The following is a 57,671-nucleotide window of genomic DNA, read 5'->3' as shown; positions in this document are numbered from 1 at the left end:
TATTTTTCAGGATCCTTATTCCTCACTGGATCCAAGAATGACAGTATATGATTTGATAGGGGAAGGGCTGCTGGCCCATAAACTGGTGTCTTCCCGGACGGAACTGGAGGAACGGGTGGAGGCTGTCATGGAAAAATGCGGTCTGTTTCCGGAGCAGGCCCTTCGGTTTCCCCATCAGTTTTCCGGCGGGCAGAGACAGCGTATCAGCATTGCCAGGGCGCTGGCGGTCAGCCCGGAATTTGTGGTCTGCGACGAGGCCGTATCTGCGCTGGACGTTTCCATACAGGCCCAGATCATTAACCTGCTGAAGGATATGCAGGAGGATATGGGGCTTACCTATCTTTTTATTTCCCATGATCTGAGCATTGTCCGTTTTATCAGTGACGATGTGGCGGTGATGTATCTGGGGCAGATTGTGGAAATGGGAAGCAAGAAGCAGATTTTTGATACCCCGGCCCACCCTTATACCCGGGCGCTGCTTTCCGCGGCCCCTGCTTTTACCAGAAAAGAAAAAGAGGAAAAAAACAGGATTCTTCTGGAGGGGGATCTTCCCACGCCTTATAATCCTCCGGCAGGCTGCAGATTTGCAGGGAGATGCCCTTATGCCAGGGAAGAATGCAGGGAACATGTCAGGGTGGTGGAGCCGGAGGATGGGCATAAGGTTATGTGCATCCGCGCGGGGGAACTGGCTTAGTACTATAGCGAAGGAGAAATAAGGGATGCTTGTAGCGGACAGATTGATAACCGGGGATGGAAAAACCGTGATTGAACAGGGAGCTGTGGTGCTGCGGGGGAAACGGATTCTGGCAGCAGGCAGGGCGGAAGAGCTTCGCCGTCTGTTTCCGGAAGAAGAAATCCGGCTTCCGGGCTGTACGCTGATGCCGGGTATGATTGATATGCATACCCATATCGGCTATTATTACGGGGAGAAAAATGCGGAAAGGCTCGCTGAGGACAGGATGCTGCGGGCTTATTTTATAGGAAAGCGGATGGAAGATACCCTGAAGGCCGGAGTGACCACTATCCGGGATATGTCCAGCGCCGACGGCATCGGCACGGTTCTGAAGGAGGCCGCTGCCGCGGGGTATCTCCGTGCTCCCCGTATTGTTACCAGCCTCCGGGGGCTGTGCATTACGGGCGGTCATGGCTGCAGCATGACAGGAGCGGTAGAGGAAGTGGACGGTGCGGAAGCCGTCCGGAGAGCGGTACGACGCAATATCCGGGATGGCGCCGACTGTATCAAGCTTCTGGACAGCGAAGCATACCGGGGAGAGGAATTTAACCAGGAAGAGCTTGATGCGGCGGTGGCGGAGGCCCACCGGTTCGGACGGAAGGTGGCGGCGCATGCAGGCTATGGGCCGTCTATGGAAATGTGTATCCAGGCCGGCTGTGACAGTATAGAGCACGGTACGCATCTGCGTGTGGAACAGGCGGAGCGGATGCGGGATAACGGACAGACATGGGTTCCCACCATCTATGTATTCCATTATGCGTACGAACTGGTGAAAAACAACCTGGCGGACGGGGATTTGAGCAGTAACGGGGCATATCTGAAGGATACGGTGGAAACCTATCGGGATATGTTTAAAAAACTCTATGATACGGGCGTTCTTGTGGCAACGGGAACGGATACGGATGCCTGCAGCCATCCCCAGGCATCTCCGGTAGCCAGGGAATGCGATCTTATGGTACAATATGGGATATCCCCTATGGAAGCAATCGCCTGTGCCACCGGAAACGGCGCAAAGGCACTGGGGCTTTCGGACAGCCTGGGGCTGATCCGGGAGGGCTGTCTGGCGGATCTGCTTGCAGTAAGGGGAAATCCGGGCGAAAACATCCGTGCGCTGGAGGATGTGCAGGCCGTCTGGCAGGAAGGGATATGCGTATATGAATCTGAATCAGCTCATTTATGCAAGTGAAATCAACCGTCTGGGATCGTTCAGCAGAGCGGCCCAGACCCTTTATATTTCCCAGTCCGCATTGAGTAAATCGATCCATGCCCTGGAACTGGAGCTGGAGCAGCAGATTTTCATCCGCACTACGGAAGGGATTGCAACCACGGACTTCGGAAGATCTTTTCTGGCAGAAGCGGAAAAAACCCTGCAGCATGTGGAACGGATAAAGAGCATGGCCGTCCAGGCTGAGGAGAAAAAAGGCCAGCCCCTGAAATTCAGCGCTTCCTGCGGCCAGATGCTTTTTGCCAGCGAAATCTTTGCCAGGCTTCTTGCCCAGCATCTGAACGCGGATACCGATTTCCAGTTCTACCAGAAAACCTATTCGGAGGTTTTTACCGATGTGAAAGAGGGAAGATGCGATCTGGGAATTCTGATGACGCTGAATCTGTATACAGAGGAAGCCTGTTCCGTTTTCTCCCAGAATGATTTGGAGTATCATGCCCTGGGGAGGCTGAACGTGGGAGTGGCCGTGGACAGGAACAACCCTGTGAATGAGCTGGGGGTTACCCGGCTTCGGAAGGGGCTTTTGTCCGATCAGCTGTTGATTATGACAAAGGAGACGATTTATCCGTTTATCCGGGAGGAAAAAGAAATCCGTACGGCGTTCGGGAATCCCCGGGTGGTCTATGTGGCGGATAATGATACGGCGGTGAGTCTGTGCGGGCAGATTCCTGCCTATTTCTGCGTGGCCCAGAGCGCAAAGATATACAGTAAGCTGAACCTGCCCATCTCCATGGTGATTTATCCGTATCAGAACGTGAATCTGAAGTATGAATTCGGGTGGATTAAAAAGAATCAGACGGAGCTAACCCGGGTGGAGAGGGCGTTTATCAGCGAGATTATGAAGCTGTTTCATTGAGAAGGCGGTCCCTGCGCTGACGGATGCGGTATCAATTGGGTTCCGTCTGAACGGTTACCCAGAAACGAAGTTTATGGAAAGTTAATATGTTAAGGGTTTTGTTTTTAAGGCAAATGTGATATAAATAAATTATCTGAATCAGATTTTCTCTTTTTTCGGCGTTGTCAGCCAAGTATTCCACTTAAGACTGTTTTATTTTTTTATATCCGAAGGAATTGCTTTTTTTCAGGAATATCTCTATAATAATCCATATAAAGCACATATCTTTTGGATTTATCATTAAATCATGAGGAGGAGATGTGTTTATATGGCAAGGGATAAAGATCTTGCAGTTATGAAATTTCTGGAGAAACCGGAACATTTCAGCGATTTGTTTAATGGTTCCCTTTTTCAGGGAAAGCAGGTGCTGAGGGCGGATAGGTTAGAAAATCTGTCAGGGAAATCTGTGCTTTCTTTTTTGGATAAAGAGGGGGACAAAGTAACGGTGAGGAGGTATCGGGATGCTGTTTGTAAAGCGTCGGGGCGTACTGCTTATGCCGTCTTTGCGGTAGAGGGACAGGGGGAAACCCATTATGCCATGCCGGTGAGGGAGATGCTCTACGATGCCATGAATTATGCGGGACAGGTGAAAATACTGGCGGATAAACACCGGAAGGCAAAGGATTACCGGGACAGTGCGGAATTTTTGTCAGGTTTGCTGCGGGAGGACAGGCTAGCGCCTGTGGTCACGATTTGTTTTTATTATGGAACGGACAGATGGGAGGGACCGCTGGAGCTTTATGATATGCTGGATATCCCGGAAGAGTATGAGGATATGAAGCCTTTTATAGTAAATTACAAATTGAATCTGGTGCAGGCATCCAATGTGGATCCCGAGAACTTTAAGACGGATTTAAAGCATGTTTTTTCTCTATTGGGTATGGCTTCCGATGGAGATGGGATGAAGAGGTATATTCAGGAGAGGCCGGAAGTGTTCCGGCATATCTCTTATGATACGTTTGATTGTCTGAGGGAGCTGCTTCATACGGATGCGTGGTGGAAGGCGGACAGGAATGATGGGAAGGGAGGTGTAGATATGTGTAAGGCATTGGAAGAGATAGCAGAGATGGCAAAAAAGGAAGGAAAAAACGAGGGAGTGCGGATTGGGATTAAGGCTTTCGTAGAAATCTGTGAGGACCTGGGAATTTCCTTTGAACAGACGGTGAAAATGGTTTTGGAGAAATTTGAGGTGATGCCGGAAGACGCAAGGGGATATGTGGAGCAATACCGGAAAACAAATGTCCCTCGGGAATAAGAGAAAGGAAGGGGAAATAGAAGAAAGGGGAATACAAAAGCCGCCATCGGATTGTGGAAGGATGGCGGCTTTTGTGTGCATGGAATTATGAAACGGCGGATCAGAAGGAAATATCCAGTCCGAAGCCGGGGGCGTCAAGGAGGGTGAAGATGTCATTCTCCCGGGTGAAGCCGCCGGTCATACCGGTCTGTTCGTCGGCATAGAAGAGGAAGCTGTCACAGTCGGCTTCGGTAATATTTTTCTTGGCCGCTACGAGGCTCACGCCTGCGGTGGTGGCGAGTTTGGTCTCCATCATGCAGCCTACCATGCAGGTAACGCCGAAGGCTTCGGCAATGGCATTAATCTGGGAGGCACGAAAAAGGCCGCCGCATTTCATGAGTTTGATATTCAGAATGTCGGCGCAGCCGTTTTTGCAGGCGCGGGCGGCATCCAGGTGGTTGTGGATGGATTCGTCCAGCATGATGCGGATTCCGCTCACTTTGCTGCGGACATAGGTGGAGCCTTCAAAATCCCAGTAGGGGAGGCATTGTTCCACCGCCTCGATTCCGGCTTTTTTGAATTCCTGGAGGGCATAAACGGCATCGCTGGCAGTATAGCCCTGGTTGGCGTCTACACGGAGACGGATATGGGGGCCGACCGCTTCACGGATGAGATGCATGGCACGGATATCTTCCTCCGGATGGATGCCTGCTTTGATTTTGAGAATATGGAAGCCGTCCCTGAGGACGTGCTGCCTGGCTTCTTCGGCCATGAGCTCAGGGGTGTTGATGCCTATGGTGATGTCATTTTGGACACGGTTGGAATAGCCGCCAAGGAGTTTGTAAACGGGCTGTCCCATGAATTTTCCCATGAGATCGTACATGGCCAGATCTACGGCGCATTTGGCGGAACTGTTTCCATAGATACAACTATCCATCCGCTCATGGATTTTTTCGATATCCATAGGATTCATACCGATGAGGCCGGGGCGCAGGAGGTTGATGACGCTGATCACACTGTCAATGGTTTCGCCGGTTACAAAAGGCATAGGAGCGGCTTCTCCATAGCCATCGATTCCTTCGTCGGTGCGGATCTTCAGAAGCAGGTTTTCCGAATAGTTGATTTCAGCAAAAGCTACCCGGAAGGGGGCGGTGAGTTCTATACGGACCTTTTCGGCTTTGATATCGGTAATTTTCATGTCGGTTTTTCTCCTGTTTTATATATCTCAAACTTCGCAGGTGCCAAATAGCCCTCCGTCCGCTGCCAGAGCGGCACCCCCAGGGACTGAAAAGGATTTTCGCCAGTCCATCAGACCGAGCATTTCGACGAGCCCGAAGACGTCAAGTGTGTCAGATAAGGCTGACACACTTGACCGGTCTCATCTCCATGGTAAATTACTAAAGTAATTCGAAAGGCACTGGGGAAAATTCCTTTTCAGTCCCTGGAGGTGCCGTTCTGGCAGCGGGCGGAGGGCTATTTGGCACCTGCGAAGTTTGAGTATGTAATATGAAGCTGGCCGGAGGAAGCCGGAACAAGGCTCTGCCGGTCTTTTTTCAGTATACTATAGCGGCGGGGAAGGGATGGAATGAAATTTTTTCATGCGGGTTATTCGCTTGTCTTGTTGTACGGGGATTTTGTGTAAGCATGACTAGTTACAGCCCCCTTGTCTATGGATATCTCTTCCGGCAGACAAAGAGCAGCTGCAAACAGCAACGCTTATGCCTTTCGCAGTAGAAACAGGGGACAGAAAAGTAGAATTGATGAAGAAGGAACAGATGTTGTATAATAAGATGCAAATGGGAAAAGGTACGGGTAAAAGGATGAAATTCGGAAAATTAAAAGATCTGTCCATAAAAAAGAAAATTTTGCTGGGTTATTTGTTAATCATATGTATTACCGTTATCTTTATGCTTTTGCTGCTGGGGACGCTTTGGGAGCACCTTACCAAAGAGAGCATCAGCAAATCCATTTACAGCAGTAATTACCAGATTAAAAAGAGCATCGATAATTATTTTGACAGTATGGTTAAATTATCGGAGTTCCCTTATCTGGATTCGGAGATTATGGATATCCTGCGCAAGGATTATAAGGGGATCGAAAATGAAAAGCGGGTGGTGGCCCAGATCAATGATGTGAATGCCATCGGGCCAAAGCTGTATAAGCATGTTTATTATATGCATAACCAGATTGACGCTGTATTTCTCTTCCCGGCCAATATGGATTATTATGCGTATCGTTCCCGGAATTCCGTGGCGGGAAGCTACCGTATTGAAACGGAGAGCTGGTACCGGGAGGTGAAGGAGGGGAACGGAAAGCCTTTTATTATCGGGGTGCATGAAGAAAAAGCGGTATCCCAGCAATGGGACGTGCTGTCCATTGCCAGAGGGATTCTGGATCCGGATACAGGGGAGTATCTGGGGATGATTGTGATTGACTGTTCGGTGGAAAATTTTGCTCGGTTATGGGATTCGTCGGAGTACAGTGAGAGCATCATAGCGGTAACGGATAAGAATGGAAAGCTGATTTTGCCGGGGGGAGAGGAGAAAAAGCAGGAAATAGAGGAATATCTGAAGGAGAACACCCTGGAGGCGGAGGAGGAAGGAAAGCTCAGTCAGGCCCATTTCGGCAACCAGACCTATTATCTTGCCGTTCTTCCCCTGGCATATATGGATGGGAAGATTTATCAGTTCGTGCCTATCGGAGATGCGGTGAAAAACATCGCCTATACCTTTACACTGGCAGTTGCTGTCATGCTGGGGCTTGGAATTCTGCTCTTTTTTGTGAGTATCAAAATTTCCAATACGATAACACAGCCGGTGCTGCGGCTGATCGGCACCATGGAATCCGTGGAATCCGGGGATCTGTCTCTTCAGACGGAGGAATTTCATGGGGAAATGAAGATATTGTCCCGGAAATTTAACCATATGGTAAAGCGGATTAATGCCATGTTTATGGAAATGAAGGAAAAAGAAAAAGAAAAACGGGAAATGGAGATGCTGGCTCTGCAATCCCAGATTAATCCGCATTTTATGTATAATACGCTGAATTCCATCCGATGGCTTTCGGAACTGCAGGGAGCCGATAAGGTGACTCAGATGCTGGATGCCCTGGTCAGGGTTTTGAATTATGTGGCGGAGGATACCAGTGAATTTGTTCCTGTGGACAGGGAAGTTGACTTTATACAGAATTATATCCGGATCTTAAATTTCAGATATTTCGAACGGTTTTCCTTTATTTTCGATGTGCAGAAGGAAGCGGCGCAATATGAAGTCCTGCGTTTTATCCTCCAGCCGCTGGTGGAAAATGCGGTTCTCCATGGTTTTGACAACAATGATATCTGTGCCACAATAAAAATTGATATTCATCTGGAGGAGGCACATCTGTTCCTTTGCGTAACGGATGACGGAAAAGGGCTGTCCGGGGAAAAAATCAAGGAAATCCTGACCAGCGAAAGGAAGTCGGAGAAAAGGCTGAATAAAATAGGGATCTATAATGTAAACCAGCGTATCAAGCTCACTTACGGACAGGAATATGCCATACGCATCGACAGTAAGGAAGGGTGTTATACAAAGGTTACCGTACGGATACCCGCCAGAAAAGGGCAGGAATAAGAGCTGATGGGAGCGGAAATGAACAGGAAGATTAAGGTATTGGTGGTGGACGACGAGGTTTTGGTACGTATCGGTATTATACATGCCGTCCGCTGGGAAGAAAATGGTTTTGAAATTGCGGGGGAGGCCTCAGACGGGGAAAGCTGTCTGCAGATGGCGGAAAAATGCAGGCCGGATTTGATCGTTCTGGATATCAATATGCCGGGTATGAACGGAATCCAGGTGCTGCACCGGCTGAAAGAAACCGGGTACCCGGGAAAGGTTATCATGCTGACCTGCTATGATGAATTCGAATACGTGAGGGAGGCCCTTCGCGGCGGACTATGTACTGAAATCCAATCTGAATGAAAGCGGCCTGCTGGCGGCGATTCTCCGTCTGGATTACGGGGAGGGAAAACAGACGGGCCGGGAAGAGGCATGCAGCCAGAAAATGATGGCGGAAAAATATCTGCGACAGAAAATCGACGGGTTTTCTGTGGGCGGAGAAGGGGAGTTGACATTCAACACCTCCTGTTTTTGTGTGATAGCCGGCAGAATCAGGGATATGGATAAGGTGGGGAGCCGGTATGAACAGAAAGGGATTGATTTGTTTTACCGTTCTCTGAACTCCATTTTGGAGCAGGCTCTGCAGCATTACCGGGAATACGATGTCATTCAGTATACAAGGGATACGGTGGGGATTTTTATCAGCTTTTCAGATACCGGCAGCGCACAGGAAATCCATCTGCGTATCCGCAGGCTTGTTCCCCATATCCATTCCATTGTCCAGAATTATCTGGATCTGGATATGCTTTTCGGGGTGAGCAGCTTTCTGTACGGAGAGAAGGAAATAAAAAAAGCCTGGGAACAGGCCTGCCGGATGCTGGACAGGAGCTTCTTTGAGAAACGGGAGGTTTTTTATTTTGATGATCTGCTCGCATATTACCAGAATACGGATGCTGTCTGTAAAGAAATGACGGCTCTGGAGGTACGGCTGAAGGAATCTATTGTGGATGGACGGACGGAAGGGATCCGGGAAGAAATCCAGGCCTATTTCGAAACGCTGAGAAGGGGAAAGATTGCGGAGCCGGGGCATGTAGCTGTTTTTTGCCAGGATATGGTAAAGCTTATCCAGGCACAGGGCAGGAACTGGGAAGATGTGCGGATACTGCAGGAAATCGGGGAGCAGGAGACACTGGAGGAGATGGAAAGCCTGATTTACACATATCTGGATCGGGTAATACCGGAGTCCGGGGATCAGAATGCCAACTGGCTGGTACGCAGAGCCTGTGATTATATCCGGGAAAATTTCAGGCAGGATATTACCCTTAACAATATTGCGGGATATCTGGAACTGAGCGAAAGTTATACAAGCCGTATTTTTAATAAACATATGGGTATGAATATCCCGGCTTACATCAACCAGCTCAGGATTGAAGAGGCCAGGGAGCTGCTGAAGTCCACAAATAAAAAAATATACGAGATAGCCCTTGAGGTAGGGTATTCATCCACCACCGCTTTTCATGTGGCATTTAAGAAGCAGGAAGGTATTACGCCCATAGAGTTCAGAAACCAATAGGACAAAAATACGAATAAAATGACAAAAATCATAAGGAAAAGAAATTGTTGCAGGCAGGAGTACGGAAAATGGCCGGAAAACGATTTCTTTTTTTATCCCGCAGGACAAAATGTTTTTCCATTTGATAAGAATGGAAATAGGAATACGGGCCGGGAACCGATATAATGAAGAACATAAGGAACCGGTGCCTTACATGAGATTAACTGATTCAATGAGGGAGAAAACACGGAATGGAATGTGCACAAAAGCGCACAGAGGGGAGTAAAGCATGAAAAGAAAAGTTATGGCAAAAGCAGCGGGAAGCTTGCTGTGTGCGGCTTTGCTGCTGGGAGCGGCAGGCTGCGGGTCCGCAGGACAGTCTGCACAGAACGCATCCGAAGGAACGTCTGCGGTAAATGAAACGGAAAGTACGGCCCAGTCCGCACAGGCGGCTGTGGTGGAGGCCGACAATGATACGGGAGAGGCTGTTACCCTGACCATTGGTGTCTGGTCTGATGATGAATCCAAACGTCTGGAAAAGGCATTTGAAGGGATTGAAGGGGATCTGGGAATTGCGATTGAATTCCTGAAATATCCCAGCGATTCCGATTTCTGGGATAACATCCCGGCCCAGATTGCGGCAGGCACGGCACCGGATATTATTTCCTGTACCAATGAGCATTATCTCCAGTATATCGACCAGGGGCTGTTCGAGCCTTTGGATGAATATGTGGAATCCGGGGTTATCAGCCTGGAAGGGACCTGGGCCAAAGCGATGGATGCCTGGAAAATAAATGATGTGGTTTATGGCATTCCCTATGCCCTCAATCCCGGCGTTTTCATTGTCAACGACAGCATGTGGAAGGAATTCGGCCTGGGAGACAGCTATCCGGCGACCTGGGACGAGGTTCTGGATATCTGTAAAAAGGTGAAGGAAGAGCATGATATGCCGGCTCTGTGCCTGAATGTACAGGAATACCATCTTACCAATATCGCCCTTTCCTTTGGCGGCGGCTGGGATTTCGGCAAAAATATCGGAGCGAAAGAAAATGCGGAAGCTTTGCAGTTTTTGATTGATGCATACCGGGAAGGCTATATTGTCACTCCTACGGAATTAGGACTTGGCTGGGACGGAGCGGTCATGATCCAGCAGTCTGCCCTGTTCTCCACAGGCGGCGCCTGGTATCAGGCAAGCTTTGCCGCAGAAGCGCCGGATATTGCACTGAAGTATCTGCCTGTGCCCAAGGGCGGAAACGGAAACGGCGGCGGCACCTGCCATTCTGCAGCGCTGGTGGCCTTAAAGAATTCCAGGCATCCCGAAGCGGTGGCACAGGCTATAAGCTATGCCGCAGGCGGCGACAAGCTGTATGAAGCGGTAGTGGATGTTACGGAGGTTATACCGGCCAAAGAAGAATATTTCGATCTCTATAAGGAAAAAGTACCGGCTTTGGCCGATTTGGTAAGCTATCTGGATGCTTCCACTCCTTTCAGCTATCCTACCCAGAGCAAGAAATTTGCGGACAGTCTGATCAATCTGATGCAGGAAACGATGTTTGATGAAAGTTCAACAATGACAGGGCAGCAAATCGTGGAACAGCTGGAAGCGGATTATGGCACGGATTAAAGATTGCGTATAACGTAACCGTTCAGTTATGTCTGAATAGTTACCATACGGGGGAAACGGAATGTATCGGCAGGGAGCGGGGCTGGAGAACATCGGGCAACAGGATAAGGGTGTGTCCTGGCCCCGATCCCTGCGTGCATTTGCTGCATTTTTAACAAAGGAATATAAGTCCGCGTAAAACGGACATGAGGTATAAAATGGAGAAAAAGAAAAACAGAAAATATCGGGAAAAATATAAAAAACCAGAAGTTTTTACGGCCGTATGCTTTCTGTTACCGGCCGTTTTTATGTGGATCTACTGGTTCTTTATTCCGGCTGTAAAATCTATGAGGCTCAGCTTCTTTGATTACAGCTTTATCACGCCGGAACGGACACAGTTTGTAGGGCTTGCGAATTTTTTCCGCCTCTTCCGGGACAGGGCTTTTTTAAAGGCGCTCCAGCATACTTTCCTCATGGTTGCGGTGGTGGTGGTGCTGCTTGCGGTCATTGCTTTTCTGATTGCGGTGTTGCTGGACGGCAAAATAAAGGGGAAAACTTTTTTTCGTACGACTTATTATATGCCCTATGTTATTTCGTCGGTTGCCGTCAGTATTTTCTTTATGTATTTTTTTATCAAAGACGGCATAGGGACAAAACTTTTTACCCTGTTTGGCTTTGACAATACCACCTGGTTTACCAGCACGAAATATGCGCTGCTTCTGGTAATTATTATTTATGTATGGCAGCAGATCGGCTTTTATATGATTCTTTATATCAGCGGCCTGCAGAATATTTCAGCGGAGCTTTATGAGGCCGGAAGAATTGACGGGACTAATAAGATCCAGGCTGTCTGGTATATCACCCTGCCTCTGGTAAAACCCACGACTTATCTGGTTATTACCCTGGGAATGATCAATGCGTTCCAGATATTTGATCAGATTGCGGCAATTTCCAAGCAAAGCCCGTTAGGGTCACCGGCCGGTTCCACAAGTACGGTGGTCACCTTCCTGTATCAGCAGTCCTTCAGCTACATGGATATGGGCTACGGCAGTGCGGCGGCCATGGTGCTGTTGGCGATTATTTTTCTGCTGTCACTGGTACGGATGTTTATCAGTAAGGAGGGGGAATAGAATATGAGAAAGAAAATACGGAGCATTATCCTTTATACGGTTTTAATCGGTCTTTCCCTGATTTTTTTACTGCCTGTCCTGTATGTATTTTATAATTCGCTGCTGCCTTACCGTTATGTGCAGACCTGGGCGCCTGTCAGCGTATGGACGCTGGATAATTACCGGGAGCTGTTCACGAAGTATCCGATTCTGCAGTGGTACTGGAATACGCTCGCATCTACGGCTATTGTGGTGGCGGGTAACCTGCTTTTCCCCACCATGGCCGGGTATGCCCTTGCCAAATTGCGGTTTCCGGGGAAAAAGATTATTTTCGGGGCACTGCTGATCTCCATGATGGTGCCTTTCCAGCTGATTATGATACAGATGTATATCCAGCTCGCAAAGCTGAATATGCATAATACGATCTGGGCTATTACGCTGCCCTTTATGTCCCAGACCATGTTTTTATTTATGTCCAGACAGTTTTTCTTCGCCGTGCCGGGAGAACTGCTGGAGGCCGCCAGAATAGACGGCCTGGGCCATGCGGGGGTTTTTGCAAGAATTGTGTGCCCTATTTCCAAACCGCTCTTTGCTTCCATCGCCATTTTGAATTTTACGGGAACCTGGAATTCCTATATGGTTCCGGCCACTTTTATCAATAAGGTGGATAAATTCACCCTGGTGGTCGGGCTGCAGACCGTGAATATGACCTATTTCCAGAAAACGAACCTGACTCTGGCCGGCGTGGTGCTGCTGTCGTTCCCAGTCATCCTTTTCTTTATCTGTACCCAGAAGGAATTTGTCAAGGGAGCTATGAGCTCAGGGATTAAAGCATAGTTACAATTCACGGCCTCATTGTACCGGCGCTTCCCTCTCCGGCCCTGTGCCCGCGGTACCGCCATCCCGCAAGGTTCCTTACAGGGGCCGCTTTCGCTCGGATAATCACGCAGCGGTACTAAGGCTGCAAAGGACGCAGCCTAAGGACCGGCGTGCTTATAACGCCCCTTACCGGAATCCTTGCGGGATGGCGGCACCGCGGGGCACAGGGCCGGAGAGGGAAGCGCCGGCACAATGAGGCCGTGAATTGCAACAAGAATAGGAGGAGGACAAATGACCCCGGTAATCAATGACAGTACGCGTTTGAAAATGCTGGAATGGAAGGAGGGAATCCTGGATGTGGTGCTGGATACGGATGCGGCCACGGAGGTGGACGACCCCTTTGCCATCAGTTATCTGCTTTTGTCCCCGGAACGGTTCCGGGTACAGGCTATGTATGCGGCGCCGTTTTCCATGAATGACAGGGCACAGGATCCGGAAACCGGGATGGAAATGAGTTACCGGGAAATCCGGAATATCAGTAAGCTGTGCCATAAGGAAGGCGTGTGTGATATCAAAAAGGGCTCCGCCTCCTATCTTACGGATAAACGGCTGCCGGTGCCGTCGGCTGCCGCCGCGGACCTGGCGGAGCGGGCCATGCGGTATTCCCCGGAAAATCCCCTGTATGTCGTCGGGATCGGTGCTGGGACCAATCTTGCGTCCGCATTGCTTAGAAAACCGGAAATCGCCGCACGCATTGTGGTGGTTTGGCTGGCAGGGAATGATTTTGACCTGTCCCCCGATGTGTACAATATATACCAGGATGTGTTGGCCGCCCAGGTGATTTTCGACTCCGGGGTTCCGCTTTTACATGTTCCCTGTAACTTTGTAACCTCTCATATGATCACCGGCGTGCCGGAGCTGGAAAGCTGCATCGGCGGTAAAAATGAATTGTGCGACTATCTGATTTCTATAGTAAAAGCTTACGGGCAGGATACCTTCGCCTGGGGCAAGACCATCTGGGATCTGGGGGCGGTGGGATGCCTTATGAACCGGACATGGAGCAAATGGGAGATAACAAGCGCACCAATCGTTACGGATCAGCTGACCTGGAGCAGAGACTACACCAGACATCTTATCGGAAATGTAAAGGAAATCAACCGGGATGCCATATTCCGGGACGCATTCCTGAAAATGGGACGTATCTGAAGGCGGAGGAGGAAACAGACAGATATGAAGGAAGAAGTCATAGAGAAAATATATGCGGGCTGGCTGGGGAAAATTATCGGAATCCGCCTGGGCGCCCCGGTGGAAAGCTGGACCTATGAGAAAATCCGTAACACATACGGCAGCATTGACGGCTATCTGGTGGACTACCGCGAGTTTGCGGCGGATGATGACAGCAACGGGCCGCTGTTTTTCCTGCGGGCGCTGGAGGAGGGCAGAAACAGGTATGAGATAAAAGCTGCGGATGTGGCGGAGGCCCTGCGCAATTATGCCCCCTTTGAACATGGTTTTTTCTGGTGGGGCGGCTATGGTACCTCTACCGAGCATACGGCATATCTGAATCTCTGTCATGGGATCCCCGCACCCAGAAGCGGCAGCATCGAACAGAACGGAGCTGCCGCGGCGGAACAGATCGGCGGACAGATTTTCATTGATACCTGGGGGCTGGCCGCCCCGGGGAATCCGGATTTGGCGGTGAAATTTGCAAAAGAGGCCGCGAGCGTCACGCATGACGGAAACGGGGTTTACGGAGGGATGTTTGTGGCGGCCTGCATCAGCTTTGCTTTTGTGGAAACCGATATCCTTACGATTATTGAAAAAGGGCTTTCCTATCTGCCTCCCCGATGCGAGTATGTCAGAGCGGTGAGGGCAGTGACAGACTTCTGGGAAAAAGAAAAAAAAGACTGGCGGGCCTGTTTTGCATATATCCATGCCAATTTCGGATATGATAAATATCCCGGCGTCTGCCATATTATACCGAATAGTGCCGTGATGATACTGGCTCTGCTGTACGGAAACGGGGATTTTTCCCGGACGCTGCAGATTTGCACCATGTGCGGCTGGGATACAGACTGCAATGTGGGGAATGTGGGGACAATCATGGGCGTCCGGGGCGGTCTTGCGGCCATTGACGGTAAGTGGAGGGAACCGGTTCATGATTTTCTCGCCTGTTCCAGTGTGATTGGTTCGCTCAATAGCATGGATATTCCTTACTGGGCATCCTATATTGCGGGCCTGGCCTGCAAAGTAGCAGGAGAGGAGCCGCCGGAACCCTGGAGGGATATTTTCAGGAGAAAAATGGACAGCTGCCATTTTGAATATCCCGGTTCCACCCATGCGCTGCGTATGAAGGTATTTGACCGGGATGCCGGCAGGTATGAGGAAAGGGAGGCTGTTCTGCGGAATACGGAAGAGACCGCATATACCGGAAAACGTTCCCTGAAATGTGTCAGTAAACCGGTGCACAGAGGAGATGAGGTCTTGGTATATAAGAAAACCTATTACCGCCCCGGGGATTTTCACGACAGCCGTTATGATCCTGCCTTTTCCCCGCTGGTGTATCCGGGGCAGACCCTCCATTGTGCAGTGATGGCGGGGAAGGGTGAGACAGGAACAAGGGCGCGTCTGTATGTCCATGGCGGGAACAGAGATGTCTGTTATTATGGAAACTGGATGACGCTGGAACCGGAGACATGGGAAGTGCTGTCCTGGGAAATCCCGGAGATGGAAGGGGAACTGTTGGATGAGGCAGGGGTCTGTTTTACTCCGGTGGACGAACTGGACGGCACGGATACTTTTTCCTGCTGTATTGATGATTTGTATTGGGAAGGAAATCCATCCTATTCAATTGACTTCTCCAAGGAGAGAGAAGAGGTATGGCCCGGGCTTCACCGGGAGATAAGCCAGTTTACACGGCTGAAGGGTATGCTTTCCCTGCGGGAGGGGCGTCTCCATCTGTCCTGCAGCGATTCCGGGGAGGCCTATACGGGAGGCTGGAACTGGACGGATTATGAGGTGACTGGGCTTTTGACGCCTTATACGGAAGGAACCCATTTGATACAGGACAGAGTGCAGGGCGGGATGCGATCGTATGCATTTGGGCTGCTGGCGGGTAAAAAAGCAGGGCTGCTGAAGAATCACGGAGAATATGAGGTGCTTTTTGGCAGGGATTTTCCATGGGAATTGGGGAAAGAATACCGGCTGTCCATCCGGGTGGAGGGAGGTTCTGTCCGGGTGGCTGTCGATGGAACCTTGTTCGGTGAATACCGGGAGGATGAGGGGGCTTATGAATATGGCTGCGTGGGAGTGGCGGTGAGGGACGGGGGACATTGCGGGGTTCGGAAAATAACGGTAGCTCCTGTCTGACTGTTTTAAATAACAAAAAACTATCCAAACCGCATGGTTACAGCGAAAAATAAGTCTGCTGCTTTTACGATATGCAATCGTGTAAGAGGCAGGCTTATTTTTACGCTTATATCCATGTCAGTGTGTTTCTAAATAAGCTTTTAATTCGGGTATTTCTTTTGTCAGCATATCCGTAAAATAAATTGCGCCTTCTTCGTTCAGGTGATCCGCATCCCCGAAGTACTGCAGATGCGTCTGGAAACGTTCATCATGGGAGTAATCATAATACGTAATGCCATATTCCGCAGCGATTCCCTGTATTTTGCTGTAAAATTCATTCATAAAATCGGCGGAAACATATTGGTTATAATAGATCGAAAAGGGGGTTGTAATCAGAATAGGGGTGATATTACGCTCCTGACACAGCTCTATCATATTCTTGAGATCCTGTTCTTTATCCTCTTCAAAATATTCACTTTTCCCTTCAAAATGTCTCTGGTATCTGGCAGCGCCCTTGGATTGAAATTCCTGCACCTTTTCCGTTCCGTATACCTGCTCCATATTTTCAGCAGCTACCGGAGCTTCGGAAGATAAATCAGAAGAGGTATCGGATTCCGGCGCACCGGTATTTTCACCCTGGGCAGTCACATCAGGTGAACTTTCCGCGGCATAAACAATATTCTGCCGGTTGTCGGACAAGGAAGGAAAGGTAACCGGCGGTTTAAACAGATCAAATATTTTATCCCCTGCGGACAGAACAGGGAACCGTATGGCGACCAAATCCTTATAAAGGCTGTAATCAGGGTTATATTGGGGAGACAGGATACGGTAATAGCGTACACTGATGGCCTCAATGTCGTCAGGATTGGTGGCCTCGCTGTTAAAGGAAAAATAGGATACCGGAATAAAAGCAATACTGCCTTCTGCAAATTCATTTTTATGCATATTTAAAAGCGCATAATCATATTTGAAAGACTGGCTTGCAAGAGCGAAATTGAAACATTTAATACCGCGATCCTTCAGTGCGCCCCAGTCAAAAGCATATTGGCCGTGGGAGCTTCCGAAGTTTGCAAGCTGTATGGTTTCCGGGACGAAATTAAAGGCATTCACTTCTGCAATGGGATTATCTGATTTCTGCTCATACATAATATCCAGATAAAATATACAGAAGACAGTGATACATACGGCAAGAACACTTTTTACAAGAAATGATTTCATAAGCGTTTATAAGAATTACAAAAGCAGCCGTAACTCTTAGATACTCCTTTCTTGACAGAGAACAGATGATTACCCAACTGGATTAAATGTAAGAAGCATTTAAACAGCAGTAAGTAATTTATTATGAGTAAAATAAGCAGGTAAAAGCATAATATTAGTTTGGTACTATATTTTACTACGTAAATGGAAAAATATACAAGCAAAATGAGATGCCACAGAAAAATTTAATTAAAAATTAAGAAATTCAGTGGCGGATTTTAGAATATATACATTGTATTTTGCTTAAAAAGCTTGTATAATAATCAAATTGTGAAAAAAGTAACGATATATTATATTACAAATACAGGATGATAGCGGTGGAAAGAAAACGAATATTATTTGCAGCAAGCTGTTTATTGTTTGTATGTTTTTGTATTTTCGGACTTTTGCTCAGGGCTAAGGAAAGTCAAAAAATAATTTCGGTGGAAATAAAGACAGAAAATGAATTAAACAGTATGAAGGAAGGCAGGATTTCATCGGAGGATCCCATAGGGGATTTTGTCCTGTTTGGGGAACAGCAATTACCTTACGATGGAAATTACGGTTTCTATTATATATCCCAGTCCCTGAATTCGGAAGAATTCCAGGGAAAGCTGGAAACAACGGACAGAAAGATTAAAGTTTATTTCTATGAAGACAACTATTGGGCTGATAAGGCGGGAGCTATCAGGGAAGGGCATCCTTTTCGTTTTATTGTATTTGGTGATGGCTGGTATAGTGAAGACGAAGTGGTTTTTTCAGGGCTTCCAATTATCAGTATCACCGGGGACTTGGTGGAATCGGCAGATAAAGCAGTCAGCAACAATAGTAAGCTGGTAGTATGGGATCCGGAAGATAAGGAAGCAGAAGGCCTGTATACAATAAAAGAAAGCTTCTGTACTTATTATGAAAGAGGGGCCAGCAGCCGGCAGTTTGAAAAGAAAAGCTTCGGCATACGCCTGTTTGATGAAAAAGGGGAAGCCCGTAATAAATCTTTTCTGGGAATGCGAAGTGATAATAAGTGGATTCTGAATGCCCTTTACTCCGATACAAGCAAGGTGCGTGAAAAGATAGCGACCGATCTCTGGAATGAAATCAGCCCCGAACTGCAGGGCACCAGAATGGAATATGCAGAAGTATTTGTAAACGGCTTTTACAGAGGCATTTACGGATTAATGGAGCCGATTGATAAAAAACAGCTCAGTTTAAAGGAAGGGGATTTCCTTTATAAGTGCAGTTCCATAGATGGGGTTGGCAGAGGCTACTATGATGGAATATCTGATGCCATGGAAACCGAAGAATTCGAAATAGAATTCCCGAAAGAATGGCAGGATGGAATCTGGAAGCCGCTGGAATATTATACGGACTACCTGGCGGATGAGAGAGAAATGGACGAGCCGGCTGTCCTGGATAAGGAAAACATCACAAAGTTCTGGTTATATTTACAATTCCTTTCGGCATCGGATAACATTAATAAAAACTTTTATATATTGGCATCGGAGCAGGAAAACCGGCTGCTGATCCGCAAAATACCCTGGGATCTCAATTATTCCTTCGGTGATGCCTGGTCAGTGGAAAGCCCGAATATTACGGAATTTGGTGTCTTTGGAATTGACGAGATTTTTACTGTCAGCGATTTCCAAAAATTATATGAGAGCAGTGAGAAAGAAATCATTACCCTGACAAACCAGCTATGGTCCGCCATGAGGCAGTCTTGCATACAAGCCGACAGGTTGTGTCAAATGGCCGCCGATTACATGACGCTGCTGACGGAAAGCGGCGCTTTTAACAGGGAAATACTGCGCTGGCCGGATGCGGGCAACAGTACGGATATTACTGCTATACAAGAATATATCAGAGCGAGGATTGTTTTCATGGACAGCGCCATTGCGGCGGGGGATTATAATGAGGAATGACAGGAATGGAATATAGGGTAGAAGAGAAATATATCTGTACGGAAGGGGAATTACGGATCCTGGCAGGAAGATTATCTCATTTGATGGAAGAGGATGCCCATCACGGTGAAGAGGGAAAATACCAAATCCGCAGTCTCTATTTTGACGACTATGATAATACCTGTTTCGCGGAAACCATGGATGGAGTGAATGACAGGAAAAAGTTCCGTATCCGTATTTACGGAGGATGCGCAGACAAAATTTCTTTGGAAGTAAAATATAAATGCAGCGGAATGACAAAAAAGGAAAGCTGTCCGCTGACAGAAAAGCAGTGCAGTGCTGTGATGGCCGGAAAGGTCCCGGCATACCAGAAAGGGGATCCCACGGTACTGCATATGCTGTTCCTTGCCATGCGGACAAGCCTTCTTCGTCCGGTAGTCATTGTTCAGTATGAAAGGACTGCCTATATTAATAAAACAGGTAATGTGAGGGTGACCTTTGACCGGAATATTTCCGCATCTGCCGATATTAGAAATTTTCTGGAGCCGAAGCTCAGACTTCTTCCCGTTATGGAAAAAGGAAAGCATGTTCTGGAAGTGAAATACGATGAAGTACTTCCTTCCTACATTGCGCAGGCACTGGAAACCGGACGGCAGCAGCAGACGCCCTATTCAAAATACAGAGAATGCAGAATTGCAGCACAAGCTTACTATACAGGAGGGATATCATGGGTGCAAGGGATGTAATCAAGAAATCAATACTGGAAGGTTTTTCGATGGAGATGTCGGTATTCCAGGTAATCTCCATTTTGCTTATTACCGTTTTGCTGTCCGTGTACATTTATTATATTTACCGGCTCAACAGCCACAGCAGCTTTTACTCCAGAGACTTCAATAAAACACTGGCTATTATGCCGGTGCTTACGGCGGCAATTGTGCTGGCTTTACAGTCATCGCTTGTTATTTCATTGGGTATGGTAGGCGCGCTTTCTATCGTACGTTTCCGGAACGCCATCAAAAATCCCATGGATTTGCTTTTTCTATTCTGGTCGATCAGCACAGGTATCATATGTGGCGCAGGGCTGTACATGCTGGCAATCGTTACCTGCCTTGTGGTGACAATCTTATCCTTTTTACTCGATTTCATAAAAATGCCCCAGGCCTCCCTGTTATTGGTGTTAAACAGTTCGGATAAGTCAATGGAAGCGAAACTTCTTCCTGTGCTGGAATCTTTCGCCAAAGGCTATAAGATCCGTTCCCGGAATGTAACGGCCGCAGGGATCGACTATGTTATAGAAGTCAAAACCAAGGATGAAATGGGATTGATTGATGCCTGTGCGGGAATGGAAGGTATGGACTGCGTTTCGCTGCTTACCCACGACGGGGATATCCGGTATTGACAGCGGCCATACCCCTTTGGAATAAAGAAACGCCATCCGGGCATACTAACTCCAAAAAGTGAAAGGCGGCATTATTTATGGAGAAACAAGCGAAAGCAGACCAGGAAGCTTCCCGGAAAGTAAACAGCGTATACGATGACGGCAATATTCCCCAGGCGGATCTTCCCCTTCCCGATGACAATGACCAGGCCGGTAATATCATACCGGACGAGGTTCCGAGGAAGGACGGACCGGGGGGAGAAAACAGCAGGAAGAGCCAGGAACAGTAAGATTTACCGAAAGGGAATACACATGTACTGCGTGCGGGTACCACGTCGAAACAGGGTAGGTTGTCCCGTTTGGTATCCGTCCGCCGCAGCCCCTGTGCCCTTGTGTATCCGGCCTGCCCTTGGGGGTATGATATCTCTCAGGTGCTGCTATACCAAACGTTCCAATGAGCCCAAAGCATCCAAAGTGTCAGGTGAGGCTGCCGCTTTGGATTGGTCTCATTTCCACTGTATAGAAAGCACCTAAGGGACATCATACCCCCAAGGGCAGGCCGGATACACAAGGGCGCAGGGGCTGCGGCGGACGGATACCAAACGGGACAATGTGCCGGAAACAACGGGGGTACCCGCTTTTTTTCTTGTATCCTTAATCCTAATGTGGTAAACTAGATTGAATTTATGCAGCCAATTTCAGGAAATGAAAAGGACGTAAATATGCGTAGAATTGTGTTCCACATAAACAGCCTGGAGCAGGGCGGGGCAGAACGGGTTATCACGAATCTCGCCCACCAGTTTGCTGCGGAAGGCTATGAAGTGTATATTGCTACCGAATGGTATGCTGACAATGAATTCCAGATAGATAACAGCATAACCAGAGTCCATGTGGGCCTGAACGAAGAGGAAGAAGGCAAGGGCAGATTTGCCAGGCTCAGAATCCGCGGACAGCGTCTGCGGGCCTTTATCAAAAAGGTAAAACCGGATGTGGTGGTTGCTTTCTGCCATAAGGCGAATTACCGTGCCATAACGGCGGCGCTGGGGACCGGGATACCGGTCATTGTTTCCGTGCGTACGGATCCGGTGGGACATTATGATCACTGGGATGACAAATTCCAGATTCCGCTGCTGTTCCCCAGAGCGGCAGGCTGTGTGTTTCAAACTGAGGGACAGAGAGATTTTTTCCCTGAAAAGGTGCGGGCGAAATCACGTATTATCCTGAACCCCCTGCATAATAAATACCTGGATGTGCCCCGGCCGGAAAAAAGAGTCAAAGAAGTGGTGCAGTCCGGAAGAATTGTGGACTTTAAAAACCAGCTGATGCTGATCCGTGCGTTTGACAGGGTGCATAAGAAACATCCTGACTATGTGCTTAAAATATATGGCGGCGATTCCGGCGACGGGACAAAGGAGCAGCTGGAGGAGCTGATTGCGGAGAGGAAGGCGGAGGATTACGTTTTTCTTATGGGAGCCAGTGATTCCCTGGAAAAGGTGCTTGTAAATGCGTCGGTTTTTGCCTTTTCCTCCGATTGGGAAGGGCTTCCCAATGCGCTTTTGGAGGCAATGGCTCTGGGACTGCCCATTGTGGCCACGGATTGTCCCTGCGGCGGCCCCCGCACAGTTATGAAGGACGGGGTGAACGGGCTGCTTGTTCCTATCAAGGATGAAGAAGCTTTAGCGGAGGGGATCTGCAGGCTGATTGAAAACCCTGATTTGGCGGAGCGGCTTGGCAGCAAAGCGCGGGAGATTCGTGAGAGGGCAAACGGCAAAGCGGTTTTTGAACAGTGGCAGGATTATATAGAAGCCGTATGCAGATAACGTTGGGTAACCGTTCAGACCCGTCTGGAACGGTTACAACGCAGGAGGAGTAAAACGAATGTTTTCCTATTCGGATTATAAAGAAATTATCAATATTATTAAAGAAAGCGGACGCGGCTGCAATTTCAGACAGGCGCAGGAGCGGGACAAGTTCATTATCATGAGGCATGACGTGGAATTCAGCGTGGACCGTGCCTTTGCCCTTTCCAAACTGGAGCTGTCGATGGACTTTACATCCACCTATTTTTTCCAGTGGACCAATAATTCCTATAATATCCTTTCTAAAAAAAATATGGACATGATAAAATACATGCATGAAAGAGGGCATGTTATCGGCCTTCATTTCGCGCTGAACGGCCTGACGGATATGGAGCTGGTGAGAAAGAAGATTCTGCAGGAAATCCATGTTCTCAGCGAAATGCTCGGCTTTGAAATCACCGAATTTTCCATACACCGCCCATCGGCGGATGTACTCCGGGAAAATATTGTTTTTCCGGGGATTATCAATGCTTATCAGGATGAATTTTTTACCTTTTCTGAAAATGTTACGGATTCCACGCCGCTGCATGTGAAGTATATTTCCGATGCCAAGCACAGATGGAATTACGGCACGCCGGATGCGGACACACTGTTTAACAACGAAAGGGTCCAGATTCTGACCCATCCCTATTCCTGGACAAAGAAAGGGTATGACAACCTGGAGAACTTCAGAACGCTGATACAGGAAAGAAATGAGGAATTGATGGACACAATAGATAATGAGTGCAAGCATTTCGCAAGAGTCAGGGATTTGCTTTAAGACGGCGGCAGCGCTTCCGGTACGCAGGGAAAGGAGAGTGACAGTATGTGCGGTATTTGTGGTTTTGTGAGCAGGAGGGAGATAGCGGATACTACCCTGAAAATCATGAATGACACGATGTACCACAGGGGGCCTGATGACTCGGGGGAAGAAATCTATCCCGGCGAGGATGGCTACCGGATTGGTTTCGCACAGCGAAGGCTTTCCATTATGGATCTTTCCGCGCTGGGGCATCAGCCCATGCATTCGGAAGCCTCCTTCGGAGCAGGGCGGGATCAGATCTGTATCGTTTTTAACGGAGAAATTTATAACTTTAAAGAATTGAAGAAAGAACTTTCCGACTACCCCTTTAAGTCTAACTGTGATACGGAAGTCATTATCGCAGCTTATCTGAAATGGGGTATTTCCTGTATGGAACGTCTGAACGGCATGTTTGCCATAGCCCTTTATGATAAAAGGACCCAGGAAATCTTCCTGGTGAGGGACCGGATTGGGAAAAAACCGCTTTCCTATTGGCTGGATGGGGAAAATCTGGTGTTTGCCTCGGAACTCAAGCCTCTTATGGCGTGTCCCGGATTCCCCGGGGAAATCCGGAAGGATGTGCTGGCCCGTTTCCTTTACCAGCAGTATATCAATGCGCCGGACAGCATTTTCCGGGATGTATATAAGCTGCAGCCCGGAGAAATACTGCGGTTTCATAAGGGCGAAATCAGGACCTGGAAATATTGGGATATTGCGGATGTCTATCATAAAATGCAGAAAAACCCGGTCACGGATTATGAGGAAGCAAAAAAGGAACTGAAGAGGCTTCTTCAAAAAGCGGTGGCTTCCCGTATGATCGCGGATGTGCCCCTGGGCAGCTTTTTAAGCGGAGGCTACGATTCCTCCCTGATGACCGCCATCGCCCAGGAAAACTCACGGGAGCCGGTGAAGACGTTTTCCATAGGTTTTGAAGAGGAACAGTACAATGAGGCTGTCTATGCCAGACAGGTGGCAGCGTATCTCGGGACGGATCACACGGAAGCGTATATCGATGAAAAGGGGATGTTTGATCTGGTGGAGAGCATTCCTGCCTATTATGATGAACCTTTTGCAGACAGCTCCCAAATCCCTACCATGCTGGTATCCGCGCTCGCCAGAAAGCAGGTGACTGTCGCCTTGTCCGGTGACGGCGGGGATGAATTCTTCTGCGGTTATCAAATGTATGACAGGCTGGCCCGGGTGCAGAAACTGGACGGGCTGGGAGGTATGGTCCACGGGGTATTGGATCTGCCCGGCATAAGGAGGGCAAAGCTGGAAGAAAGGCTTCCGGTTAAGGTGCGTTCCATCGCCGGAAACCGCAATCCGGAGCTGAAGACCCAAATCTGCCCCCCGGCTTATCCGGACACGGCGAGAGCGTTTGTATCCGGGGCTGGGATGGACTGCCGTTATCCCAGAGAGAGCGCCTACCGGGAGAAGGACTGGCAGATCCGCAGAATGCTTTTGGACATGGACACGTATCTGCCGGGAGACATCTTATGCAAGGTGGACAGGGCTTCCATGAAATACTCCCTGGAGGCCAGATGCCCGATCCTGGATAAAGAGGTAATGGAGTACTCCTTCCGCCTTCCTCATTCCTTTAAATATAAGAACGGGGAGAAAAAAAGAATTTTAAAAAGCATCGCCTATGATTATATACCCCGGGAGATGCTGGACAGGAAGAAAAAAGGCTTTTCCGTACCTCTCGATAAATGGCTCAGAGGCCCGCTGCAAAACAGCCTGACGGACTATTCCTCGAAAGAGTTTCTGGTGAAGCAGGGGATTTTCCATGCGGACTATGTCAGCCGTTTTATTGATAGCTACCTGCAGCAGGGTGACAGGGGGCCGGGCAGCGGTGAAAATTACTCCAGGATTGTTTGGGCCTTTTTTACCTTTCAGCAGTGGTATGCATGCTATATGAGATGAGGTGTGTTGTGAAAGAACCTGAAGGGCTTGGTATGCTATAAAGGATGTAGGATGCATTTAGTTAGCTTTAAAGGAGCCGTATCATTGAAAAAACGACAGAAGACAACAGCGAATACCGGAAAAATGCATATTGCTCTCTTTATCAGTGCCCTGCGCAAAGGCGGTTCGGAGAGAGTCCTGGTCAATCTGGCCGAGTACCTGGAGAACCAGGGGATACGGGTTACGGTTGTGACCCAGTACAAGGGAGAAGGGGAATATGAGCTGTCTCCGGAAATCAAACGTGTTTACAGTGAGATTACGGAGGAAGAGAAGAGCGGAAGCCGGATGGTAAATTTTATCCGCCGTTTCCGCAAGCTGCGCCGAATCTGGAAGGAGGAACGGCCGGATGTTATTCTTTCTTTTATCGGAAAAAACAATCTGATGGCCCTTCTTACCAGCAGCTTTCTGGATATTCCCGTTGTGATTTCCGTCAGGGGAGAGCCGGAGGCAGAATATGCTACCGGACTCATGCGTTTCCTTGCCAGGACCTATTTTGCCAGGGCGGCCGGAATCGTGCTTCAGACGAAGGAGGCCTTTGCTTTTTTCCCGGAAAGAATCAGGAAGAAAGCGGTGGTATTAAAAAACCCCCTGAATCCTTCCTTTGTCCGGAAACGGTTTGAAGGAGAACGGGATATGTGCATCTATGCGGTGGGCCGTATGGATGCTAACAAGAACCATGAAATGCTGCTGCGTGCCTTTTCGGGGCTGGCGGCAGATTTCCCCCTTGTCAGACTGGTTATCTACGGGAACGGGGAATGCAGGGAACCCCTGCGTGAACTGGCGGAACAGATGAACCTTTCGGATCGTGTCAGCCTGCCGGGAGCGGTGACGGATGTGGCGGATAAAATATATAAAGGCAGCGCCTTCGTGCTGTCATCCTTCAGCGAAGGAATGCCTAACACCCTGATTGAGGCCATGTGCTTAGGACTGCCGGTAATTTCTACCGATTGTCCCTGCGGCGGGCCTGCTGAGCTGATTCAGGACGGAATCAACGGACTCCTGATTCCTCCCGGAGATACCGCCGCCCTGGAACTTGCCTTGCGCACCCTGCTTTCCGACAGGGACAAAGCGGATGCCATGGGACGCAATGCGGCAAAGCTCCTTGAAGAATATCTTCCGGAGCATGTGGACAGAGAATGGATGGATTATTTGATTTCCAAGAGGTAACTTAACTGTGAGGGCACTGAACAGTTACTCTATGAGAAAGTAACAGGTAGTATGAAGAGAAAAGAATGGATAAAAACAATTTGTTTTATAGCAGGTTTTTTCCTGATTCTGATTCCACTCACCTATATGATTCGCACAAACGGCGATATCAAGGATATATTTGTGGGATTTTATGGGGAAAAAGAGGATACCATTGATGTGGTGATGATCGGGTCCAGCCCGGTATACCCCTATTATGCAGGGCCGAAAATATGGAAGGATACCGGGATTACCTGTTATCCTCTTTCTTCCAACATGCAGCGTCCCAAAGCGGCTGTGCATCTGGTGGAGGAAGCGGAGAAAACCCAGGATCCGGCGCTTTATATTTTTGAAATGCGGATGTATCTTGGACCGGATGAACGGCTGACTCAGAATATGGCCTATACCAGAGGCGTCACCGATAATATGAAGTATTCCTGGAACCGGATTAAAACCATAAATGACTTGGTGGAGCCGGGCGGGGAGGAAGCAAGATACACCTATTATTTTGATATCTTTAAATATCATTCCAACTGGAAGACCCTGGTGCTCCCCAGCCAAATGGTGACCTTCCGCTATGAACACCAGGATCCCTTAAAGGGAGCAGTCATCCGTGACGACATCGGACCCAGCGAAATGGCGGATTATTCCGGAGTGACCACAAGGCAGGCCATACCGGAGGATCAGGAAGAGGTGCTGCGCGATCTCCTGGCCTATTTACAGGAAAAAGGGCTGAACGCTTTATTTATCGTATCACCCAATACCATGACGGAGGAAAAACAAAGCCAGTATAATTATATAGCGGATATTATCGCACCTACCGGATACCGGTTCCTGAACCTGAACGATTACTACGAAGAGCTGGATATGGACTTCGAAACGGATTTTGATGATTACGGCGGTCACACAAATGCCTTCGGCATGGAAAAATGCAGCGCGTTTCTGGGAGAATATCTGAAAACCCATTATTCCTTTACGGACAAACGGGGGCAGAAGGAATATGAAAGCTGGGACAGGGCTGCCGAATTGTGGGAAGAGCAGACGGAAACCGCCAAACAGATCATTCTGGATAAAAAGGCCCGGAAAGAATTCAAGGTGATCGAAGAAGAGTAGGGAAAGCAAAGCCTGAAAGAAGCAGGTAAGAAAAAAGGACGAAAGAAAGCAGGTGAGTCTATGTGTGGAATTGCAGGATTTTGTAACTGGAAAGGGAACTGGGAGAAAAATATCAGGAAAATGAATGAGCGGATGCGGCACAGAGGGCCGGATGCTTCCGGTATCTGGGCCAGCGATGACCAGAAAGTGGTCATGGGGCATCAGAGGCTTTCCATTGTGGATCTTTCGGAAAACGGCGCACAGCCCATGCAGTCTCACAGCGGCCGGTTTGAAATCGTTTTTAACGGAGAAATTTATAATTACCGAAAAATAGCAAAACGCCTGCTTGATGAAAAAAAGGTGGAACACTTCCGCGGGACTTCGGACACGGAGGTTCTGTTGGAGGCGATGGAGCATATCGGGATCAGGGAAGCCATAACGATGTGTAAAGGCATGTTTGCCATCGCCTTGTATGATAATAAAGAAAAAAGGCTGTATCTGCTCCGCGACCGGATCGGGGAAAAGCCTTTATATTATGGTTTTGTAAACGGAAGCTTTGTTTACGCATCCGATATTGGTTCCATTGCCGCGCTGGATGGGTTCCGTAATGAAATAAATAAGGATGTGCTGGATATTTATTTTGTCCATGGCTATATTCCTGCGCCCTACTCCATATACCGGGATATATGGAAGCTGGAGCCGGGATGTATCCTGACTCTGGACGCGCCCTTTGCCAGCCCTTCGGTGGAACCTTTCTGGTCGGTGAAGGAGGCGGCAAAAAAAGGGCAGGAGAATCCGTTTACCGGCAGCAGGGAGGAAGCGGCTTCGGAACTGGAACGGCTGCTGAAGGATTCCATCCGGGATCAGATGGCGGCGGATGTGCCTGTGGGCGCTTTCCTTTCTGCGGGAATCGACAGCAGTACCATTGTGGCACTGATGCAGTCGCTGAATAACGGCAGGGTAAAGAGCTTTACCATTGGTATGGGGGAGAAGGAATATAATGAGGCGGATGCCGCAAGGAAAATTGCAAAGGTGTTGGGAACCGAGCATACGGAAGCTTACATTACGGAGGCGGATGCCAAAGCCGTAATCCCTAAACTGCCCTACATGTTTGGAGAGCCCTTTGCAGATTCCTCCCAGATACCTACCTATCTTGTCAGCAAAATGACCCGGGAGCATGTGACCGTATCCTTAAGCGGTGACGGCGGGGATGAGCTGTTCTGCGGTTACACCTCTTATGCTTCGGTGAGCCGTATCTGGGGAAAAATGAAAAATATTCCCTATTTTCTGCGCAAACCCTGCAGCGATCTGGTCCTGCACAGTCCCCTGGCGGCAAAGGAGCTTTTCCGTATCAAAGGGAAGCTGCTGGGTGCCAGGGATCCTGCAGATATCTATGTGCAGTCCCGCCTGACCGATCCCCTTACCATGGAGATCACAAGACAGCACGGAAACCTGCCCTATCAATATACCCAGATGCCCCGGGGGTATCTGAAAGAAACCAATCACACAATCATGCTGATGGATATGCTGATGTACCATCCGGATGACATCCTCGTAAAGGTGGATCGTACGGCGATGGCGGTTTCACTGGAGACAAGAGTCCCTATGCTGGATAAGGATGTGGTGGAATTCGCCTGGAGCCTTCCCCTGGAATACAAGCGCCGGGATGGGACGGGCAAGCTGGTACTTCGGGATGTACTGTATAAATATGTGCCGAAAGAGTTGATGGACAGGCCTAAAAAAGGGTTTTCCATCCCCATTGCCAAATGGCTGAAGGAGCCGTCCCTCCGTGCCTGGGCGGAAACGCTCCTGGACCGCAGGACGCTGGAAACGCAGGGGATTTTAAATCCGGATACCGTATGGAACATTTGGAAGGATTTTGTGGAAAACGGTGTATGGCGCATTCAGATTTGGTATATCCTGATGTTCCAGGCCTGGATGGCCGAACGGTAACAGGAAGGATTTCGGCAGTAACGGGGAAAGGCCCGGACAGTTACACAGGAAGGAAGAAACCGTGCAGAAAATAGAACATTATGCATTCCGCCCGATTCCGGAAGAGGAGCAGACCGACCGCATATCGGTCATAGTGGCGGTATATAACATCGAAGCCTACCTGGAGAAATGTGTCCGTTCCATCCGGAGACAGACATACCGGAACCTGCAGATTATTCTGGTGGACGACGGTTCCACGGACGGCTGTGCGGCGCTCTGCGACAGGCTTGCCGGGGAAGATCCCAGAATCCGGGTGCTCCATAAGAAGAACGGAGGACTTTCCGATGCCAGAAATGCGGGAAGCAAATTGGCGGACGGGGAATATATCGCTTTTGTGGACGGGGATGACTGGATAGAGGAAACCATGTATGAGGGGCTGCTTTCCGCCGCCAGAGCGTTTGGGGTACCCCTGGCGGTCTGCCGTTACCGGAAAATCTACCGCGGCCATACCGTGGATGATTCCACCGGCGCCGCCGTTGTTTTCGAAGGACAGGAGGCGCTGGAGAGCTTTCTTCGGGAAGAGGATGCAGTCTGTATCCAGAATGCCGCCTGGAACAAGCTGTACCGGCGCGAACTCATGGGGGATCTTTGTTTCCCAAAGGGGAAATACTATGAGGATATCGTATACACCACCAGGCTTCTGGCAAAAGCTTCAGGAACGGTATATCTAGATTCTGCTTTTTATAATTACGTGCTGGAACGGGAAGGCAGTATTATGGGGGAAGGCCTTGGAAAACGCATCTTTACGGACCAGCTGCCTGCCTATGAGGAAAAAGAAGCCTTTTTACGTTCCATCGGCAGAAATGATCTGGCGGATATACACCGGTATTTTTTCTATAAAAGACTGCTGCTGTATTACATTGATCTGGGAAAGGCGGAAAAGGATTTCCGAAGAAAATACCGGGAAGTAATCAGAAACCGCCTGCGCAGAGACAGCCGGGATATGGAGCGGGTATATCAATGCCCGGTATCCAACCCCAATGAAAAAAAGAAAATGATGATTTTCCTGAAATCACCGGCAGTTTATCTGGGCGTGATACGGCTGAATGAAAGGTTCATTATCCCGCTGAAACAAAAACGGAGAGGACGTTAACATGGTTATTGTGCAATTATCCGGGGGGCTGGGAAACCAGATGTTTGAATACGCCCTCTACCTCAGCCTGAAGGCCCGGGGGAAAGAGGTGAAAATTGACGATATCACCTGCTATGAAGGGCCGGACTCCAGGCCAAAGCAGCTGGAGGTGTTCGGAATCACCTATGAACGGGCTACCAGAGAGGAACTGACAGAAATGACGGATGCATCCATGGATACGCTGTCCCGTGTCAGACGGAAGCTTACCGGCAGGAGGACAAAGGCCTACCGGGAAAAAGACAGCAATTTCGATCCCCAGGTTATGGAAAGGGATCCGGCGCTGCTGGAAGGCTGCTTCCAGAGTGAAAAATACTTCCGGGACTGTGAAGAAAAAGTGCGTGAGGCATACCGGTTCCGCGGGATAGAGTCCGGGGCATTTCCCCTCCCCGATGCTTACCGGAGACTGGAGAAGCAGATAGAGGGCTGTTCGTCGGTGGGTGTGCATATCAGACGGGGGGATTACCTGGAGGAAAGCCATGGCGGCCTGTATACGGGAATCTGTACGGAAACCTACTATCGGGAGGCTTTTGCCCGTATGGAAGCGCTGGTACCGGATGCCCGGTTTTTCCTGTTCAGCAACGATCCGGAATGGACGGGTACGCATTTTGGAGGAAAGAACGGCATTCTTGTGGAAGGAAGCACAGAGGACACCGGTTACCTGGATTTGTATCTGATGAGCAGATGCAGGCATAATATTATTGCCAACAGCAGCTTCAGCTGGTGGGGGGCATGGCTTAACGAGAACCCGGAAAAACAAGTAATAGCGCCGGCGAAATGGCTGAACGGCAGGGAATGCCGGGATATCTATACGGAGAGAATGATACGCTTATGATGGAAAATATTAAAAAACTTAACAGCATTTTAAGTAAAGAGCAGAAAAGGAAAGTGGGCTTTCTGGGAATCATGATACTTATCAGCGGTATCCTGGAAACCGTAGGAGTTACCGCAATTCTGCCCCTGATTACCGCAATCATCGACCAGGACAGCATGCTGGAAAGTGAAACGGTACAAAAGATTTGCTCCATGCTGGGTTTTGCGCTCACCAGGGAAAATTATACGCAGCTGATTCTCCTGCTGCTTCTTCTGGTCATCGTAGTCATCGTAATCAAAAATTTGTTCCTTCTGCTGCTGACCTACGTGCAGGCCAAATTTGTGAACGGCAATCAGTTCCGTACCGTCAGCTATATGCTGGAGGAATATCTGAACCGTCCTTATGAATTTTATCTCAACGCGGATATCCCTACCGTATTCCGGCTGGTGGACAGCGATGTCCCCAAGGTGTTTACCATCCTCATGGAATATATCCAGCTTGCGAGCGAAGCGGTGGTTGCTGTGTTCCTGTGTGTGACGCTTTTGCTGGTTGATTTTAAAATGACAGTGGTTATGGGAGGGATCCTGGTCATTATGACACTCCTGATCATGCGTGTTATGAAGACCAGGCTGAATACCATGGGCCTGAAATCCCAGCAGGTGCAGAGCCGTATGGGAAAATGGCGCCTACAGTCTATTTACGGAATCAAAGATGTGAAAATCCTTCATAAAGAAGCCTTCTTTGCGAAAAATTTCCGTAAATATTCCCGGATCGCCGGAGAAGTGACCAGCAAATATACGGTGCTCAATAATGTCCCCAGGCTTCTCATAGAAACACTCTGCATGGGAGGAGTCCTTGCCTACTTGGCTGTATATATCCTGGCAGGCGGCAACCTGACGGAAATGATTCCCCAGATGACAGCCTTTGCGTTTGCCGCCACAAGGCTGCTCCCCAGTGTGAACCGTATCAACGGACATGTGACAAATATAGCATTTTTCCAGCCTTCTCTGGATTATGTGTATGAAAACGTGGATTTCAGCGATTATACCAAGTATGGGGAATACCAGAGCAAGGATGATGGGAAAGCGGCCCCGATCCCGGTTGCGGATGCTATCTGCCTTAATAACATCACTTATTTATATCCAAACACCACCAAAAAGATTCTGGATAACGCCAGCATGCGTGTCCCCATAGGAAAATCGGTAGGTGTCATGGGGCCTTCCGGAGCAGGAAAAACTACCGCCATCGATATTCTCATGGGTCTGCTTCAGGTCCGGGAGGGGACGATAACCTGCGGCGGTGTTAACATTTTTGATAATTATCCTTCCTGGCTGAGCCATATCGGATATATTCCCCAGACGATTTTCCTGACCGATGATTCCCTGCGGGAAAACATTGCCTTTGGTGTGGATAAAGACCAGATAGATGATAAACGGGTATGGCAGGTGCTGGAAGAAGCCCAGATGAAGGAGTTTGTGGAGCAGATGCCCCAGCAGCTGGAAACCAGTATCGGCGACCGCGGCGTCCGCCTGTCAGGCGGACAGAGGCAGAGAATCGGGATCGCAAGGGCGCTGTACCATAACCCTGAAATCCTGGTGTTTGATGAGGCTACCTCCGCCCTGGACAATGATACGGAATCCGCGATCATGGAAGCTATTGACAGCTTCCACGGACGCAAGACCCTCATCATCATTGCCCACAGATTGCGGACGATTGAGAATTGTGATATTATCTACAATGTGGATAAAGGGAAGATTGAGAGTAACGTTTCAATCAGGCCTGCGCATTTACTGCGCAGACCGTAAGAACGTGATTCAAGAGTGCCAAAATCCTTCGCCGAAGGCGATTTAGGATGGATTTTGGCAGTAACTGTGAAGGAACGGAACAGTTACAATTGAGGAAGCGAAGCTGCCGGAATAATGGGATTTGAAAAGGAAAAAATAAATGATCGGAACAGAATTGCTCAAGGGTCAGGGATTGGGAAACCAATTATTTTGTTATGTTACAACCAGATGTATTGCCATGAAACAAGGCAGAGATTTCAGCATATTGGGCAGCGAAACCCTAGCTAATAATATCCATAGTTCCTGCGGACTTTATTTTATGGATTTGGATTTTGGAATCCAAGCGGATAAAAATAAGTTTGCAGGCACCTATTATGAGAGAGATGACAGGATTTATACGGGCAGTTCCCGGCATGACCTGACACATGGGTGTTATGTGACGGCTGCGGATGAGGAAATGTTTTCTGTAAAGGATAATATGCTGCTGTTTGGAAATATGCAGGCGGAAGAATATTATATTGCATATAAGGAACAGATTAAGCAATGGCTTAAAGTGAAACCGGAATACGACTGCTATGACTACTCGAAAGAAGATTTATGTGTGCTGCATTTACGGTGTTCCGATTATATGGATTCTCCGGAATTGTTTCTGCGAAAAAAATATTGGCTTGACGGCATGAAACATATGCGGAAAATGAATCCCGATATGAAATTTATGATTATCACAAATGATGTGAAGGAAGCGAATAAATTTCTGCCCGGAGTACCGGCTTATAATTTCGATCTGGCGAAGGATTATTCCATATTGAAGAATGCCAGATATCTTTTGCTGGCTAATTCCTCTTTCGCTTATTTTCCGGCTTTTACAAGTGATAGGGATCCCTACATCATAGCCCCTAAATATTGGGCCAGGCATAATGTGTCGGATGGTTACTGGGCCAGCGAACAGAATATCTATTCCGGCTGGCATTATATGGATCGCAAAGGAAGGGTATTTACAGACGAAGAATGCCGGCAGGAATTAAACGAGTATAAGAAAAAATCCCGCAGATACCGGAGACTGAATGTGCATCCGGGTAAAATGAGAGAATGTTTCTATAAAATACAAAGTAAATGCATATATGCCAATGCCAGACTGCGGAAAATAACCAGAGGTGTTATCCGCAGGATAAAGGCATGGAAGGGCAGGTAATGCAGAATGGAAGATAACAAGAGAAGCTATTACAATGCGGAGGGGAAGCTTGTATTGCCGGAGGTAACCTTGTGTGCGATGGACAGTGTGCAGGTGAAAGCAACCTTAAAGGCTATGGAATACAGCATGAAGGAGATCGTGTTTGCTGATGCGGTAATCATAACGGATAAAAGGCCACTGTCCATGCCGAAAGGGATACGTTACGAACACATAGATAAGCTTTGTAATATTGATGACTTTAATTATAAAACGGTTTATGATTTGGGCGATTATATTCATACCCAATTCGCACTCCTGGTTCATTACGATGGCTTTGTCGTGCATCCCGAAAAGTGGAGAGATGAATTCCTGGATTATGATTATATCGGATCGCCATGGCCGCTTCCAAAACCGGAGGATACCACTACCTACCGGGATATTTACGGGAACATCTGCCGTGTGGGAAACAGTGTGGGAATCCGCAGCAAACGTCTTATGGACTTTCCGAAAAAAGCGGGAGTGCCGTGGGTAGGGGAAAAAGGGTACTTTAATGAGGATGGATTTATTTGCTGTAAAATCCGCCACCTCCTGGAAGCGGAAGGCATGCAGATTGCCCCGTTGGAAGTCGCCAAATACTTTGGCCATGAAAATATGATACCCGAAATAGAAGGCATCACTCCCTTTGTTTTTCATAAATGGTACGGAACAAATGGAAATTATCCGGATTTTCGGAAAAAAAATAAACTGTTGAACCGGTTAAGAAAGATCCATGGCCGATTGGTGAAAGGGTGAGAACGATTTCTTAGCCGGTCAAATACCCCGCAGTAATCAACGGATAGGAATAAATATGGTATATGATTGTTTTCAGTTTTTTAATGAACTTGATATCTTAAAGCTTCGTCTGCACATTATGGATCCGGTAGTCGATCGGTTTGTAATCAGTGAGGCAACAGAAACTTTTTCCGGGAAAGCCAAACCGCTTTATTATGAAGAAAATAAAGAAATGTTTGCAGAATTTGCGGAGAAGATTATTCATGTGGTGGTCGATGACACACCGCCGGGATATACCCATGACAGGGATACTTTTCAGAAGAATGCAGTAGGAAGAGGGCTTATCGGTTGTTCGGATGATGATATCATTATTTTCAGTGATTTGGATGAGATACCGAATCCTGAAAAGGTGAAGGAAATCATCGCACATTTTGATAACAATAAAATATATCATTTTGCACAGCGTTTATTTTATTGTTATCTCAATATGGAAGAGGTTTCCGGTAATCTGCTGTCCTATGCGGGAGAGTTTCCGGGCGTCAAAAGGAAAAAGTGGATCGGCTCCAAAATGTGCTGCTTTGGCTTGCTTAAGAAACAGGGATTAGAGCTGGGGGAACTGCGTTTCCCGGAAAGAAAGGAATGCGGTATCCGTGTAGAAGACGGCGGCTGGCATTTTGGTTATATGGGAGGCCACGGGGAAAAAGATGTTAAAAAACGTGTGGCCGATAAGGTGAGAAGTGCGGCCCATCAGGAATACAATAAGGCTGAAGTGCTGTCTGATGTTGCGGATCGGATTAAGGACGGAAAGGATATTTTCGGCAGAGATGCCTCTTTTTCCCTGGTGAAAATAGATCAGACGTTTCCCCGATATCTGCGTGAACATACAGATGAATATGAGTTTTTGATTCTTAAGGAAGAAGCACCTTTCAAAAAAGGTATTCGCCATGTGACGGGGACAATGCGGCGGGGATTTTTTAAGGCAGGTCATTGCGTGAAAAAGGTGCTGCGGAGGATACTACATGCCGGAAGCTAAAGTTTCCATATGCATACCTGCTTATAATAATGTCTCTGAGGTCGAACGCCTGTTGGAATCGATCCGTATACAGAAATATGAGAATTATGAAATTATCCTCACCGATGATTCCACAAATGATGAAATATCGGATTTGATAGGGAGAATAGGGGGGGAGAAGCTTCGCTATATCCATAATCCGGAACCGTTAGGGCATATTTTCAATTGGAACAGAGCGCTTGCCGAAGCCAAAGGCGAGTATATTAAGATAATGTTCAGCGATGACTGGTTTACCGGAGCGGACAGCCTGGAGAAGTTGGCGGCTCTTCTGGATAACAAACCGGAAGCATCCTTAGGTTTTTGCGGGACGAAGCAGGTGTCTTTTGACGGTCAGGGAGAGAAGGATTCCTATGAACGTTACGCGAAGGAATGGTATACGGATCGCCTGAAGCGTGACTATAGAAATCTTTTTCTGGGCAATGAGATCGGTGCACCAAGCGCTACCATTTATAGGGCATGCAATGCCAGGTTCGATGAAAAAAGCAACTGGGCATCCGATATGTTCCTGTATTTTGATATTTTGAAGAACAATCCTGTTGTTGTTCATACCCGGGAGGCCCTTATATCCATTGGTATCCATGAAGAACAATATACCGGAATGTTTAAGGAAAAGGATATTCGCAAGTTTAATGATATGCAGTATTTATATCAAAAATATAATCTGTGGGAAAGCAGGGACTGCCGGGATTATATGCTGCTGCAGATCCTAAAGTTTAAACAGGGATGGAAAATGGCTAAAAGCTGCAGGATTTCCTTTGGCTCTTATTGGAAGCAGGGTGTTGTCTGGTTCTGGAAAAATACCATACTTGGGCTTTGGTACGGAGCAATGCACAAGCTGGGATTAAGAAAGGAAACTGTAGTCTGAAAGGATAAAGGGATGGGTAAAGAAAAAAGTACGGCAGACAGGCTGACAGGAATCGGGAACTTTTGTTTTTATGCAGGCCTGATATTAGAACTTATTATTGTAATTATAGATAAAAGTGCGTACATTAATCCTGTTGAGGGACAGCTATTCCGTATCACCTTTGTTCTTTTTCTCATAAAAGTGTGCTTTACCCGGTTTTCGTTAAAAGAATGGATGTGGCTGTTTGCCTTTATCGTCTTGGCCGGATTATGTTATCTGTTTTCGGGCCGCGATGAAGCGGTCAGGCTTGTGGTGTTCTGCGCTGCATTCAAAGATATGGATGTAAACAAAACACTTAAGACTGCGTTTTGGATTACCTTAACAGGATGTATCCTGCTTGTAATAGCAGCCGTATCCGGCCTTTTCGGAACGATGTATATTGTAGATGAAGGTGACAGAGGCATCCGATATTGTTTTGGATTAGGTCATCCGAATGCTTTTTACTGTATGTTTTGGGTACTGGTTACATTAGGGGTATACCTGTACTGGGAAAATATGAAACTCTGGATGTATGGGGTACTGCTTTTGACAGCGGTTCTGTTGTATATCCCCACAAAGTCCAGAACAGGAATAATGATTATGCTGTTTACCCTTTTCCTTTCCGTACTGTTAGCTTATAGTAAAAAACTAAAAGATCAGCGTTTGATATACGCAGCAGGGATCGCCGCTTTTCTTATCTGCGTGGGATTATCCGTATGGATGGCATACTATGAGCCTTATGAAGGCCCCTTTTACCCCTATGATCGCTTTTTTACCGGCCGGATAACCAGTATGAATACCCTGGAAGGAGGAGGGGGAATCCTCCGCAACTGGAGCCTGTTCTCCCGTCCCGAAAACAGTAAATATTTCGATATGGGCTATGTCCGCCTGTTTTACTGGTATGGCATCATACCGGGGGCTGCCTATGTCATTATGTACGCCCTGCTGATCTGGCAGTGTTACAAAAAGAAAAATTATATGGGATTTATGATGGTACTCGGTTTTGCCTTATATACTATGCTGGAGGCACATTTTATTTCCGTATACCTTGGCCGGAATTATGCGCTCTTTTTAATGGGGGCCTGGTGGAGCGATATGCTGCACACAAAAGTCCGGCGGGGCGGGAGCGGTAAAGCGGCACCGGATCAGACGGAAGCAATCCGGGAGGAGTATTGGTGGCAGGGATGGCGGTTCCTGAGAAAAAGGGAAAGGTGCGGCTTATGAGATTGGTGATTGACTGCTTCAAGCTGGTAAAGGGAAAAGGAAAAAGCATAGGGATATATAACCTTGCACAGAGCCTGATACAGCATCTGACGGCAACTAACAGGGATGGGGAGCACTGCGGGGAGATTATTGTACTGGGAAATGAATACAACAGGAAGGATTTTGATATTCCTGGCATACACTTTATTCCCATGAAAGGAAATCCGCTGAATAAACTCACCTGTATTGTGTGGGAGCTGTTTCTCGTTCCCGGCAAGGCCCGGAAGTATCGGGCGGACCGCATTCTATTCCCAAGAGGCTACCGGCCCTTGTTTTACAAAGGAAAGGACACGGTCATCATCCATGATCTGATTCCTTTTTATTATGACAAACATTTTCCGGGAGTGCTAAACCGGGTGGAAAACGCGTATATTATGAGCCGGCTGAAGGCTTCTATGAAGCATGCGGATCGGATCATCACCATTTCTGAATTTTCCAGGCAGGAGATCGATTCCATGTGCCCGGGAAGCGGCAGCAGAGTCAAAGTCATCTATAATGGCCTGAACCGGATGGAAAATTCCGGCGGCAATTGTGCGCTCAGCCCGGATGGCCCGTATATCTATGCCACGGCATCCGGCCTGCCCCATAAAAATGCGGCAGGCGTGCTGAAAACTTATGATATGTATTTTCATCAGGCTGCGGAGCCGGCCAGACTCGTGGTGGTGGGGATTCCGGGTACCGAAGGCTATGAAATCAGTGAAGAGGCCGCCGCCTGCGTAACCTGCTATAAATATATCGAACGTACCGAGGATATGCACAGCCTTCTGGCTGGCGCCAGGGCGTTTCTCTTCCTTTCTCTGATCGAAGGCTTCGGTTTCCCTCCTCTGGAAGCTATGCAGCTTGGCGTGCCCGTGGTTTGTTCCGACAGGACCGCATTAACCGAAGTGGTGTCGGATGCAGGGCTTCTGACCGATCCGGAGAATTATGAACAGACCGTGGAATGCCTGAACCGTGTCCTGGAAGAGGAAGAACTGCGCAAAAGCCTTGTCCGGAAGGGATATGCAAATGTAAAACGTTTTGACTGGGACAGCCGTATCACAGCGTACTGGGAGGAATTGTCCAGGTGACAGATAAAATTTCGGTTATTGTACCTGTATATAACGCAGCAGCCTATCTTTCCGACTGTCTGGAAAGCATTGTGCACCAGACCTGTGCCAATCTGGAGATACTGCTTATCGACGACGGATCACGGGATAACAGTGCGGATATCTGCCGGGAATGGTGCCGGAAGGATACCAGGATCCGTTTGATTCAAAAGGAAAACGGAGGTGTTTCCTCCGCACGGAATTTAGGGTTGGAAGAGGCGGCAGGAGAGTTTGTCACCTTTGTGGATGCGGATGACTGGATCGGGGAAGAAATGCTGGACAAGCTTGTAACCCGCATAAAGGAGGATAAAAGTGATCTGGCCGTATGCGGATTCCGGGAGGTGCATGACGGGGACCGGGGACAGTTGGACCGGAACAGGAAGGCGGCGTCCGGCAGCGGGGATTATCAGGTATTAACGGCTAAGGAATATGCCGGAAATTACCTCCTTTCAGGAAATACCAGATGCTGGAGTATCCTTTTTGATAAACGGATCATTGGTTCTGTCCGGTTTCAGGAAGGGCTGACGATTGGAGAAGATTTACTTTTTCTGGTCGATTTGCTTGCGTGTCTGAATCGGGTTTCCCTAGTGAAGTCCCGGGAATACTGTTATTACAGGAATGAGGATGGGGCAATGTTTTCCCGGTTCCGCCCGTCCTATATGGATCAGATCACCTGCTGGCAGTCGGCTTGTGGAAAACTACAGCAGATCTATCCCGAGTATGTGTATAAAAGCAGGATTTGCATGTTTCAGGCAGCGCTCCTGACCGCAGGAAAACTGGCTATGCTTTCCGGGCAGGAACGAAAAAAACGGGCTTCTTATACGCGGCGCTGCCAACAGGCAGCAAGAGAAGCAGCAGCAGACAGGAAGGCATGGAAAGGGTTATCGGCTGGCTATAAAGGAAAGGGAATTTTGTTCCTGCATGCCCCCTCTCTTTATCTGTTTTTGTATCATATATGGAAAGGCGGCTGCGGCTGAATGCACAGCTCAGACTACCTGAACGTTAACCCAGGAAGGAGTAATCCGTTGAAAAAAGATAAAATTGTATTGTACATGCATGCGGGCAGCGGCAATCACGGATGTGAGGCCATTGCCAACACGGTATGTAAAATGCTTCCCAAGCCGGCAATCCTTGTCACCAACAGTGCACAGGAAGATGAGAAGTACTCACTGAAGGGGTTATGTACGCTGGTGGAAGAAAAGAAAATCAGGGAACATTTTTTTCTCCATGTATATTATTATCTGAAAGAACGGCTTCTGCACGACCCGAAAGCGGCCCTGCGGTACCGTTTCCGGGAGGTTACCGGTAAAAATCTGAGAAGCCTTACTGTCTCCATCGGAGGAGACAATTACTGCTATGACCTTCTGCTGAAGGATCTGAAGCTGGCTAACCAGATGTTCACGGAACTGGGAAGCAAAACCGTTTTGCTGGGATGCTCCATTGAACCCGAACTTTTAACCGATCCGGATATCATTGACGACATGAAGCGTTATAACAGTATCATTGCCAGGGAATCTATCACCTGGCAGGCACTTGTGGAGGCGGGGCTGAAGGACCGGACGTACCTGATACCGGATCCGGCTTTCCTGCTGGATATGGTTAAAAAACCGGTTCCGGAGGCCTTTATAGAAGGAAATATGGTGGGGCTTAACATCAGCCCCATGGTGGTGGAAAAGGAAACGATTACAGGCATCACCATGAAAAATTACAGAGTGCTCATCAACCATATACTGGAGACTACCGATATGAACGTTGCCCTGATACCCCATGTCATATGGAAGAATAACGACGACAGAACGGTACTTAAGAGTCTTTACAAGGATTTCAGCCAAACCGGCAGAGTTGTATTGATTGAGGATTGCAGCTGTGAAGAACTAAAAGGATATATTGCACGGTGCCGCTTTTTTATCGGTGCCAGAACCCATTCTACAATAGCTGCCTATTCGTCTTTAGTACCTACACTGGTAGTAGGCTATTCCGTAAAAGCCCGCGGAATCGCGGCAGATTTGTTCGGCACCTGGGAAAATTATGTCCTTCCGGTTCAAAGCCTGAGCCGGGAAGGGGAACTGATTGACGGGTTCGAGTGGCTTAAAAACAGGGAGGCTGCGGTGAAAGCGCGTCTCCGGAAGGTGATGCCGGCTTATCTGGAGCGTACCAGACAAATTGGAAAAATTCTTGGAAAACTGGCGGATTGAGGGGATAACTGTATGGAACGGTTACAGGAACTGATACAGAGGACGGATACGATTCAAAAAATCAACGCCTTACAGGAACGTGTCTGTAAAGAGCTGTTTATTTATCCCAGGATAGACAAAAAAGAAAAAACAAAACGTTTTCTAAAAAAATATCTGTTATTCCGGCCTATCCCGCCGGTGGATCGTTTTTTCTGGCCCAATGCACTGCTGGCAAGAGGGCTTTCGGAGGTTTGCCGGGGGACTGCGGATACCCGAAGCATGAAAGCCCTGGAACAATACCTTGGAAAATGGCTGAGGCTTGATATGCCGGTTTTCTACCTTGATAATGTGACGAACGGAGTTCCTCTTCTTGAGTTATATGAAAAAACAGGCAACGAGAAATATAGACAAGGTTCGGAGCGGCTTGCTTCCTATCTGTTAAGATATCCCAGAGACACCAAAGGAAATCTGCCGTATCGAATGAAGGACGGAAGCCATATTTATGCGGATGGTATCGGCATGATATGCCCTTTTCTCTGCCGGTACGGCGTAATGACGGGAGAAGAAGCCGCAGTTAAGCTGGGAGTCGCGCAAATGGTGCATTTTCTGGAGGATGGCCTGGATGAAGTATCCGGGCTTCCCTATCATGGCTTTGACAGCGATACCGGGATGAAATACGGAATCATTGGCTGGGGACGGGCTGTCGGCTGGCTTATGTCCGGTATTTCAGAAAGCCTTGCCTATCTGCCTGAAAAAACACCTCAATTCAGTTTTATCAGGGAGCATTTTAAAAAGCTTGCCGGGGCGGCCGTACCCTTTCAGAGAGATGACGGAAGCTTTCCCTGGCAGCTGCAGGCACGGGAAGGCCCCGGGGATACATCTGCCACAGCAATGATTGCCTGTGCGCTGCTGCGGGGCATACAGTTTGGCAGTCTGGAGGAGCGCTACGAGGAAAATGTATACAAAGCGGGGGAGTACCTGCTTTCCCGGATGAAGAACGGCAGGGTGGAGCAATGTTCGGCAGAATGTGAAGGCTTCAGCCAATATCCCCAGCGCTATGGGAATTATCCCTGGGCGGACGGGCCTGTGCTGCGTCTGTTCGGGATGATGGAGGAGATGTAAATGGAAGAATCCCGCCTGATACTTTATGATACCTGCAACTACAGAGATTATCCGGTAGGAGGGCAGGTAACAAGCATAAAAAATTTCCTGGCCTTTCTGTCCCGGGAGTATCCGGAGCATAGAAAGAACATACTTCTGGTGGGCGTATCCTGTAATCCGGAAGAAGTGGGTAAGATAATCCCAATCGCCACAGGCGGATCGGAATACTCCTTTTTGGCAGTAACCCGGGCCTCCGCCGATCTCGGCAGTGTGAAAAAGTCGCTGCGTCTGGAATATGTGAAGGGATTATGGAAATACCGGAAACTCATCGGAATTAAAAAAGAGGACTGCAATTATATCCATACGCCGGAAGCCTTCGGAGCTGTCCGCTTTCTCTGTCCCGGCGCCGTGTGCTATGTTTTTTCCCACGGCACCTACCTGAATATGTGGCAGCGGGTGCGTTTCTTTAAAAAAGCCCCACTGATAAGAAAAGCATTTCAGGGCTTTTTAATCCATGTCATTAAGAAAAGCACGGCTGTGTTTGTCCTGGAACAGGAAACACTGGAAGCGTACAGCGTCTATAATAAAAACACGGTACATGTGGGCAATTCCATTATCGTGCAGCCTTATACAGAGCGGCGCCTGCATGACGAAGTCCGGTTTTTATACGCCGGCAGATTATCCGTTGTTAAAAATGTAGGACCCATAATAGAGGCGGTAAAAAGCTATGACAGAGTGTGCAGCTTAACGGTACTCGGTGACGGCGAGGAACGCAGGAAAATGGAAGCCCTTGCGGAAGGCAGCAAACGTATCCGCTTTGCCGGTGCGGTTACTCCTGATGAAGTGCAAAAGGAGATGAAGAAAGCGGATGTGCTGGTAATGAATTCCACGTTTGAAGGGATACCTATGACCATACTGGAGGCTATAAGCCTGGGGCTGCCGGTTATCACCACGGATGTGGGCGGAATTAAAGAGGTCCTTACCTATGGCAGAGATGCAGAGGTTACGGATGGAACCGTGGAAAAAATTCATACCGCTATGGATAGAATTTTAATGGATTATGAGGCATATGCAGAAGCCGCATATCGGAAGTCACTCCAGTTTGATTACCGTAAAGTAAACCGGAAGGTATTTGATGTGATTAACGGAAAGTTGAACTGGTAATTGGCGACCGTAAGGCAGATCTGGCTGAACGGTTACGAACCAATACCATAATTGGTTAACCAGAGGAGTATCATGATTCGGAATAAAAAGGAACTGAAAGAATATCTGGCATATGAGAAGGCACTGTATTTCGGCGGTGAAAAAGGATCCCGGCTGCAGGCCTGGCTGCTGCGGTCGAAGTTTTACAGGATATGGCAGTTTTTGTGGACGCTCAGGCATGCGGAGTACCATAAAAACCGGAGTACCTGCGGGGGGCGTTCTCCGCGGCTGCTTCAGCTGTGGGATAAGATGGCTTTTATCTGGTACCACCGCAGAAAATATGTGCTGGGCAACCGCCTTGGCTTTGAAATACCCGAAAACTGTTTTGATAAAGGGCTTATGATTTATCATATTGCACCGATTGTAGTGAATGAAGATGCCAGGATCGGTGCGGATTGCCGTATTACCGGTAATTTCTGTATCGGCAATACGGGAGCGGGTACAAAAAGCCCTGTTCTCGGCAAAGGGATTACTGCCGGCTGGGGGGCATCCGTGATCGGTGATATAAGGATTGCTGATGGCGTTACGATCGGCGCAGGCAGCGTGGTGGTTCATAATGTTCTGCAGGAAGGTGCAACAGTTGCCGGGGTTCCGGGGAAGGTTTTGCATTTGACTGAATAGTGAGAAAAATAAAATAAAAGTAATTAATTGTCAGAAAATACAACACAAATTATTTTATTAATTAAAAATGTAAAATTGATAAAAATAAAGAGTGAATATTGCGCAGATATAATATGAATGCAATTAAAAGTGTGATAAGAATGCATGGCAGTAGTGATATGTTGTGTTTTTATAGAAGTGTCAATTATATTTTATGAAATTAATAGTTACATATTTGAATAAATATACAAGTGTTATATAAACTATCAAATGTTGAGAAAATATGACGGCTTATCAGTCTTTATAATGTTATTTACGCAAACTACGCAGGTGCCAAATGACCCTCTGCCCGCTGTCCGTGCGGCGCTCCCGGGACTGAAAAGGAATTTTCGCGGGTACCTTTCGAATTACTTTAGTAATTTATTATGGAGATGAGTGCAGTCAAGTGTGTCAGCCTCATCTGGCACACTTGACGTCCCTGGACTCATCGGAATGCCCGGTCTGACGTCCCTGCGAAAATTTTTTTCAGTCCCGGGAGCGCTGCACGGACAACGGGCAGAGGATCATTTGGCACTTGCGTAGTTTGCATTATTTATTCCCGCGAGCAACGAGCCAAGTAGCCATGCTTGCATGGATATTTGGCGACTGCCGCGAGGGTCAAATACCCACGAACTTTAGTTCGTTGCGCTCTGCAATGCTACAAGCTTTATGCTTCGTTGCTTGCAGCGGGATTTTTGACTCATACAGTTGAACCGTTTATAGCGTTAGGAGCGGATAAATGAACCAAGTAGTAATCAGCGTGATTGTCCCGGTATATAATGCGCAGGAATATCTGGAACGTTGTGTGGACAGCATTGTGAACCAGACCTATAAGAATCTGGAAATTATTCTTGTCGATGATGGCGCAAAGGATAAAAGCCCGCAAATGTGTGATTCGTATGCTGCATTGGATCATCGGATTCACGTTATTCATAAAGAGAACGGAGGGTTAATGTCCGCCTGGATGGCAGGAGTGAAAGCGTCCGGCGGAGATTACCTCTGCTTTATAGACAGTGATGACTGGGTGGAAACGGACATGATAGAAGAAATGCTTCAGATGGCTTCCGGCCGGCCGGGAGAAATTATCTGCGGCAATTTTGTTATAGAAAAAGCGGATAAGGTTACCAGCCATTATCATGAGCTTCCGCCGGGAGTTTATGAAGGACAGGATTTGGAAACCAGAGTGAAAAGCCGGCTTTTGGGCAATGAACGCCGGACAATTTCCATGTCCCGGTGTATGAAGCTCTTTTCCAGAGAGCTGATTGTGGATAATCTTAAGTTTTGCAATCCTGCTATAAAAATGGGGGAGGATGTCAACATTGTTCTTCCTGCCCTTCTGGATTGTAAAAGGGTGGTCATACTGGAGGGGGCGCTTCATTACCATTATGTATATTATCCCTCATCAATGGTGCATAAATACGACCCTTCCATGTATAGTGGGATACGCCTGCTGCTGGGGACCATCCGGGATATCTTTATCGACAAAGGCGTGACAGGCTGGGAGGACCAATGGGAACCGGAAAGTCTGTTCCTGCTGATGCTTGCCGTGAAAAATGAATTGCGCGGCGGAAAAAAGGGGTATGCAGACAGGATATGCGAAATGTGCAAAGAAACACACGTGGGAGAAATTGCCGCCGGCTATAGAATCCACCCGGAGGAAAGCGTCAACAAGATCCTGTTGTGGGTTATGAAAAAGCCGGCCTGGCGGCGGTGTGCAGTAGGGAAATGGATCTTCTATTTAGCTGAAATTAGGTAATGGGATACAAGGGGCTGTCAGAACTGTTGCGATAATAAAGTGCATTTGAGAAAAAAGTCTGATAATTTGGGAAAAATATTGTTTGTTTTTTGAATTGTTTGACAATTTTCGGATGTAGGGAAAGGAGATTTTATATGATCCCGTTAAAAATAGAAACTTTGCTTGCCGGTCGTATAGTGGAACAAAACCGGGTCGAATATAAAGAAGGGTGGAATCCTAACGACATTATCCGTACGGTTTGTGCTTTTGCCAATGATTATCATAATATGAATGGCGGATATATAGTGATAGGTGTAAAAGCTAAGGATGGCATCCCCGTATTGCCGGTAGAAGGACTGCGGTTGGCGGAATTGGATTCTATCCAACAGGAAATATTCCAATATTGCAACCAAATTGTACCACGTTATATCCCCAAAATCGAAGTAGTTGATTACCAGAATTCCGGGGTGCATCTATTATATCTATGGTGTTCTGCAGGAGATAGCGGCCCATATCAGGCGCCTGTGGATGTTTATTCAAGTAAAGGGAAGAAAAATGATAAGCGGATGCAATATTGGATCCGACCGGCTTCTTTGACAACGGCGGCAAAGAAAGAAGAATTAGCAGACTTATTTGATAAATTTAATTCTATTCCTTTTGATGACCGTGTAAACAGGGCGGCTTCACTTGGGCATATACGCAGGGGATATTTGGAAGATTTCTTACGTGAAAGCAATAGCTCTTTGGTTGAGGATTTAAATAAATACTCATTGGAAGAACTTTTGATTGCTGAAGAGGTCGCGAATGAAACCGATACGGAACTTGATATACGCAATATTGGAGTTTTAATGTTTACAGACAGACCGGAAAAATTAATACCCGGTGCACAGATTGATTTGGTAAAATTTAATACAGTAGAGGCAGAGGCCTCCGATGATTTTATAGAAAAGACATTTACCGGCCCGATATGGAAGCAGGTAAGGGATGCGTTGGATTACATCAAAACAAATGTAATAGAGGAAAAGGTTGTAAAAATTCAGAATCAGGCTGAAGTGGAGCGGTATTATAATTATCCCTATAATGCGTTGGAAGAAGCGCTGGTAAATGCGGTTTTCCATAAGTCATACAGAGAACCTGAACCGGTTGAAATCCGTATTTATGTAGACAGTATACAGATTATAAACTATCCGGGGCTTGCAAAATGGATTGATCCGGAGAAATTTGCCGCTGGTAAAGTAAGAGCACGGAAGTACCGTAATCGGCGGATTGGTGAGATGTTTAAAGAAATTGACTTATCTGAAAAGCAAGGGACTGGCATTCCCAAAATGCTGCGTGAATTGACCAAAAACGGTTCACCATTACCGAAATTTGAGATGGATAAGGACAGAACCTACTTGATAACAACGCTCTTTATCCGTAGCGGCTTTGAGCAAAAAACTAAAGTGAGCGATAAAGTGAGCGATAAAGTGAGCGATAAAGTGAGCGATAAAGAAAAATTGTTTTATGACCAGCTCATTAAGGCATTTGATAATAAGGATTATGTTACTACTAAATTAATGGCAAAAATGACGGGTATGGCAGAATCAACTACACGGCGTTATTTGATAAGATTCTGTGAATTACAAATTATTAAGTCTGATGGAAAAAATCGTGGGACAAAATATTATTTATTGTAAAATTAAAGAAAAATAACTAGAAAACCAATAAATAATCAGACAAAATAATTTGGGTTCTTAAATAAATGGAAAATTTTAATGAAGAGGATAATTTATTAAATAAACTGAAAAAAGGATGAATATATGATAATTATCAGAGTTATGGGCGGCTTGGGAAATCAAATGCAGCAATATGCTCTCTACGAGAAATTCAGGTCTGCCGGTAAGGAAACAAAACTGGATATATCCTGGTTTGAAGACGCATCCATGCAGGAAAAGGTACTGGCCAGACGTTCTCTGGAATTAAATCAATTTGAACACCTGCAATACGAATCCTGCAGCCCTGCAGAAAAAGAATCCGTCCTTGGCAGGAATGGTTTTGCCGGTAAGTTGGAGCGTAAACTGTTTCCTTCCAAAAACAAGCACTTCTATGAAAGCGGTATCTATCATCCGGAAATTTTTGAGAAGACGGATGCCTATTTGGAAGGGCATTGGGCTTGTGAAAAATATTACCATGATATTATGCCTCTGCTTCAGGAAAAAATATGTTTCCCTAATTCACAGAATATTCTGAATATAAATACTAAAAAACAAATGGAGACAGAAAATTCAGTCAGTATTCATATCAGGCGGGGGGATTATCTGGATCCTGAGAATGCGGCTATGTTTGGAGGGATTTGTACCGGGGATTATTATAAGGCGGCTGAAAAATATATAAGAGATCATGTACCGGATCCGCATTTTTATTTGTTTTCCGATGATACGGCGTATTTACGCGCTAATTATACGGGAACTGAGTATACTGTAGTTGACTGGAATAAGGATTCCGACAGCTTTTATGATATGGAACTTATGAGCTGCTGCAGGCATAATATATGTGCGAACAGCACATTCAGCTTCTGGGGGGCCAGGCTGAATAAAACAGAAGGGAAGATTGTAATAAGGCCGGCCAAGCATAAAAACAGCCAGGAAATAAATCCGCGGATGATGCATGAATTGTGGGAAAATTGGGTGATAATTGACGGAGATGGCAGAATAGTTTAACAATTAGACTTAATATAGTGAAAATATCGAAATAATTATGGGATCTGGCGTTGTAGTTTAACAGTTTGGCATTTACCGTTGTATATGTCTGAAACAATAAAGTTGAAAAAACCATGCTATAGTAGTACAATTTATGTTACTGGTCACAGAGGAACAGTAACCAATTTATTAGTTGTTTACAAAATAACATATTATTGTATAGGATACACAATCGGAGGGTTAATGGGGATAAGGCACAGCATTTTTGGAATTGCAAGTTTGTTTTTATTCGTAATTTGTTCTGTCTTTTTTATAAAATTAGAAGCTGTTGATAAGGAACAGGATTCCGGCATTTTGAGTCAGGTAGGATTTGAAGTGGCCGGAGAGGGTAGCTTTTACAGAATAGCAGTAAATAAGGCAGACAAAGATGATTTATATTATGCTTTTTTACCGTCATATACAGATGTGGGCAGGATAAGAATGAGCATTCATGGCGGCGGCAAAGTGAATATAAATGGAACCGATATAGTTGATGGGGATTATCTGGACAAGTTTGAAACTAATCAAGAATATAGTATTGTTTTATACTCTCCGAAAAATAAAATAACAGAACAGGCAAACATACAATTTCTGGTTTCTGCAAATTTACCCGCTGTTTATATAACAACCAAAAGCGGAAGCATGGAGTATATAAATTCTGAAAAAGGAAATAAGGAAAGCGGATTTATTACTATTACCTCGGAAAATGGTAAAGAAGTTTATTCCGATAAGATGGATAAGCTGGGCGGCAGAGGAAATACATCCTGGGAGGTGCCCAAAAAGTCTTACAGCTTAGAAACCCATTCCAATGCGGGCCTGCTGGGAATGAAGGATGCAAAGAAGTGGATACTGATTGCAAATTTTTACGATGGCGCAATCATAAGAAATAAAATAGGATTTCAGCTGGCAGACAGGACAGGGCTTCTTTATACACCGGACAGCAGATTCATAGATTTATATATAAATGAACAGTATTGGGGCCTATATCAATTAACCGAACGAATTGAAGTGAATGGAAACAGAATTGCTATTAATGATGGATATTTAATGGAGGTCGATTATCCGGAGCGGGCCATATATGAAAAAAATGTTATTTATCTTGAAAACGGACAACCTATTGTCATACATAATCCCAAAAAAATTACGGAAAGCCAATATCTGTTTCTGGATAGTTGGTACGAAGAAATGTTAGCTGCTTTATATGCCGAGGATTATGTTAACCCGGATACGGGAAAAGGTATTTTCGAGTATCTGGATAAGGAATCATTTGCCAGGATGTATCTGATTGAAGAAATCTTTGAAGATTTGGATATGGGTGTGACAAGCCATTATATGTATAAAGGAAAAGAGGATGAAAGTCTGTTGTTCGATGGTCCCGTATGGGATTTGGACAATACAATGGGGAGAGGTTTTGATCTGAGAAATGAATTTTTTGCCATCAATAATTCTTTGACATCCAATCAAATAAGCAGGTGGTATGCGAGACTTTGCGGGAATGAAGAATTTAGTCAGGCTGTGTTTACGGAGTGGGAGAAGCGTGTACGGCCTGCCTTATCGGAAATCGTGGATACGGAAATCGATGAATTAATCATGACACTGGGACCTTCCATCAACATGGATAAGCTTTGCTGGCCTGGTAAAAGAAGTATATTTATGCCGGAAGCCAGTTTGGAAACAAATGTCTTATTTTTGGAATCCTATCTTCAGGAACGATTGGAATTTTTGGATACCTCATTTTCTTATAAGAAGGACGAAACAATATCTTTTATGAAGTCTCAGGCAAATACGCTTCCTGCTTTAGAGAGAATTGAGGAATTCCAGCTTCCTGATGATACTGGAGCTGTTAGCACACCTCATTCGGAAAATGGAATATCAGACTTTATTTTCAGCAGACATGGCATTATACTGTTTACGTTACTGGTGATTATATTAATTTTACTAATAGCTGCAGATTTAAAGAGGAATAGAAAAATCAGATGAGAGAGCAAGGCACAGGTAAGTACCGCTATGAAATAAAATATGTCTGTTCCGACTTACAGATGCTGCAAATGGAAGAAAAAATAAGTGTCATTCTTGCCAGGGATCCTCATGTGGGGGGTAATGGCTTTTATACTATAAGAAGCCTGTATTTTGATGATTACTATAACAGTGCATTTTATGAAAAGGAGGATGGAAACAACCCGAGAGAAAAGTACCGGCTCCGGTATTATAATAACGATAAAAGCCGCATTCACTTGGAAATTAAAAAAAAGGCAGGAGCAAAGATACAGAAGGAATCCTCTCCTGTTACAGAAAAAGAAGCGGAGGCCATGGCAGAAGGACAGTGGACCGAGATTGCAGGCAGTTCATCCAGGGTGGTACAGAAATTTTTTCTGAATGGTATGACCCGTATATTCCGTCCTAAAATTATTGTGGAATATGACAGAGTGCCATATATATGCAGGGAAGGAAATGTAAGGATTACATTTGATAAAAATATACGATCTTCTTCTCAGGTAGAGGAATTTTGGAAGGAAGACCTGGCCACACGTCCTGTTATGCCATCCGGACAACATTTGCTGGAGGTAAAATTCGACGAATTTTTGCCTGACTATATTTATAATACATTGCAGATGGAACATATGGTGCAAACTGCGTTTTCCAAGTATTATCTCTGCCGAAAATATACAATTTAAAGAAATGAGGTTCAGAAATGGGTTTTGCAGATATCTTTAAAAATTCTTTCCTTGAAGGCTTTTCCAGCATGGAGCTTGGCTTTAAGGAAATAATGGTAGTGTTCTTTATTACGGCCTGTTTGGCCTTCTATATCTTTTTAATATATCGTACCGTTACAAGACGGACTTTTTACTCTAAGAATTTTAATATTTCACTTGCTATGTTATGTATGATAACATCAGCGGTGATATTGACTATACAGTTCAGCATCGTAATTTCCCTCGGTATGGTAGGTGCGCTTTCCATTGTCAGATTTCGTACCGCTATTAAAGATCCGATGGATCTGGTTTTTTTGTTCTGGTCTATAAGTGTGGGAATTATCTGCGGGGCCGGCCTGGCGGAGGTGGCTGTTATTTTGTCACTTATAGTTACTTTGGGAATCCTGCTGCTGGATAAAATGCCGGCAGTATCGACCCCAATGCTGCTTGTAGTTAATGCAGACAGCTGTGATGCAGAAGAGCAGATTCTTGCTGCGGTCAGGAAATACAGCAAGTATAGTAAAGTTAAATCCAGAAACCTGTCAGGAAGCAAGATGAGCATGATCGTCGAACTACGGACAAAAAATGAAAGTCAGCTTATCAAAGAAGTGAACGGGCTGGAACATATGCTTTCCGTTTCCCTGTTGGCGCATGACGGCGAAGCGACGTACTGATAGAAAAGAAAAAGAGAAGATAAATGAAGTCTGATAAACGTATAACTACCATAATGAAAAAAGGATTACATTCCGATTACCTGAAAATTTTTATAATGAATTTTATGATAGCCATGCTAAGCTTTGCCCTTCTAATGATAAGGGGGAATGGTATTTTTACATTGAGTAATGATTTCAATGAACAGCAGATACCGTTTCATATGCTTGCAAATAATTCCCTGAAAAACGGCGGGTTCCTGTGGAACTGGAGTATCGATCTGGGTTCCAGTTTTGTGGGGGCGTTAGGGTTTTATGTGCTGGGAAGCCCTTTCGCATGGATATCCTTTTTGTTCCCTGCCAAATATTATCCCTTTCTTGTGGGCTGGCTGTACATGATGAAATATGCGGCTGCAGGCACCCTGGCTTATGGATATATAAAGCGCTTTACAAGCAAAAAGTATGCTGCGCTGGGAGCTGTGCTGTATGCCTTTTCCGGCTTTCAGTGCGTAAATCTTATTTTTCACCATTTTCACGATGCCGTGGCATTTTTCCCCCTTTTGCTAATCGGATATGAAAAACTGGCGAAAGAAGGGAAAAAGGGGATACTGGCATTCGCTGTGTTTGTGAATGCTTTTGTAAATTATTACTTTTTTATTCAGGAAGTAATCTTTCTCATCCTGTATTTTTTATGCAGAGAGGGCATCCATCTATGGAAGAAACGGAAGCTGATAGGAAGCTGTTTCGCAGAGGGAATCCTGGGAGTGGGAATGGCAGGTATCGTTTTTATTCCTTCGGTTTTCTTTACGATGCAGAATCCCCGAATTACCAGACTGCTCCCTGTGGATCATTGGATTTATTCGGGAAACAGGGATTTTTTACAGATAATACGTACCCTGCTGTTCCCGGGAGAACTGATGTGTTCGCAGTCTTGTATTAAAGAATATGACTGGACATCCTGGTCCGCTTATCTGCCGATGATAGGGCTTTCACTGGTTCTGTGCTACCTCCTTAAAAACTGGAAAAACTGGCTGGGAAGGATTTTGCTGATTGGTATCGCCGCCACAGGGATACCCCTTATAAACAGTGCTTTTGGCATGTTTTCGGATACGAATTATCATCGGTGGCTGTATATGCTTATTTTATTAATGAGCCTGGCTTCAGCCATAGTTATGGAAAACAGAAAAGACTACCCCATAAAGAAGGTATCCTTTCTCCTGTTTCTATTTATGTGTTTTATAACAATCGGCTCTTTTTGGTGGTCTGAAAACAAATTTCAGCTCATATATCAGCCCAAGGTATTCCTTGTCTGGTCAATAACCGGGATCATGGGTGTTCTGCTGACATGTTTGATCACTTTTGGGATAAAGAAAGAGAGAAGTTACTTTTTCTGTATGTGCTGTGCTGTGATAAGCTTCAGCATATTTACAACAGGATATACGGCAGAACTCTATCACCGGATCTCAACGCAGACGTCTCAGCAGTACTATAGCCGGATCATGGCCTTTCAGGATTTTACGCTGCCGGATGACCGCTACCGTCTGGACAGCAGCGATAATACATTGCTTATGACAGCATCTTTGCCGGGAACAGGTTCTTTCACTTCCATGGTAAATGCATCCATTTATGACTTTTATGAAGCGTTGGGTACCTCCAGGCCGGTATTTACACCGGAAACACCGGAGGGAACACGGGAACTGTTGGGAGGGAAATATTATGTTTCTACGGAAATAGAAGAAGACACCCGGTATTTGCAAAAAGTGAGCAGTTCGGATAAGGATTACTATTTATATGAATATGACTTGGCTGTACCTATAGGAAGTGCATATAATATGTATATGACAAGCTCGGACTTTTTGCAGCTTCCCAATGAAATCCGCCCTGCCGCGATGCTGAAATGCATTATTGTTTCAGATGACGAGGAATATAAAGTTTCAGAACTACTTCAAAAATATGATCCACACAGAGAAGGGGAAATAACTACAGAAAAAATAGAAAAATATGTGCAGGAAAGGAACCGGGAAGCTTCCGAAACACTGGAAAAAAGCACGGGCGGCTTTGCCTGTACCATATCCGCAGATAAGAAGAAATATGCCTTTTTCAGCGTACCATATGATAAAGGATATAAAGCCTATGTAAATGGCAATAAGGTTGAAATCCTTAAAACAAACGGGATGATGGCAATTCCTTTGGAAAATGGGTTAAATGAAATAAAATTTGTGTATATAAATTATGATTTAATAACAGGTCTGATTTCTACGATAGTTTTCTTTGTATTGTGGATATTATATAAAGGGGGAAAAAGATTAAAATCAGTAAAAGGGGAGGAAAATTAAAATCAGCAGTTGAGGAAAATTAAAATCAGCAGTTGAGGTGGAATAATCAGCTATGATATGATAAAATAGTAAAACTACTGAATAAAGAAAGAAGCAGTGAATGGGACGAGTAAAATATGCGGCCAGAAATATTCTGTTTGGTTATGTCAGTAATATTATAACGCTGCTGCTGAACGCAGGCTTGCGTTATGTATTTATTATGCGTCTGGATGAGACTCTTTTGGGGATTAACAGCACGTATACCAATATTTTGTCTGTACTATCCCTGGCGGAATTAGGAGTTGGTACTGCTATAAATTTCAGCCTCTATGCTCCTGTTGCCAGGCATGACAAAGAGAAAATAAAAGCTTATATGCAGTTTTATAAAAAGGCTTACCGAATGATTGCTATAATTGTGGCAGCGGTAGGTCTGATTTTGGTTCCTTTTCTTAAATATATTATTAAAGATCCGGTTGGTATTGACAGTAACCAGGACCTAATTAATTTTTACCTTATTTTCCTGTTTAATACAGTAAGTTCTTATTTTGTGGCGTATAAGTACAGCTTACCAAATGCAGAACAGAAAAATTATATCCAGTCAAACGTTATAACAATAACCAAAATAACAACGACATTGGTCCAGATCATTGTAATTCTGGCCACTTCGAGTTTTTATGGCTATTTAATTTCCGCATCAGTTATAGAGCTGGCTCAAAAGATTTTTGCAAATATTTATCTTAATCATAAATATCCTTTTTTAAAAGAACAAAATGTGGAAAAACTTTCTAAAGAGGAAACTACCGATATAAAGAGGAAAACAGGTGCACTTGTCTGCCATAAGGTAGGGGATGTTGCACGGCTTCAGACAGATTCCATAATAATTTCCGGATTTATCAATGTAGCTATGTCGGGTGTGGTAGATAATTATAACCTGGTTATATCTTCCGTATCCAATTTTGTTAATATTATATTCAATTCGGTGATATCAAGCTTTGGAAATCTGATAGCAACAGAGTCGAAAGAGAAGCAGTACAGTATGTTTTGCATTTACCGGTTTTTTGCCTCTTGGATTTATGGTTTTTCAGCAGTGGGCTTTTATATTTTACTGACTCCGTTAATCCGGCTGTGGCTTGGCGATAAATGGATGCTTCCCGGAGCCGTTACGGCAGCCATATTGATAGATTATTATTTTAAAGGGGAACGTGTGGTATTATCTAATTTTAAAACGGCAGCGGGAGTGTTTGAACAGGACAAATATCTGCCTCTGGTTCAGGGGGCGGTAAATCTCGTTATCTCCATAGTCCTCGTCAGAAGGATCGGATTGGTTGGAGTATATATAGGAACGATTATATCAGGCCTGCTGGCCAATTTTATCAGGCCTGTAATTATATACAGAGTGTGTTTTGAAAGAAAGACGGCAGGTTACTTTATTGATGCGGTTAAGTATATAGCAGTTATTCTGCTGGCAGGTGCCTTTTGCATAGTATGCAGAAATATTTTTCCAGAGAATTTAACCATTCTTTCCTTTATCGTTATGGCGGTAATTATTTCTGTGATTTTTAATAGTGTATTTCTTCTGTTTTTCAGCAGAACGAATGAATTTAAATATTTATATGGCATGTTTAGAGAAAAGATATCTTCAATGGCAGGCAAATGGCGTAAATAGAAAATAAGTCGGTCTAAAGGAAAAATGTATGGCAGCAGAATTAGAATATTGCAGTATTTTGGGAACTCACATAAATGTGACGGATATGGACAAAACAGTGAATTATATTCAGCAGCATCTGGAGGAACTCAAGGGACACTATATCTGTGTTTCTAATGTCCATACTACGGTTACTGCGTATAGGGATGAGGAGTATCGGGAAATACAGAATGGCGCGGCTATGAATATTCCGGACGGAAAGCCATTGTCTATTGTGCAGCGTCATTCGGGTTACAAAAAAGCAGGACGTGTTCCGGGACCGGATCTGATGCCGGAAATATTCAAAATATCAGAAACGAAAGGATACAGACACTATTTTTACGGAAGCCAGCAGGATACGCTGAATGCGCTGAAAGATAAACTTTTGGAACAGTATCCCAAACTCAACATCGTTGGAATGTATTCTCCGCCCTTCCGTACAATGAGTGAAGAAGAAGATAGCAAGGCGACAGCAGATATAAATGCGTGTAATCCGGATTTTATATGGGTGGGTTTAGGCGCTCCGAAACAGGAGAAATGGATGGCGGCTCATGACGGTAAGGTCTGCGGAGTTATGCTGGGAGTGGGAGCAGGCTTTGATTTTCATGCCGGGACGATAAGAAGAGCTCCTTTGTGGATGCAGGAGGTTTGTATGGAGTGGCTGTTTCGGATAGGGCAGGATCCCGGCAGGCTGCTTCCAAGATATTTAGATACGAATTTCTCGTTTGTATTTTATCTGTTTAGAGAATGGTGTAAAGGAAAGAAAGGGATTGATAAAAACGGTAAATTATTACGTATAGCAATGATTGGACATAAGAGAATTCCTTCAAGAGAAGGCGGTGTAGAAATTGTGGTGGATGAATTGTCTACCAGAATGGTTAGACTTGGCTACGAAGTCCATGCTTATAATCGCTATGGGCGTCATACTGCAGGAAAAAAATATGCCCAATATAAAGGAAAAGAATATAAAGGAATCAGATTGATTACGATACCCACCTTTAGAAATGGTAAATTAAATGCGATTGTTTACTCCGTTTTAGCAACTGTCCGGGCGCTATTTGGACGATATGATGTCCTTCATTTCCATGCTGAAGGCCCCTGCATTATGCTTTGGCTTCCCAAGTTGTTTGGTATAAGGACGGTTGCAACAATACATGGTCTGGACTGGCAGCGTTCAAAATGGGGTAATTTTGCATCCAAAGTACTTAGAGACGGGGAAAAGATGGCGGTTAAATATGCGGATGAGATAATAGTGCTTTCGCATAATATGAAAGAATATTTCCTGGACAATTAT

The 57,671-nt window shown here is 46.3% G+C and carries 47 protein-coding genes (2 of these 47 only partly in view); 45 read left to right on the top strand and 2 right to left on the bottom strand.

From position 1 onward, the window contains the following. The 4 genes from DXA36_RS04610 to DXA36_RS04595 all read left to right on the top strand — a co-directional run. Window positions 1–694: the 3' portion of an ABC transporter ATP-binding protein gene (locus DXA36_RS04610; protein ID WP_118676790.1), read on the top strand. Its footprint begins 287 nt before the window's first position; only the last 694 of its 981 coding nucleotides appear in the window; its start codon lies off the left edge, out of view; its stop codon occupies window positions 692–694. Between the two features lie 25 nt (window positions 695–719). Further along, a complete protein-coding gene (locus DXA36_RS04605) occupies window positions 720–1,919 on the top strand; it encodes an amidohydrolase family protein (protein WP_118676788.1) in 1,200 nt (399 codons plus the stop codon). After that, window positions 1,888–2,814, top strand: coding sequence for a LysR family transcriptional regulator (locus tag DXA36_RS04600; protein WP_182478932.1), 927 nt, complete (start codon window positions 1,888–1,890; stop codon window positions 2,812–2,814). The genes DXA36_RS04605 and DXA36_RS04600 overlap by 32 nt, the downstream gene beginning before the upstream one ends. A gap of 307 nt (window positions 2,815–3,121) precedes the next feature. Beyond that, window positions 3,122–4,108: an Rpn family recombination-promoting nuclease/putative transposase gene (locus tag DXA36_RS04595; protein ID WP_118676784.1), complete on the top strand. Its 987-nt coding sequence runs from the start codon at window positions 3,122–3,124 to the stop codon at window positions 4,106–4,108. Between the two features lie 100 nt (window positions 4,109–4,208). Here the strand turns inward: DXA36_RS04595 and DXA36_RS04590 are convergent, their stop codons facing one another. Then, window positions 4,209–5,285: a mandelate racemase/muconate lactonizing enzyme family protein gene (locus DXA36_RS04590; RefSeq protein WP_118676783.1), complete on the bottom strand. Its 1,077-nt coding sequence runs from the start codon at window positions 5,283–5,285 to the stop codon at window positions 4,209–4,211. A 577-nt stretch (window positions 5,286–5,862) separates the two neighbouring features. On the opposite strand from DXA36_RS04590, the gene DXA36_RS04580 reads away from it, so the two are divergent. The 8 genes from DXA36_RS04580 to DXA36_RS04545 all read left to right on the top strand — a co-directional run bounded on the left by DXA36_RS04580 (window position 5,863) and on the right by DXA36_RS04545 (window position 16,135). After that, window positions 5,863–7,698, top strand: a complete 1,836-nt coding sequence (locus DXA36_RS04580) for a cache domain-containing sensor histidine kinase (protein ID WP_207666343.1) — start codon at window positions 5,863–5,865, stop codon at window positions 7,696–7,698. 18 nt (window positions 7,699–7,716) lie between these two features. After that, window positions 7,717–8,046, top strand: a complete 330-nt coding sequence (locus DXA36_RS04575) for a response regulator (RefSeq protein ID WP_182478930.1) — start codon at window positions 7,717–7,719, stop codon at window positions 8,044–8,046. A gap of 82 nt (window positions 8,047–8,128) precedes the next feature. After that, the gene (locus tag DXA36_RS04570) at window positions 8,129–9,256 is read left to right on the top strand and encodes a helix-turn-helix transcriptional regulator (RefSeq protein ID WP_118676775.1); all 1,128 of its coding nucleotides are present in this window, start codon (window positions 8,129–8,131) and stop codon (window positions 9,254–9,256) included. Between the two features lie 268 nt (window positions 9,257–9,524). Continuing rightward, entirely contained in the window at window positions 9,525–10,859 is a 1,335-nt protein-coding gene (locus DXA36_RS04565; RefSeq protein WP_118676773.1) for an ABC transporter substrate-binding protein, read from the top strand. Window positions 10,860–11,056: 197 nt separating this feature from the next. Continuing rightward, complete coding sequence (locus DXA36_RS04560; protein ID WP_243114567.1) at window positions 11,057–11,968, top strand: carbohydrate ABC transporter permease; 912 nt, start codon at window positions 11,057–11,059, stop codon at window positions 11,966–11,968. Window positions 11,969–11,971: 3 nt separating this feature from the next. Further along, window positions 11,972–12,784 carry a carbohydrate ABC transporter permease gene (locus DXA36_RS04555; protein ID WP_118676769.1) on the top strand — a complete coding sequence of 271 codons (813 nt, stop codon included), beginning with the start codon at window positions 11,972–11,974 and terminating at the stop codon, window positions 12,782–12,784. Between the two features lie 273 nt (window positions 12,785–13,057). Beyond that, window positions 13,058–13,972, top strand: a complete 915-nt coding sequence (locus DXA36_RS04550) for a nucleoside hydrolase (RefSeq protein WP_118676767.1) — start codon at window positions 13,058–13,060, stop codon at window positions 13,970–13,972. A gap of 24 nt (window positions 13,973–13,996) precedes the next feature. Further along, window positions 13,997–16,135 carry an ADP-ribosylglycohydrolase family protein gene (locus DXA36_RS04545; protein WP_118676765.1) on the top strand — a complete coding sequence of 713 codons (2,139 nt, stop codon included), beginning with the start codon at window positions 13,997–13,999 and terminating at the stop codon, window positions 16,133–16,135. A gap of 117 nt (window positions 16,136–16,252) precedes the next feature. On the opposite strand, the gene DXA36_RS04540 is transcribed toward DXA36_RS04545, so the two are convergent. Beyond that, on the bottom strand, window positions 16,253–17,332 hold the full coding sequence (locus tag DXA36_RS04540; protein WP_118676763.1) for a D-alanyl-lipoteichoic acid biosynthesis protein DltD: 1,080 nt from the start codon (window positions 17,330–17,332) through the stop codon (window positions 16,253–16,255). Window positions 17,333–17,688: 356 nt separating this feature from the next. On the opposite strand from DXA36_RS04540, the gene DXA36_RS04535 reads away from it, so the two are divergent. The 33 genes from DXA36_RS04535 to DXA36_RS33965 all read left to right on the top strand — a co-directional run. Next, entirely contained in the window at window positions 17,689–19,266 is a 1,578-nt protein-coding gene (locus DXA36_RS04535) for a CotH kinase family protein (protein ID WP_182478929.1), read from the top strand. Between the two features lie 5 nt (window positions 19,267–19,271). After that, the gene (locus DXA36_RS04530; protein ID WP_182478928.1) at window positions 19,272–19,991 is read left to right on the top strand and encodes a polyphosphate polymerase domain-containing protein; all 720 of its coding nucleotides are present in this window, start codon (window positions 19,272–19,274) and stop codon (window positions 19,989–19,991) included. Further along, a complete protein-coding gene (locus tag DXA36_RS04525) occupies window positions 19,973–20,644 on the top strand; it encodes a DUF4956 domain-containing protein (protein WP_118676757.1) in 672 nt (223 codons plus the stop codon). Before DXA36_RS04530 ends, DXA36_RS04525 begins: the two co-directional genes overlap by 19 nt. A gap of 77 nt (window positions 20,645–20,721) precedes the next feature. Beyond that, complete coding sequence (locus DXA36_RS04520; protein ID WP_118676755.1) at window positions 20,722–20,913, top strand: hypothetical protein; 192 nt, start codon at window positions 20,722–20,724, stop codon at window positions 20,911–20,913. A gap of 432 nt (window positions 20,914–21,345) precedes the next feature. After that, on the top strand, window positions 21,346–22,443 hold the full coding sequence (locus DXA36_RS04515) for a glycosyltransferase (RefSeq protein WP_118676753.1): 1,098 nt from the start codon (window positions 21,346–21,348) through the stop codon (window positions 22,441–22,443). Window positions 22,444–22,501: 58 nt separating this feature from the next. After that, window positions 22,502–23,242: a hypothetical protein gene (locus tag DXA36_RS04510; RefSeq protein ID WP_118676751.1), complete on the top strand. Its 741-nt coding sequence runs from the start codon at window positions 22,502–22,504 to the stop codon at window positions 23,240–23,242. 45 nt (window positions 23,243–23,287) lie between these two features. Next, on the top strand, window positions 23,288–25,186 hold the full coding sequence (gene asnB / locus DXA36_RS04505; RefSeq protein WP_118676749.1) for an asparagine synthase (glutamine-hydrolyzing): 1,899 nt from the start codon (window positions 23,288–23,290) through the stop codon (window positions 25,184–25,186). 84 nt (window positions 25,187–25,270) lie between these two features. Then, window positions 25,271–26,392 (top strand): glycosyltransferase, encoded by a 1,122-nt coding sequence (locus DXA36_RS04500; protein WP_118676747.1) that lies wholly within the window; start codon window positions 25,271–25,273, stop codon window positions 26,390–26,392. A gap of 51 nt (window positions 26,393–26,443) precedes the next feature. Beyond that, the gene (locus DXA36_RS04495; protein ID WP_118676745.1) at window positions 26,444–27,523 is read left to right on the top strand and encodes an SGNH/GDSL hydrolase family protein; all 1,080 of its coding nucleotides are present in this window, start codon (window positions 26,444–26,446) and stop codon (window positions 27,521–27,523) included. Window positions 27,524–27,583: 60 nt separating this feature from the next. After that, window positions 27,584–29,455, top strand: a complete 1,872-nt coding sequence (gene asnB, locus DXA36_RS04490; RefSeq protein ID WP_118676743.1) for an asparagine synthase (glutamine-hydrolyzing) — start codon at window positions 27,584–27,586, stop codon at window positions 29,453–29,455. 61 nt (window positions 29,456–29,516) lie between these two features. Further along, window positions 29,517–30,587: a glycosyltransferase gene (locus DXA36_RS04485; RefSeq protein ID WP_118676741.1), complete on the top strand. Its 1,071-nt coding sequence runs from the start codon at window positions 29,517–29,519 to the stop codon at window positions 30,585–30,587. A 1-nt stretch (window position 30,588) separates the two neighbouring features. Then, window positions 30,589–31,458 carry an alpha-1,2-fucosyltransferase gene (locus tag DXA36_RS04480; protein WP_118676739.1) on the top strand — a complete coding sequence of 290 codons (870 nt, stop codon included), beginning with the start codon at window positions 30,589–30,591 and terminating at the stop codon, window positions 31,456–31,458. Beyond that, entirely contained in the window at window positions 31,455–33,242 is a 1,788-nt protein-coding gene (locus DXA36_RS04475; RefSeq protein WP_118676737.1) for an ABC transporter ATP-binding protein, read from the top strand. The genes DXA36_RS04480 and DXA36_RS04475 overlap by 4 nt, the downstream gene beginning before the upstream one ends. Before the next feature lie 139 nt (window positions 33,243–33,381). Next, window positions 33,382–34,413, top strand: coding sequence for a glycosyl transferase (locus tag DXA36_RS04470; protein WP_118676735.1), 1,032 nt, complete (start codon window positions 33,382–33,384; stop codon window positions 34,411–34,413). Window positions 34,414–34,419: 6 nt separating this feature from the next. Further along, entirely contained in the window at window positions 34,420–35,184 is a 765-nt protein-coding gene (locus DXA36_RS04465; RefSeq protein WP_118676733.1) for a DUF5672 family protein, read from the top strand. Between the two features lie 55 nt (window positions 35,185–35,239). Beyond that, entirely contained in the window at window positions 35,240–36,196 is a 957-nt protein-coding gene (locus tag DXA36_RS04460; protein WP_118676731.1) for a glycosyl transferase GT17 family protein, read from the top strand. Further along, window positions 36,183–37,100 carry a glycosyltransferase family 2 protein gene (locus DXA36_RS04455; protein WP_118676729.1) on the top strand — a complete coding sequence of 306 codons (918 nt, stop codon included), beginning with the start codon at window positions 36,183–36,185 and terminating at the stop codon, window positions 37,098–37,100. Before DXA36_RS04460 ends, DXA36_RS04455 begins: the two co-directional genes overlap by 14 nt. Window positions 37,101–37,112: 12 nt before the next feature. Then, complete coding sequence (locus tag DXA36_RS04450; RefSeq protein WP_118676727.1) at window positions 37,113–38,342, top strand: hypothetical protein; 1,230 nt, start codon at window positions 37,113–37,115, stop codon at window positions 38,340–38,342. Beyond that, on the top strand, window positions 38,339–39,448 hold the full coding sequence (locus tag DXA36_RS04445; protein WP_243114566.1) for a glycosyltransferase family 4 protein: 1,110 nt from the start codon (window positions 38,339–38,341) through the stop codon (window positions 39,446–39,448). The genes DXA36_RS04450 and DXA36_RS04445 overlap by 4 nt, the downstream gene beginning before the upstream one ends. Next, window positions 39,445–40,443: a glycosyltransferase family 2 protein gene (locus DXA36_RS04440; RefSeq protein ID WP_182478927.1), complete on the top strand. Its 999-nt coding sequence runs from the start codon at window positions 39,445–39,447 to the stop codon at window positions 40,441–40,443. Before DXA36_RS04445 ends, DXA36_RS04440 begins: the two co-directional genes overlap by 4 nt. Window positions 40,444–40,491: 48 nt before the next feature. Continuing rightward, the gene (locus tag DXA36_RS04435) at window positions 40,492–41,661 is read left to right on the top strand and encodes a polysaccharide pyruvyl transferase family protein (protein ID WP_243114565.1); all 1,170 of its coding nucleotides are present in this window, start codon (window positions 40,492–40,494) and stop codon (window positions 41,659–41,661) included. A 12-nt stretch (window positions 41,662–41,673) separates the two neighbouring features. Beyond that, a complete protein-coding gene (locus DXA36_RS04430) occupies window positions 41,674–42,762 on the top strand; it encodes a glycoside hydrolase family 88 protein (RefSeq protein WP_118676719.1) in 1,089 nt (362 codons plus the stop codon). Next, the gene (locus tag DXA36_RS04425) at window positions 42,763–43,905 is read left to right on the top strand and encodes a glycosyltransferase family 4 protein (RefSeq protein ID WP_118676717.1); all 1,143 of its coding nucleotides are present in this window, start codon (window positions 42,763–42,765) and stop codon (window positions 43,903–43,905) included. It begins immediately after the preceding gene. A 72-nt stretch (window positions 43,906–43,977) separates the two neighbouring features. Next, on the top strand, window positions 43,978–44,565 hold the full coding sequence (locus tag DXA36_RS04420) for a serine acetyltransferase (RefSeq protein ID WP_118676715.1): 588 nt from the start codon (window positions 43,978–43,980) through the stop codon (window positions 44,563–44,565). Window positions 44,566–45,322: 757 nt separating this feature from the next. After that, window positions 45,323–46,339, top strand: a complete 1,017-nt coding sequence (locus tag DXA36_RS04415; RefSeq protein WP_118676713.1) for a glycosyltransferase family 2 protein — start codon at window positions 45,323–45,325, stop codon at window positions 46,337–46,339. 134 nt (window positions 46,340–46,473) lie between these two features. Further along, window positions 46,474–47,994: an ATP-binding protein gene (locus tag DXA36_RS04410; protein ID WP_118676711.1), complete on the top strand. Its 1,521-nt coding sequence runs from the start codon at window positions 46,474–46,476 to the stop codon at window positions 47,992–47,994. Window positions 47,995–48,117: 123 nt separating this feature from the next. Beyond that, on the top strand, window positions 48,118–49,017 hold the full coding sequence (locus DXA36_RS04405; protein WP_118676709.1) for an alpha-1,2-fucosyltransferase: 900 nt from the start codon (window positions 48,118–48,120) through the stop codon (window positions 49,015–49,017). Between the two features lie 84 nt (window positions 49,018–49,101). After that, on the top strand, window positions 49,102–51,015 hold the full coding sequence (locus tag DXA36_RS04400) for a CotH kinase family protein (RefSeq protein ID WP_118676707.1): 1,914 nt from the start codon (window positions 49,102–49,104) through the stop codon (window positions 51,013–51,015). Further along, entirely contained in the window at window positions 51,012–51,710 is a 699-nt protein-coding gene (locus DXA36_RS04395; protein WP_118676705.1) for a polyphosphate polymerase domain-containing protein, read from the top strand. The genes DXA36_RS04400 and DXA36_RS04395 overlap by 4 nt, the downstream gene beginning before the upstream one ends. Window positions 51,711–51,727: 17 nt before the next feature. After that, window positions 51,728–52,402, top strand: a complete 675-nt coding sequence (locus DXA36_RS04390; RefSeq protein ID WP_118676703.1) for a DUF4956 domain-containing protein — start codon at window positions 51,728–51,730, stop codon at window positions 52,400–52,402. Between the two features lie 23 nt (window positions 52,403–52,425). Next, window positions 52,426–54,714 carry a YfhO family protein gene (locus DXA36_RS04385; protein WP_118676701.1) on the top strand — a complete coding sequence of 763 codons (2,289 nt, stop codon included), beginning with the start codon at window positions 52,426–52,428 and terminating at the stop codon, window positions 54,712–54,714. A gap of 220 nt (window positions 54,715–54,934) precedes the next feature. Next, window positions 54,935–56,359, top strand: coding sequence for a lipopolysaccharide biosynthesis protein (locus DXA36_RS04380; protein ID WP_243114564.1), 1,425 nt, complete (start codon window positions 54,935–54,937; stop codon window positions 56,357–56,359). A gap of 28 nt (window positions 56,360–56,387) precedes the next feature. Next, a protein-coding gene (locus DXA36_RS33965) for a WecB/TagA/CpsF family glycosyltransferase (RefSeq protein ID WP_330424976.1) crosses the window boundary here: on the top strand, window positions 56,388–57,671 show its 5' portion. The gene runs 612 nt beyond the window's last position; 1,284 of the gene's 1,896 nt are visible here — the first part of the coding sequence; the start codon lies at window positions 56,388–56,390; its stop codon lies beyond the right edge, outside the window.

The organism is Eisenbergiella sp. OF01-20 (assembly GCF_003478085.1).
Taxonomy (GTDB): Bacteria; Bacillota; Clostridia; order Lachnospirales; family Lachnospiraceae; genus Eisenbergiella.
The sequence above is the reverse complement of the archived record's forward strand: the minus strand, read 5'-3'. Positions and strand labels throughout refer to the sequence as shown.

What these genes read in the sequence shown, in the direction of transcription:
- DXA36_RS04605 (WP_118676788.1), top strand. Translation starts at nt 720, where the DNA reads ATGCTTGTAGCGGACAGATTGATAACCGGGGATGGAAAAACCGTGATT.
- DXA36_RS04600 (WP_182478932.1), top strand. Translation starts at nt 1,888, where the DNA reads ATGAATCTGAATCAGCTCATTTATGCAAGTGAAATCAACCGTCTGGGA.
- DXA36_RS04595 (WP_118676784.1), top strand. Translation starts at nt 3,122, where the DNA reads ATGGCAAGGGATAAAGATCTTGCAGTTATGAAATTTCTGGAGAAACCG.
- DXA36_RS04590 (WP_118676783.1), bottom strand. Translation starts at nt 5,285, where the DNA reads ATGAAAATTACCGATATCAAAGCCGAAAAGGTCCGTATAGAACTCACC.
- DXA36_RS04580 (WP_207666343.1), top strand. Translation starts at nt 5,863, where the DNA reads ATGTTGTATAATAAGATGCAAATGGGAAAAGGTACGGGTAAAAGGATG.
- DXA36_RS04575 (WP_182478930.1), top strand. Translation starts at nt 7,717, where the DNA reads ATGAACAGGAAGATTAAGGTATTGGTGGTGGACGACGAGGTTTTGGTA.
- DXA36_RS04570 (WP_118676775.1), top strand. Translation starts at nt 8,129, where the DNA reads ATGATGGCGGAAAAATATCTGCGACAGAAAATCGACGGGTTTTCTGTG.
- DXA36_RS04565 (WP_118676773.1), top strand. Translation starts at nt 9,525, where the DNA reads ATGAAAAGAAAAGTTATGGCAAAAGCAGCGGGAAGCTTGCTGTGTGCG.
- DXA36_RS04560 (WP_243114567.1), top strand. Translation starts at nt 11,057, where the DNA reads ATGGAGAAAAAGAAAAACAGAAAATATCGGGAAAAATATAAAAAACCA.
- DXA36_RS04555 (WP_118676769.1), top strand. Translation starts at nt 11,972, where the DNA reads ATGAGAAAGAAAATACGGAGCATTATCCTTTATACGGTTTTAATCGGT.
- DXA36_RS04550 (WP_118676767.1), top strand. Translation starts at nt 13,058, where the DNA reads ATGACCCCGGTAATCAATGACAGTACGCGTTTGAAAATGCTGGAATGG.
- DXA36_RS04545 (WP_118676765.1), top strand. Translation starts at nt 13,997, where the DNA reads ATGAAGGAAGAAGTCATAGAGAAAATATATGCGGGCTGGCTGGGGAAA.
- DXA36_RS04540 (WP_118676763.1), bottom strand. Translation starts at nt 17,332, where the DNA reads ATGAAATCATTTCTTGTAAAAAGTGTTCTTGCCGTATGTATCACTGTC.
- DXA36_RS04530 (WP_182478928.1), top strand. Translation starts at nt 19,272, where the DNA reads ATGGAATATAGGGTAGAAGAGAAATATATCTGTACGGAAGGGGAATTA.
- DXA36_RS04525 (WP_118676757.1), top strand. Translation starts at nt 19,973, where the DNA reads ATGGGTGCAAGGGATGTAATCAAGAAATCAATACTGGAAGGTTTTTCG.
- DXA36_RS04520 (WP_118676755.1), top strand. Translation starts at nt 20,722, where the DNA reads ATGGAGAAACAAGCGAAAGCAGACCAGGAAGCTTCCCGGAAAGTAAAC.
- DXA36_RS04515 (WP_118676753.1), top strand. Translation starts at nt 21,346, where the DNA reads ATGCGTAGAATTGTGTTCCACATAAACAGCCTGGAGCAGGGCGGGGCA.
- DXA36_RS04510 (WP_118676751.1), top strand. Translation starts at nt 22,502, where the DNA reads ATGTTTTCCTATTCGGATTATAAAGAAATTATCAATATTATTAAAGAA.
- asnB (WP_118676749.1), top strand. Translation starts at nt 23,288, where the DNA reads ATGTGCGGTATTTGTGGTTTTGTGAGCAGGAGGGAGATAGCGGATACT.
- DXA36_RS04495 (WP_118676745.1), top strand. Translation starts at nt 26,444, where the DNA reads ATGAAGAGAAAAGAATGGATAAAAACAATTTGTTTTATAGCAGGTTTT.
- asnB (WP_118676743.1), top strand. Translation starts at nt 27,584, where the DNA reads ATGTGTGGAATTGCAGGATTTTGTAACTGGAAAGGGAACTGGGAGAAA.
- DXA36_RS04480 (WP_118676739.1), top strand. Translation starts at nt 30,589, where the DNA reads ATGGTTATTGTGCAATTATCCGGGGGGCTGGGAAACCAGATGTTTGAA.
- DXA36_RS04475 (WP_118676737.1), top strand. Translation starts at nt 31,455, where the DNA reads ATGATGGAAAATATTAAAAAACTTAACAGCATTTTAAGTAAAGAGCAG.
- DXA36_RS04470 (WP_118676735.1), top strand. Translation starts at nt 33,382, where the DNA reads ATGATCGGAACAGAATTGCTCAAGGGTCAGGGATTGGGAAACCAATTA.
- DXA36_RS04465 (WP_118676733.1), top strand. Translation starts at nt 34,420, where the DNA reads ATGGAAGATAACAAGAGAAGCTATTACAATGCGGAGGGGAAGCTTGTA.
- DXA36_RS04460 (WP_118676731.1), top strand. Translation starts at nt 35,240, where the DNA reads ATGGTATATGATTGTTTTCAGTTTTTTAATGAACTTGATATCTTAAAG.
- DXA36_RS04455 (WP_118676729.1), top strand. Translation starts at nt 36,183, where the DNA reads ATGCCGGAAGCTAAAGTTTCCATATGCATACCTGCTTATAATAATGTC.
- DXA36_RS04450 (WP_118676727.1), top strand. Translation starts at nt 37,113, where the DNA reads ATGGGTAAAGAAAAAAGTACGGCAGACAGGCTGACAGGAATCGGGAAC.
- DXA36_RS04445 (WP_243114566.1), top strand. Translation starts at nt 38,339, where the DNA reads ATGAGATTGGTGATTGACTGCTTCAAGCTGGTAAAGGGAAAAGGAAAA.
- DXA36_RS04430 (WP_118676719.1), top strand. Translation starts at nt 41,674, where the DNA reads ATGGAACGGTTACAGGAACTGATACAGAGGACGGATACGATTCAAAAA.
- DXA36_RS04425 (WP_118676717.1), top strand. Translation starts at nt 42,763, where the DNA reads ATGGAAGAATCCCGCCTGATACTTTATGATACCTGCAACTACAGAGAT.
- DXA36_RS04420 (WP_118676715.1), top strand. Translation starts at nt 43,978, where the DNA reads ATGATTCGGAATAAAAAGGAACTGAAAGAATATCTGGCATATGAGAAG.
- DXA36_RS04415 (WP_118676713.1), top strand. Translation starts at nt 45,323, where the DNA reads ATGAACCAAGTAGTAATCAGCGTGATTGTCCCGGTATATAATGCGCAG.
- DXA36_RS04410 (WP_118676711.1), top strand. Translation starts at nt 46,474, where the DNA reads ATGATCCCGTTAAAAATAGAAACTTTGCTTGCCGGTCGTATAGTGGAA.
- DXA36_RS04405 (WP_118676709.1), top strand. Translation starts at nt 48,118, where the DNA reads ATGATAATTATCAGAGTTATGGGCGGCTTGGGAAATCAAATGCAGCAA.
- DXA36_RS04400 (WP_118676707.1), top strand. Translation starts at nt 49,102, where the DNA reads ATGTCTGAAACAATAAAGTTGAAAAAACCATGCTATAGTAGTACAATT.
- DXA36_RS04395 (WP_118676705.1), top strand. Translation starts at nt 51,012, where the DNA reads ATGAGAGAGCAAGGCACAGGTAAGTACCGCTATGAAATAAAATATGTC.
- DXA36_RS04390 (WP_118676703.1), top strand. Translation starts at nt 51,728, where the DNA reads ATGGGTTTTGCAGATATCTTTAAAAATTCTTTCCTTGAAGGCTTTTCC.
- DXA36_RS04385 (WP_118676701.1), top strand. Translation starts at nt 52,426, where the DNA reads ATGAAGTCTGATAAACGTATAACTACCATAATGAAAAAAGGATTACAT.